Source organism: Glaciibacter superstes DSM 21135 (assembly GCF_000421145.1).
In the GTDB taxonomy this organism is placed as follows: domain Bacteria; phylum Actinomycetota; class Actinomycetes; order Actinomycetales; family Microbacteriaceae; genus Cryobacterium; species Cryobacterium superstes.
On sequence record NZ_ATWH01000010.1, the window covers coordinates 115109 to 172336 of the forward strand.

Sequence of the window (57228 nt, forward strand, 5' to 3'; positions counted from 1 at the left end):
TCTCCCGGCGCATTGCGTCCAGTACCCATGTCGACATCTATGGCGTCGGCGGGAGCGCCGTCCTGGCCGGAGAGTTGCAGGCGCGCCTGTATAGGATCGGCATCAATTCCCATTATTGGGCGGAGGTGCACGCGGGCCTGACCAGTGCGGCCATTCAGGATGCCGGCTGCGTGGCCATCGGCATCTCCAACACCGGTCGTACCAAAGAGACCGTGCAGATGTTGAGCCAGGCCCATCGTGCCGGGGCGTTCACCGTTGCCATCAGCAACAATCCGACCTCGGCGCTGGTCGAGGTTGCCGACTGCCAGATCATCACCTCGGTATTCGAGCGTTTTCTCCAGCCAGACGACCTCTCGGCCAAGCATGTGCAGTTGATGGTGTTGGATCTTCTCTACCTGTTGATCGCACAGGAGGACTTCGGGCGGACGACCACCAACCTGGCGGCGTCGGCCATGGCTGTGTCGGATCACCGGCAGCCGGGCCGAACCCGGGACACAGCGCGCGAACGGGCCGGCGCGGTGTCGCCGGCCAGGGAACGAATCTAGGAGATCATGTCGAACATCGCATCCGCGTCTGCCCTTGCAGAGCAGTACACCACCGAGGTCACCGCACGAATTGAGGCGCTGGCCGCCGGTGCGCGCTCTGGGGCATTCGATGCCGCGGTCGACCTGCTGGTCACTGCGATAGAGAACGGCGGCGTGATCCAGGCATTCGGCACCGGCCACTCCGAAGCATTCGCCATGGAGATCGCCGGGCGGGCCGGTGGACTAATCCCGACCAACAAGATCGCCCTGCGTGACGTCGTGCTGCGCGGGAGCCTCGGTGTCGACTCCCTGGGAGGCTCGGAGCTCGAACGGAACGGCGGGGTGGTTGGTGAACTTCTCGACATCTCGCCGATTGGAGCAGAGGACGTCTTCATCATCGCCTCGAATTCCGGCGTCAACGGTTCCGTCGTTGGGCTGGCGCTCCTGGCGCAGGAGCGCGGACACAAGGTGATCGCTGTGACGAGCCTCCAGCACACCAACCAGGTTGAGCCCAAACATCCCAGTGGCAAGCGCCTGAGCGAGGTGGCCGATGTCGTGATCGACAACACGGCCCCGTTCGGCGACGTCACTCTCGAACTTCCGGGCGGCGTCGGCGTCGGCGCGGTGTCATCGATCACCTCTGCGTTCATCGCGCAGCTCCTGACGATGGAAACCGCGCGGCGATTGGCGGAGGCCGGAAGAACACCGCCGCTGTACATCTCAGCCAATATCCCCGGCGGCGATGAACACAACCGCTCACTCGAAGATCTGTACCGCAACAAGATCAGGCGCGATGCCTGATGACAACCAATGACGGAGGTCAGTAAAAATGGAAATTCAGAGCAAGCCGCTGGTGCGGCGAGACTTTCTCCGAGGCGCACTCGTCACAGCGGTGATGATCCCGCTCGGCGCGGCACTCACGTCGTGCGTCGGCGGGGGCGGCGGAGGCGCCACCGGTGGGGCGACGGGCACGGTATCGGCGACGAATCCGTTCGGCATGGTGGACAAGTCAACGGTAGACGCCGTGATCTTCAAGGGTGGCTACGGCATCGACTACGCGACGTTCGCCGGCAAGCAGGTCGAAAAGGCGCAGGCCGGTTCGACCGTCGACGTCACGGCCCAGACGAACATCGCGCAGACCCTGCAGCCTCGTTTCGTTGCCGGAGACCCGCCGGATGTCATCGATAACAGCGGGGCCAACCTCATCGGCATCAACACCATCAGGGATCAGCTGGAAGACCTCACGTCGGTCGTCGAAGCCGAGAACTACGAGGGGAAGGTCATCAAGGACACCCTGTACCCCGGCGTCATCGAGCCAGGCACGTTCGACGGCAAGTTCGTGCAGTTGAACTACGTGCTGACGGTCTACGCGATGTGGTACTCGGCCTCCCTGTTCGAGGCGAACGGATGGACCGTGCCGAAGACCTGGGACGAGATGCTGGATCTCGGCGCAAAGGCACAGGCCGCAGGGAAGTACCTGCTCGGCTGGGGCAAGGAAGCCGCGACCTACTACCAGACCATGACCATCAGCTCTGCAATCAAGGAGGGCGGCGACGAGGTGCGTCTCGCCCTGGGCAACCTCGAACCTGACTGCTGGTCTTCGGCGCCGGTGCAGGGCGCGTTCACCGGACTGAAGAAGATCATCGACGCCGGCTACATGAAGCCTGGAGGAGCCGGAACGCAGTTCACTGCCGCGCAGGCACAGTGGAGCAACACGGAAGAATTCGTCCTGTACCCGTCTGGAGGCTGGATCGAGAACGAGATGAAGAGCCAGACCAAAGAAGGGTTCGAGATGACCGGGGCGCCGGAACCGACGGTGACCAGCGGCTCGAAGCTCCCGTGGGAGGCGCTCCACAGCACGGCCGGTGAGGGATACATCGTGCCATCCAAGGCGAAGAACGCCGCCGGTGGCAAGGAGTTCCTGCGGGCCATGCTCTCCCAGGAGGCGGCGGTCAACTTCGCGAAGTCCACCTTCTCGTCGACCATCGTCAAGGACACGATCCCGGCAGACGGCTTCGGATCGACGGCGCTGGTGTCACAGGTCGCGATGCTCGACGCGGCCGGTTCTGACGTCTTCTCCTGGAACTTCGTCGACCTCTATGGGATGAACACCGACCAGCTGGTGGTGTGGAACACCTTCCTTCAGGGCGGATCCGATGTTGCAACGCTGACCGCTGACCTTCAGGCCATCACCGACAAGGTGGCGGGCGACTCGGCCATCAAGAAGGTCACCGTTAAGTGACAGTTGTCAACGCGCAGGTTGCCCCGGGTGGCGGTCGAACGACCGCCACCCGGCGGTGGACCCGTAAAGACCTGACCTTCGACAAGATCAGCTTCATGGTGGTCTGTCTCGTCGTCCCGCTCGTCGTCTACATCGTCTTCGTCGTCTCGCCCTTCGTGCAGGCGGCTTATTACTCGCTGACGGACTGGTCGGGGTTCACCTCTGGCATGAACTTCATCGGTGTTTCCAACTACGTGAAGCTCTTCCAGGACGCCACCTTCCTCAAATCGGTCGGGAACAGCGTCACGCTTGCGCTCGTTTTGCCAATCGTCACCCTGGGGGTGGCGCTCATATTTGCGACCCTCGTCACGATCGGCGGACCGAGTAGCGGCGCCATCCGAGGCCTCCGCAATGCCAGCTTCTACCGCGTCATCTCGTTCTTCCCCTACGTCATTCCGGCGATTGTGATCGGTTTGATCTGGGCCCAGGTCTACGACCCGAACATCGGAATCCTGAATGGGCTGCTGACCGGTATCGGACTCGACCAGTTCGAGGCGTTCGCCTGGCTCGGCAATGTCGAGACGGCAATGCCGGCGGTCATGTTCGTCATCGTGTGGAGCCTCATCGGCTTTTACATGGTGCTGTTCATCGCCGCCATCAAGGGCATTCCTGCCGAAATCTACGAAGCGGCGAGAATCGATGGCGCCGGCCGGCTGCGCACCGCGCTGACCATCACGATTCCACTCATCAGGGACAACATCCAGACCGCGTACATCTACATGGGTATCCTGGCCCTTGACGCCTTCGTCTACATGGCCGCACTCGAGTCGGGCGGAGGTCCGGCCAACTCCACCCTCGTGATGTCCCAGCAGCTGTTCACCACCGCTTTCACGAAAGGACAGTTCGGTTACGCCTGTGCCATGGGCGTCATCCTCGCACTGGTCACCCTCCTGTTCGCCGGTGTCGTGTTCCTGGTGAGCAGACTCACCGGCGGAAGCAATGAGGTGGCCGAATGACGAACACGACCGTTGACCCAGCCACCAGCGACCGCCGCGACTCGGGCAGGACGAACCCGTCGAACAAGCAGACGTCGACGGCGGGCGACAAAGTCGTCGGCAGTGTTTCGCACACTGTCCTCACGATCTGGTCGATCATTGTCATCCTCCCCATGCTGTGGGTCCTGTTGTCGTCGTTCAAGACCACAACCGAGATCTTCGCGTCGCCATTCGCGCTGCCGGAGGAGTGGAGCTTCAACAACTACGTGAACGCCTGGACGACATCCGGAATCGGGAGCTTCTTCTCCAACACGATCATCGTCGTATTCGGCGCGTTGATCCTCACCATGCTGTTCGGTTCGATGTCGGCTTATGTCCTGGCGCGATTCCAGTTTCCGGGAAGCCGGGCGATCTACTACCTGATGCTCGCCGGCCTGACCTTCCCGATCTTCCTCGCCATCGTTCCGTTGTTCTTCGTGCTCCAGAGCACGGGATTGCTCAATACCCTTCTGGGGATGATCATCACCTATACGGCGTTCGCCTTTCCGTTCACCGTGTTCTTCCTGTTCTCGTTCTTCAAATCCCTGTCGACGTCAATCGCAGAAGCGGCAGCCATCGACGGCGCCGGTGAATGGCGTACGTTCTTCCAGGTGATGTTGCCGATGGCCAGGCCGGGGCTCGCGACGGTGGCGATCCTGAACTTCGTCGGGCTGTGGAACCAGTTCCTGCTGCCCATCGCCCTTAACACGAATCCAGACAACTACGTGCTGACCCAGGGCATGGCGCAGTTCGCGGCGCAGGCGGGATACTCGATCGATGCCGGTGCCCTGTTTGCGGCCGTCATCATCACCGTCATTCCCGTGCTGATCGTCTACCTGATCTTCCAGCGCCAGCTGCAGGGTTCTGTTTCGCAGGGAACCAACAAGTAACTCGAGGACAACGGACGGTTGTGCCACGGTTGTTGCGACACTCGAGAGACGTGCCGTGCGCGTGACGGATGTTGTGAGGCACGCGTCAAGAATCGGGTTTAGACAGGTGGTTACATAACCTGCTATCGTAACTGGAACCGGTTGACCCTGATCGGTAATCCGGCCGATGAAAGGCGTGCGCCCGTGAACACACCGAGCCCAGCAGACATCCGTCACGCCAACGCTCTGACCTGCGTGCACGTGCTGCGAACGTCGCAGGGGACGCTGAGCATCAGTGATGTCGCGCAGCGAACCGGGCTCTCCCGTCCAACAGTCGACGCCGTCATCGCAGGCCTTGAAAGCCACGGGCTCCTCTCCGCCGCACCCGCAGACGCCAGTACGGCCAACGGCGGCAGACCGGCCAGACGGTTCCAGTTCGAGGCCGAGCACGCCATCGTCGCCGGCGTCGATGCTGGGCCACGCAATATCCGGGTTGTGCTCGCCGACCTGCAGGGCAGGGTCGTTGCGCGAGCGCATCGGGAGATCGGCGCCGACAGTAGAAAAGGCACAGGTCAGCACGGCACTGGCGCACCAGGCACCGGTAAACACGACACCGGCGAACTCAGCGCCATGCAACGGGTGGAGGAAGTTATTGCGACCATGCACGATGCGCTGGAGACGGCGGGCATCCCACCGGCCAAACTCCAGGTTGCGTGCGTCGGAGTTTCAGGGATCGTCGGGTTCGACGGCCGGATCTCGCAGAGCTTTGTGGTTCCAGAGTGGAACGGCATCGACATCGCCAAGCGCATCGGTCAGGCATTCGACTGCCACGTCTTCCTCGAGAACGACATCAAGCTCGCCGCCTTTGCTGAACACCACCTCGGTGCCGCCCAGCTCGTCTCCAACACTCTGTACTTTCAGATCGGCAACCGCATCTCCCTCTCCCTCACCCTGGACGGCAACATCCATCACGGTTTCCACCGCAGCTCTGGTGAGGTCGGCAGTCTGCGCGGGATGCGGTGGACCAGCAGCGCGGTGAACGGCCAGCTGACCTGGCGATCGGCGCCGACCGCCGAACTCGTTTTCGCCAAAGCCCTGGCAGGGGAGCCAGAGGCCGGCGCGGAAATGACTACCTTCGTTTCCGAGATCGCGTCGCACATCGCCTCGGTGAGCTTGGCGCTCGACCCAGACCTGATCATCGTCGGCGGGGGCCTTTCACGCTCCGGCGAACCGTTCGTCGATCTGCTGCGAACCGAAGTGCATCGTTTGATCATGATCGAGGGAAAGCCGAATATGGTCGCATCGACGCTCGGCTCCGACGGAACGCTGCTCGGTGCACTCGCTCTCGCATTCCAGGACTGCTCCACCGAACTCTTCGGCCTCGAAGGAGTACCGGTTCCCGAAATCGTGCACGGCGACGCGAACGGGGAGGCCGAATGAGCGCCGCCGCACTCCGGGTCGGACTGGTTGGTGTCGGATCACGCGCCTACATCGGCAGATTGGTGGGAGACCACAGTGATGCCCGGCTCGTTGTTGCCGCCGATCCGCGGCCGGCCGCCGCCGAACGCGCACGCGAACTCTTCGGAGCCGACATCGCATTCACGACGGACTACCGAACGTTGGCTGACACCGGTCTCGATGCAGCGATCGTCACGGTCCCTGACGACGCGCACGCGGATGTCGCGGAGTTTCTGTTGCGCAGTGGCATCGCGGTCTACCTCGAGAAGCCGCTGGCGACGACGATGGCCGCCGCCGACCGCATCCTCACCGCCGCGTTCGAATCCGGCAGCAAACTCTATGTCGGCCACAACATGCGGCACATGAGCGTTGTGCGGATGCTGCGTGACATCATCGGTCGCGGGGAAATTGGTGAGGTCAAGGCGATCTGGTGCCGGCACTTCGTGGGCAACGGCGGCGACTACTACTTCAAGGACTGGCACGCTGAGCGGTCACGGGTGAACAGCCTGCTGCTGCAGAAGGGTGCTCATGACATCGACGTCATCCACTGGTTGGCCGGCGCGTACACGACAGAGGTCACGGCCATGGGCGACCTCATGGTCTACGGCGACGTCGACTCGCGACGCGACAACTCCGATCGGCTGCTGGACGACTGGTTCAGTCACGACAATTGGCCGCCACAGGCGCAGACCGATCTGAACCCCGTGATCGACGTCGAAGACATCTCACTGGTGCACATGCGCCTGGCCAACGGCGTGCTCGCCTCGTATGAACAGTGCCACTTCACGCCGGACTATTGGCGCAACTACACCGTCATCGGAACCCGGGGGAGAGCCGAGAACTTCGGTGACTCGGCCGGCGGCGTCATTCGGGTCTGGAACCGACGCCACGAATACCAACTCGAAGGAGACATCGAGTACACCATCGACGGCGACGTGGAGGGTCACGGCGGGGCCGACGAACTCACCATGGGCGAGTTCATTCGCTTCGTTCGCTCGGGAGGAGCGACTGACACTTCGCCGGTCGCAGCGCGGCAGGCCGTTGCCACCGGAATCATGGCTGCCGAGTCGTTGCGCGACGGGTCGACACCTCGCGTGATCCCGCCTGTTCCAGACGAGGTGCTCCGGTACTTCGATGACCACCAGACACCACAATCAGCGCCTCGTTGAGGCGTGTCAACACCCGTCCTGCGCCACTCCCGGTCATCGCAGGCATCCGCATTTCCCATCAATGAAGAAGGAGTTTCCCATGCGTTTTCCTCACGCGATCATCGGCGCCGCAGCCGTGGCGCTGCTCTTGTCTGGTTGTACATCCGGCTCGAGCGGCGACGCCACGGGACCAATCAACCTCCCCGAAGACCCTGCCTCCGTGACAGGTGACATCTCGTACGCCATCTGGGATGTGAACCAGCAGCCGGCGATGGAGAAACTGATCGCTGACTTCAACACGACCTATCCGAACGTCGACGTTTCAGTCGAATTGACGGCGTTCCCGCAGTACTTCACCAAGCTGCAGACCCAGGGCTCATCCGGAACGCTGCCTGATGTCTTCTGGATGAACGGGCCGAACCTGCAGCTCTTCGCATCCAACGACATGCTCGCGCCGCTCGAACCGTTTGAGGATGCCGACCTGTTCGACCCGTCGAACTACCCATCGGCGATGAACGACATCTACACATACGACGGGACTCAGTATGGGGTGCCGAAGGACTTCGACACGATCGCCCTCTTCTACAACAAGGCGATTCTCGCCAGAGCCGGGGTCGAAGCGCCGACCGCCGACTGGACCTGGGATGACTACCACGCTGCCGCGAAGAAGATCTCGGACACCCTGGGCGGTGAGGGCATCATCGGCTCAGGCGACAGTACGCGCAATCAGGAGAACGTCTACCCGGCCGTGCTCAGCAACGGCGGCACCATCATCGACGGCGACAAGTCCGGCTACGACAGCCCTGAGGCCGTCGAGGCGCTGCAGTTCTGGGCGGATATGGTGGCAGACGGTTCTAGCCTCACGCCGGCCGCCAACGCCGACACTGAGGGCTTCGACCGGTTCCTGAATGGCCAGGTCGGCCTGGTCTGGGGTGGCAACTGGAGGGTCTCCGGCGTCCTCGAATCGGCCGTCGCTGCTGACGTGTCCGTGGCGGAACTGCCACTGGCGCCGACGGGGGAACGAAAGACCGTCATCCACGGGGTTGCAAACGCCATGAGCGCCCACTCTGACAATCCGGAGGCAGCGCAGGCGTTCCTCAGCTACCTCGGTTCGGAGGAGGCCGCGTTGATCCAGGCAGAGGCAGGCGCAGCGAACCCTGCCTTCAACGGCACCCAGCAGGACTTCGTCGATTCGGCGCCGGGGATGAACCTCCAGGTGTTCGAGGATGCAGCCACCGACTACGCGGAGGCGTACCCCGTATCGAAGAACACCGGCGCCTGGAACAAGGTCGAACTCGACCTCCTTCCGCAGGCGTTCTCCGGCGAGCGGCCTGTCGCCGACGTCGCGAAAGACCTTGCAGACCAGATGAACGAAGCCCTGGCCAAGGAAAAGTAGCCCGATGTCGGAAACGATCGAACGGGCGGGGTCGGGGATGCAGGCGGCCCAGGCTCCCGCCCCTGGCGGGGGAGGTGCGACGCGCCTCGCGCGAAAGCGACACTCGCCAGACGGCTGGTGGCCGGCGCTCTTCATACTGCCGCTTGCTGCCGGTATCGGGCTCTTCTACCTGTGGCCGCTGCTGCAGTCGGTGTACTACAGCTTCACCGAATGGGGAGTATTTGGCGGCTCGACCTGGACCGGGGTCGAGAATTACGTGCGGCTCATGCAGGACCCAGACGTTCTTCGGGCCATCGTCAACACGCTCGTGTACACCGGCATCCTGCTGGTCGGGATTCCGATCGCCGTTGTGTTCGCTGCGCTGTTGAACCGGCCGGGTCTGCGGTTCGCCATGATCTACCGCACCTGCTTCTTCCTGCCGTACATTGCAATGCCGACGGCCATCTCGATGGTGTGGCGGATCATCTACAACAACGACTACGGGGTGATCAACTCCACACTGCGAGTGGTCGGCATTGAAGGCCCGGCATGGATCTCCACCGAGTGGTTCTCTCTGGTGGCGGTGGCCATCGTGGGGCTCTGGATGTCGATCGGTTTCAACATGATCATCCTCTCCGCCGGACTCAAGGGAATACCGCCTGAGCTCTACGAGGCGAGTGCGATCGACGGTGCGGGAAAGGGGCGCCAGTTTCGCTCCATCACCGTTCCCCTTCTCACGCCTTCCATCTTCTTCCTATCGGTGATGACGTTCATCGCCGGATTCCAGCTGTTCGACATGCTCTACGCGCTGCTCGGCCCGACCAACCCGGTCATGCCAAAGACCCAGTCACTGGTCTTCCTCTTTTACGACGCAGCGTTCGGAGCGAACGAGAAGGGTTATGCGTCGGCCATCGGTGTGCTGATCCTGCTGATCATCGGGCTGTTCACCCTGGTCCAATTCCGGCTCCAGCGCAGATGGGTGCACTATGCCGATTAACAACATGCAGACGAGAAATGCACGGGGCGGCTCGATCGCCGGTCACAACCGGGGGGCGCACGTCGTCCTCATCATCGGCTCGCTGCTGATGATCTTCCCGTTCCTGTGGCAGGTGAAGATGTCGATATCGACGGAGGCCGACATCATGTCGATCCCGCCGACACTCTGGCCCTCCAGCTTCGAGTGGAACAACTTCGCGGAAGTCTTCACGCGCGTGCCGTTCCTCAGCCAGTTCTGGGTGTCGCTCGCGGTCACCGTGCTCCGCACCCTCGCGCAGCTCATCCTGTGTTCCATGGCCGGTTACGCATTCGCGAGGATGCACTTCCGGTTCAAGGGGATCCTGCTCGCTGTCCTCCTGTCGATCCTGATGGTGCCGACCCAGGTCTACCTCATCCCGCAGTACCAGATCGTCCAGAGCGTGGGGCTGCTCGACACGATCGCCGGCATAGCGGCGCCCGGCCTCTTCAGCGCCTTCGGTACGTTCCTGATGATGCAGTTCTTCAAGGCGATGCCGGCGGAGCTCGAGCAGGCTGCTCGCCTCGATGGGTGCAACAGCTGGCAGATCTTCACCCGCGTCATGATGCCACTGGCCAAACCGGGGCTCATCTCGCTCGCCATCATCACCGTGCTGGCATCGTGGAACGACCTGCTCTGGCCGCTTGTTGTGGCCAGCAGCCCGGACAACATGCCGTTGTCGGTTGGACTGGCGACCCTGCAGGGATATCAGGGGAGCGTTGACACCGGCGTACTGATGGCCGCATCGCTCATGGCCATGGCGCCGATCCTGATCGTATTCGTCGCCCTTCAGCGCCGTGTCGTTGAAGGCATTGCCTTCGCAGGCCTGAAATGAGAGAAAACACCATGTACGCAGCCGCTGGAACAGCGAACGACCCATTCCCTGTCGTCGGTTTGATCGGGGCCGGGGCCATCTCCCGGGTGCACGCACCGGCCTGGAAGGCACTCGGTGCCCGGGTGCTGGTCTATTCGGAACGAGGGGCTGCGGAGCTCGCCGCTCGATATGACCTGGAGGTGGTGACGACCCTTGACGCGCTCCTTCGTGAAGTGGACTTCGTGGACATCGTCACGCCGACGACAACACATCGGGACTTCGCCCTCGCCGCGATCACGGCGCGCAAGCACGTGGTCTGCGAAAAGCCGCTCGCGATGACTCCGGCCGATTCCGGCGAGATCGCGGCGGCGGCGGCGAAGGCCGGTGTGCAGGTGTACCCGGCCCACGTCGTGCGCTTCACGGCACCGTATGCAACGGCACATCAGGCGGTCGCTGACGGCCGCATCGGGGAGGTCGCTGTTGCACGGTTCCACCGCGGGGGCTCCAGCCCGGCCATCGGCACCTGGTTTCAGGACGATGCGGCCTCAGGGGGAATCATCATGGACCTGATGATCCACGACCTTGACCAGGCACGATGGATCTGCGGCGACGTCGAAACCGTGTACGCGGTGCAGAACCCGCCGACGGTGGACAACGTGGTTCCTTCATTCGTCTCGGCCCACGTCACGCTCACGCATGCAGGCGGAGCGATCTCACACGTGCGGGCCACCTGGGGAGCGGTGGGCACACCCTTCACCACCGGTTTCTCGATCGCGGGGAGCGTCGGCGTCCTGAACTACTCCTCAAGCGCCAACTCCGGCCTCACCCTCGACCTGCAGCAGGTGTCACCCGATCTCGTCATCCCGGCCTCTCCGCTGCGGGAGAGTCCGTACCTCACAGAGATCCGTGAGTTCGCTGCGGCGTTCGCAGGCGGTGCGGAGCCCAGGGTCAGCGCCGCAGACGGTGTCACCGCCGTCGAACTGGCGCAGGCCGCTCGGATGTCGTTGGCCACCGCATCCGTCATCGTCATGTCCGAGTTCGCCGCGAGTACGGAGGCTGCAGCATGAACACCACGTCAACAGTGAAGGTCGCAATCGTCTCCTTCGCCCATAGTCACGCCCTGTCGTACGCGTACACACTCGCGGCCATGCCGGGGGTCGAGGTACTCGCTGCCGACCCCGACGGCGCATCGGCTCCTGATCTCTCGCCCCGTGGCGCCGAACTGGCCGCGCGAATCGGGATCGACTATGTCGACGACTATGACGCGCTCTTTGCCTGGCAGCCAGACGCCGTCATTGTTGCCAGCGAGAACTCGCGCCATCGCGAACTGGTGGAGCGTGCTGCCACCGCTGGGGTGCACGTGCTGTGCGAGAAGCCGCTTGCGACGACGGTGGCAGACGGTAGGGCGATGGTCGACGCCTGTGCACGGGCCGGTGTGATCCTCATGCTCGCTTACCCTGTGCGATTCTCACCGAGCTTCCGCGCACTACAGGGACTGGTTGCTGACGATCGTCTCGGCGACCTGTTCGCGATCAACGGCACGAACAACGGCAAGCTCCCCATCGATTCACGCCGGTGGTTCGCCGACGCCGAGCTGGCCGGGGGAGGCGCGATCGTCGATCATGTCGTCCACTGTGCCGACCTCATTGACGCAATCACCGGCGGCTCCCGCGCCGACAGCGTGTACGCAGTGTCAAACCGCATCCTGCACGCCGACAAGGACATCGACGTGGAGACCGGAGGCCTCGTCACCGTCACCTATCCGGGAGGTCTCATCGCAACCATCGACTGCTCATGGAGCCAGCCGGATGCCGCGGCGACCTGGGGCGGGCTGAGCCTGCAGGTGACCGGCACAGGCGGTTCCGCACTGATCGAGCCCTTCGCGGAGCACGTCGCAGGAACCGGATCGGATGGTCCGATCCACCTCGGGTACGGCACCAACCTCGACGAGTTGCTCCTGACCGAATTCATCGCTGCCGTACGGCAGTCTGGCTCGCCGCGGCCGGGGTCCAGCCCACGCGTGGTTCCGCAACCAGACGGCTCTGTCGGGCTGCGAACTCTCGAGATCATGGATGCAGCCAGGCGCTCCGCAGCGGAAGGTCGGCCGGTCACCATCGCGGCAGGCTAGACGAGCGATACCTTCGACGCGCTTACAGGTCGCGGACCAACCAGACCAGCTCGCCCCGGTCATCCGTCACCGTTCGATCGCGCCGGAAGCCGATTTTCTCGAGCACACGGAACGACGGAGTGTTCCAGGAGCGGACCGTCGACCAGAGCCTGGTGCGCCCGGTGGCCTTTGCGGCATCCAGGATCGCCCTGGCAGCCTCGGTCGCATAACCGTGCCCGTGTGCGCGGGGCAGGAGCTCATAGGCGATCTCCGGCTCCTCGATTGTTGAACGACCGACGACCAGCCCGCAATATCCGATGAACTCGCCGCCGTCACGGGGGCGGATGGCCAGTGTGGCGATTCCGCGCGCAGGGGTGTTGGCCCTGGCATCCGTTATCTCTTTTGTCGCCTCGCCGAGCGTTGGCAGGGGGTCGCCGCGCTCTCCGACGAGTTCCCGGTATCCGGCGGCATCTGGTTCGTCCCAGAGGCGCAGCGCCAGTCGTTCGGTCTCGAGCTCGAGGGCCATCGGTCGGTACGGCGCGCTCATGCCACCAGCCTATGCGCGGCATGGCGACGGCCGCGCCAGCGGGAGGCCGCGCGTGGGTCAGAGCGCGGCCGACTTCGCGAGCAGCACCGATCGTTCGCGCTCGTTGCCGGTGAGCCTGGCGGCCCTCTCGAACTCCCGGCGCGCCTCTTTTTTGCGTCCGAGGCGGGCGAGCAGTTCGCCTCGCACGCTCGGCAGCAGGTGGTATCCGGCAAGATCCCCTGCGTCGACCAGCTGGTCGACGATCCGCAGAGCGGATGCCGGGCCGACGGCCATCGAGACGGCAACGGCTCGGTTCAACTCAACAACGGGTGATGGGGCGAGCCGGCCGAGCGCCTCGTAGAGCAGCACGATCCGGCCCCAATCGGTGTCACCGGCGGTGGGCGCGGTGGCGTGACACTCGGCGATGGCCGCCTGGAGCCCATACGAGCCGCGGCCCCGGCCGGTGGCATCCGCTCTCACCAGGGCTTTCTGCCCTCTCACGATCTGAGCGCGATCCCATTTCGCCCGATTCTGATCGAGCAGCAGGATCGGCTCTCCAGTGCGAGTGGTGCGGGCCCCGAACCGCGAGGCCTGGAGTTCCATCAGCGCAACGAGTGCGTGCGCCTCCGGCTCGCGGGGCACCAGCTCGGCGACCTGGCGGGCGAGACGGAGCGCCTCGTGGCAGAGCTCTGGGCGCATCCAGTCGTCGCCGGCGGTTGCCGCGTAGCCCTCGTTGAAGATCAGGTAGAGCACGCCGAAGACCGAGCTGAGACGCTCGGGATATTCGCTGCGGTCCGGTACTTCGAATGGAACCTTCGCCGCGCTCAGGGTCTTCTTGGCCCGCACGATCCGCTGCTGCACGGTAGCGGTCGGCACCAGGAACGCCCTGGCGACTTCCTCACTCGTCAGACCGCCGACGACCCGGAGGGTCAGGGCGACCTGCGCCTCCCGGCTGAGCACCGGGTGGCACGAGATGAAAACCAGCCGCAGCAGGTCGTCGTCGATCTGATTCGGGTCCCACGGCGGTGCATCCGGGTCGACTCGGCTGGCCAGGTCATGGCCCATCGCGGCATAACGCTGGCCCCGGCGTTCGGCGCGGCGCCAGCCGTCGATCGCCTTGCGTTTGGCGACCGCCGTCAGCCAGGCGCCCGCATTCCGCGGGACGCCAGACTTCGGCCACTGAGCGAGCGCGTCGACCAGTGCCTCCTGGGCGAGGTCTTCCGCGAGGCCGAGATCCCCGACTATGCGGGTCAGGGTGGCGACGATCCTGGCCGACTCGATGCGCCACACGGCTTCGACGGCGCGCCTGGAACGGCCGGCGTTCTCGGCCGCTCCTGAGCCCGTTTCTGCGGTCATGGCGTGTGTGCTCGTGATTCGTCGTCTTCGAGGTCGCGGCTCAGCCCGCGACCACACCCTGCTCGTTCTCGGCGCGCCAGGCCACTTCGCGCTTGATGTGCTCGTTGTCCTGGTCGAACTCTGACGCCTCAATGATGCGGCGAACCTCCAGAGTGGAACCGGGGCCGAGCGGGCATCGTCTGGCCCATTCGGCGGCCTCTTCCTTCGTGGACGTCTCGAGGATCCAGAAGCCGGAGAACAGCTCCTTCGCTTCCGCGTATGGCCCATCGGTCACGACCGGTGGTGTCGACGCGAAGTCGACGACGAGGCCCTCCTTCGCGTCGGTGAGCCCCTCGCCCCCGAGCAGCACACCAGCCTTGATGAGTGACTCGTTGTATTCGCCCATCGCGTTGATGATGTCGTCGAACGGGATGTCCTTCGCTGCAGTCTGGGCCTCGGACGTAGAACGCATGATCAGCATGTACCTCATGGGAGTGTCTCCTTCTGTTCGGGGCCACCGGATTCGGCCGCCTCTGCACTGACGTCGAATGACACTCTCGCAGATCGACATTTCCTACGGAATATTCTGAGAGATTCTTCTTCTGCCCTCTATCCCTGTCCCCCGATTCGGTTAATCTGTGCGATCTGGGTGAGGCGGCCCCGGAACAGTGCAGCGCCCGGCCATGCGGCCAGCGGTTAACCGAATCCGGGCACGGAAACGGATGCAGGGGTGTCGCAGGGACTACGGCCGGCTGACGCGTTGTCCCAGGCCGGTCCTCACCGGTGAGGCCGCCCGGTAGAATAAGGGCGACACTCTGACTGCTGACAGCCGGGAGGCCGCATGGCGATTATCCTCCTCGCGTTCCTGGTCCTCTCGGTCCTCACCCCGTTGCTCACCCGTCTCCTGTCGACCCGTGTCTTCTATCTGATCGCGCTGCTTCCAGCGGCAGCATTCGGCTACACCCTCACCCAGACGCCGACCATCGCAGCCGGTGACGCTGTCACCGAACGCATCGAATGGATGCCGCAGCTGGGAATCGCGCTCGCATTCCGGGTCGATGCACTGGCCTGGCTGCTGGCTCTCGTCGTCACCGGAGTCGGGGCGCTGGTGCTGGTCTACTGCGCCAGGTACTTCTCTGCAGACGAGCCGGGGCTCGGCCGCTTTGCCGCGTTCCTCCTTGCATTCGCCGGCACGATGTACGGGCTCGTGACCGCAGACGACATCTTCGTGATGTTCATGTTCTGGGAGATCACCAGCGTTCTGTCGTACCTGCTGATCGGTCACTACACGAGCAAGCGGGAGAGTCGCGGTGCCGCACTGCAGGCGTTCCTGGTCACCACGTTCGGCGGTCTGGTGATGCTGATCGGCGTCGTGATGATCTCGGTCGAAGCGGGCACGACGTCGCTCGCGCTGATCGTCGCCGAACCGGTGACCGGCCCGGTGGCCACGTGGGCGGTGTTGCTCATCCTGGTCGGCGCGCTGTCGAAATCTGCGCTCATCCCCTTCCACTTCTGGCTGCCGGCGGCGATGGCCGCCCCCACACCTGTCAGTGCCTACCTGCACGCAGCGGCCATGGTGAAGGCCGGCATCTACCTGGTCGCCCGGCTCGCCCCCGGGTATGCGGACTCAACGGGCTGGATGCCGGTCATCGTCACCCTCGGCATCTGGACAATGCTGGTCGGTGCCTGGCGAGCCATGCGTCAATACGACCTCAAATTGGTGCTCGCCTACGGCACCGTCAGCCAGCTCGGTTTCCTCATGATTGTCGTGGGGTTCGGAACCCGGGATGCCGCGCTCGCGGGTCTCGCGCTCCTGCTCGCCCACGCGCTCTACAAAGCGGCTCTCTTCCTTATCGTCGGAATCATCGATCATCGGGCCGGCACCAGGGACTGGCGCCAGCTCTCCGGTATCGGTCGCCGCCGGCCCGTCCTTGCGGCACTCGCGCTCGTCTCGGTCGCCTCGATGGCCGGCATCCCTCCGCTGTTCGGATTTGTGGCCAAGGAAGCGGTGTTCACGTCGTTCATCGACGCCGGCGCGACGGGAAACGGTTGGGGCTGGATCGCCCTCGCCGGAACCGCGATCGGCTCCGTGCTCACCGTCGCCTACAGCGCTCGCTTCTTCTGGGGAGCATTCGCCACCAGGCCGGAGGTCCCGTCCACACCGCTCGCATCCGACCGCTGGGGCATTCTGGTCGCCCCAGGAATCCTCGCCGTCTTCACCGTCGCGCTCGGCCCGCTCGCGTTTCTCCTTGACCCGTTCCTGGCCGTCTCCGCAGATGCCATCGATGATGGCGGGCACGCACACCTCGCACTGTGGCACGGTGTCGAACCGGCTCTCGCCCTCTCAGCGGTGGTGCTCGCGGCCGGGTTCGTCCTGTTCTGGCGACGCAAATCCATTGCGCGCTGGCAGGAGGGCGTTCCCTCGTGGATCGACGCCGGCCTCGGCTACGGCTCCACCGTGCGCTTTGTCGACCGCATCGCCGCACAGATCACCCACTTCGTGCAGCGGGGCGGCCTTCCGCAGTACCTGGCGACCATCCTGGTGGTTTTTGTCTTGGCCCTTGGTTTCGCCGCGGCGGTGAACCGCACCTGGCCAGACGCCGTCGTGCTCTGGGACTACCCCGGTCAGGTCATCATCGCGCTGGTGATGGGGGTCGCTGCCGTCATGGCCGCGCGCGTCGGGCAACGGATGACTGCGGTCCTGCTGGCCGGCGTCACCGGTTACGGCCTCGTGGCGTTGTTCGCGTTCCACGGCGCGCCAGACCTCGCACTCACGCAGGCACTCGTCGAGACCATGACGCTGGTGGTGTTCGTGCTGGTGCTCCGCCGCCTCCCGCCGAAGATCGCCCAGCATAATCGCCCTGTACGCCGCAAGCGCCGCGCGCTCATCGGCATCCTGGTCGGTGCGGTCATGGGCACGATCGGGGTGATCGCTCTCGGTGCCAGGCAGGCGGAGTCCATCGCGGCCGACCTGCCGCGCCTCGCGGTCGAAGAAGGCCACGGCAACAACATCGTCAACGTGATGCTCGTCGATATCAGGGCGTGGGACACGATGGGGGAGATCTCCGTGCTGATCGTCGTGGCCACCGGGGTCGCCAGCCTGCTGTTCGTCTCAGGACGCAACCCCGAGATTCTCCGCGTCGGCGCCTCGAAGAAGCGCCGATCACGCCAGCAGCGCCGCCGGGTTCTCGACGACCCGCATGTGTCGAACGAGGGGTCGGCAGTGACCCGTCAGTCGTGGCTGCTGTCCGCCAGCACCATCGCGGCGAAGAACCGGTCCATCCTGATCGAGGTACTCGTTCGGCTGCTCTTCCACCCCGCGATCATTGTGTCGATCTACCTGCTCTTCGCCGGGCACAACGCTCCCGGCGGCGGTTTCGCGGGCGGGCTGCTCGCCGGTCTTGCGCTCGTCGCACGCTACCTGGCCGGCGGACGTTACGAACTCGGGGAAGCGGCGCCGATCGATCCGGGAAAGATCCTCGGACTCGGCATCATCCTCGCCGTCGGAACGGCCGTTGCCTCGCTCTTCTTCGGCGGTCTTCCGCTGGAGTCTGCGTACTTCACCGCTGACATTCCGGTGCTCGGCCACCTCTCCTTCGGCACCTCGACGATCTTTGACATCGGCGTGTACCTGGTTGTCATGGGCCTGGCCCTCGACATCCTGCGGAGCCTGGGCAGTGAGATCGACATCCAGCGCGAGAGCGGCGAGGGCGACGGGGACGGCGACGGAGTGCCTGATGGGCCGGGTTCGGAGCCTGAGCCGGCGGCGCAGGCCAGCTCAACGGAGGTGTCCGGGTGAGCGCCTCCCTCGTTCTTGTCGTCGTGATGGCCGTGATGTACGCGGCCGGTGTCTATGTGATGCTCGAGCGCAGCCTCACCCGGGTGCTCATCGGGTTTCTGCTCGTGGGCAATGCCACGAACCTGCTGATCTTCATCATGAGCGGCAGGCCGGGCAGCGCCCCCATCGTCACCGGCACCGCATCAGACGAAGCCATGGCAGACCCGGTGCCTCAGGTGCTCATGCTCACCGCGATCGTGATCAACTTCGGGATCACGGCGCTGCTTCTTGCCCTCATCTACCGCTCCTGGTGGCTGGCGCAGCTCGGCGACGAGGGCGATATTGTCACCGACGAGCACGCGGAGGAGACCACAGAACTCACCGAAGAGACCTTCCGCTCCTCCACCGAAGACGAAGAGGCCATTCAGGCGGCTCTTGACGCGAGCGAGCATGAAGACGAAGCAGAGGGGGCACAGGCACCATGAACGCCCTGATCCCGCTCGTTGTCGCCATTCCGTTGCTCGGTGCGGCCATCACCCTTGCTCTCGGCCGACGACGCCGCCAGCAGATCGTGGTGAGCGTGCTCTCGCTGACCTCGGTCGCCGTGATCAGCTCGGTGCTGCTGTTCCTGGTCGACAGGGATGGTCCCGGAGTTGTGCACGTCGGTGGCTGGGATGCCCCGTGGGGCATCGTGTTGGTCGTCGACCGGCTCTCAGCGATCATGCTCCTGGTGTCGGCGTTGATGCTCCTCGGCGTTCTCATCTTCGCCGTCGGCCAGGGCATCGCCGACGGCGACAGTGACACCCCCGTTTCGATCTTCCATCCCACCTATCTCGTGCTGGCTGCCGGGCTCTTCGACGCCTTCGTTGCCGGCGACCTGTTCAACATGTACGTCGGGTTCGAGATGCTCCTGTCTGCGAGCTACGTGCTGCTGACGCTCGGAGGTACCGGCGCGCGCATCCGTGCCGGCATCACCTACATCGTCGTGAGTCTGATGTCGTCGCTGCTGTTCCTCAGCGCGATCGCACTGCTCTATGGGGCCACCGGCACGGTGACGATGGCGCTGCTGGCCGAGCGGATTCCCGACCTCCCGTCTGATGTGCAGTTGATCCTCGGGCTGTTGCTCCTGCTTGCCTTCTGCGTCAAGGCGGCGGTGTTCCCACTGTCGTTCTGGCTGCCGGACTCCTACCCGACGGCGCCGGCGCCGGTCACGGCGGTGTTCGCCGGTTTGCTCACCAAGGTGGGCATTTACGCCATCATCCGCACCCAGACGCTGCTTTTCCCCGACAACCAGTTGACCGCTCCGCTCATGATCGCGGCGCTGCTGACCCTGGTGATCGGCATCCTGGGCGCCCTCGCGCAAGCGGACATCAAACGGCTGCTGTCGTTCACCCTGGTCAGCCACATCGGTTACATGGTGTTCGGCATCGCGATGGGCACTCAGCTCGGCATCTCTGCGACGATCTTCTACGTTGTGCACCACATCACGATCCAGACGACACTGTTCCTCTGCGCCGGCCTGATCGAGCGCGTCGGCGGCACGACATCTCTGTCGCGGCTCGGCGGTCTGCTGAAGGCCGCCCCCTTCGTTGCGGTCCTGTACTTCATCGGAGCCATGAACCTCGGCGGAATCCCACCCTTCTCCGGGTTCCTCGGCAAGGTTGCGCTCTTCCAGGCCGGAGTCGAGCTGGGGGATCCATTGAGCTACGTGCTGATAGCGGCCGGGGCCGCTACCTCGTTGCTTACCCTCTATGCGCTCGCCAGGGCGTGGAACATGGCGTTCTGGCGCACGAAGGCCCAGGCGGAAGAGCTCGAATCGCTCGACTCGATGATGGAGGCTCCGCAGGACGAAGGAACGGTGAAGACCAAGACGATCTCGCCGATGATGACGGGTGCGACGACCGCGATGCTGGTGCTGACGGTGGCCCTGACCGTCTTCGCCGGCCCGATTTTCGACCTCACCGCGCGCGCGGCCGCCAACATCGAAAACCCCTCGACCTACATCGACGCCGTGTTTCCGGACGGTGCACCATGACCTCCCGCCGTGCGAGGCTCGCGAGCCTCATCAACCAACTTCCACTCTTCCTCGGCCTGGCGCTGCTCTGGATGCTGCTGTGGGGCAACTTCTCGTGGCTCAACCTCGTCACGGGCGCGGTGTTCGCGGCCGTGGTATCCGTTGTCTTCTACCTGCCGGCTGTGCAGCTCAGCGGACGCGTGAACCCGGTGCGGCTGGTTCTCTACCTGTCGTGGCTGCTGTTCGACATCATCCGTGCGTCGATCCAGGTCGCCTTCCTCGCCCTGGCGCCGCACTACCGGGCCAGCAACGCCGTTCTCGCGATCCACATGCGCACCCGCAGCGACCTGGTGCTTACCTGGACGGCCGTGTCGACCTCCATCGTCCCTGGGTCGATCGTCATCGATACCGACCGTGAGAATTCGACGCTGTACCTGCACGTTCTGAATATGAAAGACCGTGAGGCGACGGAGCGATTCAGGCAGTCGGTGCTCGCAACGGAGCGGCGGATCGTGCTCGCCCTTGGATCGCGGGAAGACGTGAAGGCGCTCGCAGGCGCGCGACGCGAATCCAAACGACAGGCAGGAGAGAACGGATGACCATCGTCGCCATTGTCGCCGGCATCATGCTCGGCATCGGCGCGCTCTGCGCTGTGTATCGCATCGTCCGCGGGCCGAGTGTGCTCGACCGGGTGATCGCATCCGACGTGCTGGTGGCGACGATCATGTGCGCCCTCGGGGCCGAGATGGCTTTCAACCGCCACACAGACAATCTGCCGGTGTTGCTGGTTCTCGCCCTGTTCGGGGTTCTCGGCTCACTCTCCGTCGCCCGCTTCCTGCCGAAGCAGGACCGCGCATGAGCGGCCTCGCCGGCGACATCGTCACGGCCGTGCTGGTCCTGGCCGGTTCCCTGATGTGCCTCGCCGCCGGTGTCGGCCTGCTGCGGTTTCCCGACGTGCTCTCACGGTTGCACGCCGCAACCAAGCCGCAGATCTTCGGGCTGATGGCGATTACGGCCGACGTCGCCGTCAACAACTTCACCTTGGGCACCCTCACCCTGGTCGTTGCCATCGTTGTCTTCCAGGCGCTGACGGCACCGATGGCCGCGCACCTGGTTGCCCGGTCGGCCTACGACACGCAGCACCTGAGAGCGGATCTGCTGGTCACCGACGAGCTCGCCCCTTTCAGGCGACAGAACCGGGTATAAGTCGCCCGGCATCGCCCGGGCGGCTGGTAAGCTAGCCGCGTCGCAACTGGCGTAGCACGAAGATGGGTCACCATCGGGGAGCGACCGACACGGTTCGTGGCCGCGCGCCTGGGCCACGACATCACTGAAATGTCTAAGGAGACGACCGTGTCCACTGCTGTTCCGACCAATACCGCGCCATCCGCTGCCGCGACATCCACCGCCGCGCCATCCACATTCAACGAGCCGCTCGAGGTCGTCGATCCCGAGATCGCCGCTGTTCTCGAGCAGGAGCTCGGCCGCCAGCGTGACTATCTCGAAATGATCGCGAGCGAGAACTTCGTTCCGCGTGCCGTGCTGCAGTCGCAGGGCTCCGTGCTGACCAACAAGTACGCAGAGGGCTACCCTGGCCGCCGCTACTACGGCGGCTGCGAGTACGTCGACATCGCAGAGCAACTCGCCATCGATCGCGCCAAGGCGCTGTTCGGCGCCGAATACGCCAATGTGCAGCCCCACTCCGGAGCGACCGCGAACGCTGCGGTGCTGTCCGCCATCGCGACGCCGGGTGACACCATCCTCGGCCTGGAGCTCTCACACGGCGGCCACCTCACGCACGGCATGAAGCTGAACTTCTCCGGCAAGCTGTACAACCCGGTCGCCTACGGTGTCGATCCGGAGACGTTCCGGGTCGACATGGACGTCGTGCGTGACAAAGCCCTTGAGCACAAGCCGAAGGTGATCATCGCCGGATGGTCTGCCTACCCGCGTCACCTCGATTTCGCCGCGTTCCGTGCCATCGCAGACGAGGTCGGCGCCAAGCTCTGGGTCGACATGGCCCACTTCGCCGGGCTCGTCGCGGCCGGCCTGCACCCGTCGCCGGTGCCATACGCCGACGTCGTGTCGAGCACGGTGCACAAGACCCTCGCCGGCCCGCGCTCTGGGTTCATCGTCTCGCGTGACACCGAGTTGGCCAAGAAGCTCAACTCCAACGTCTTCCCCGGCCAGCAGGGCGGACCGCTCATGCACGTGATCGCGGCGAAGGCCACGGCGTTCAAGCTGGCGGCAGAGCCGGAATTCAAGGACCGCCAGGAGCGCACCGTGCGCGGTGCGAGGATCCTGGCCGACCGGCTGATCGCAGACGACTCGAAGGCCGCCGGAGTCGACGTGCTCACCGGTGGCACTGACGTGCACCTGGTGCTCGCCGACCTGCGCAACTCGCCGATCAACGGCCAGCAGGCTGAAGACGCCCTGCACGAGGTCGGCATCACGGTCAACCGCAACGCCGTTCCGTTCGACCCGCGGCCGCCGATGGTGACCAGCGGCCTCCGAATCGGTACTCCGGCGCTCGCAACGCGCGGGTTCGGCGATGCAGAGTTCACCGAGGTCGCCGATGTCATCGCTGAGGCGCTGAAGCCCGGTGCCGAGATCGCTGCACTGCGCACGCGCGTCAAGGCGCTGACGGATGCCTTCCCGCTCTACCCGGGGCTCGCCCAGTAACCACTCCCCGAGATTCGAACCCGGTACCGTTCGACGGAGATTGTGGCTCAAACTGGCCGTAGGCATCCGTTTTCGGTGATTTCGGACAAAATCTCCGTCGAATGGTTGGAACAAACGGATGCTCCGCGGAGTCGGAGTCGGAGTCGGCGACGCACGTCCCACAGATTGGAAGAGACATGACGGCAATCACTCTCGACGGTGTCGCGACGGCGTCGGCGATCAAGTCCGAGCTGGCGGAGCGCATTTCGGCACTGCGGTCGCACGGCGTGGTGCCAGGACTCGGCACGCTTTTGGTCGGCGACGACCCAGGGTCACGCTCGTACGTCGCCGGCAAACACCGGGACTGCGCAGAAGTCGGGATCGAGTCGATCCGCATCGACCTGCCGGCGTCGGCCACGACGTCTGACGTGCGCGCAGCCATCGCCGATCTGAACTCGAGCCGTGAGGTGACCGGCTACATCATCCAGCTGCCGCTTCCGGTCGGGCACAACGAGAATGCGATGCTCGAGCTCATCGACCCGGCGAAAGACGCCGACGGCCTGCACCCGACCAATCTGGGTCGGCTGGTGCTCGGTATCGAGGGTGAGCTGCGTTCGCCGCTGCCGTGCACCCCGGCCGGCATCGTCGAGTTGTTGCAGCGCTTTGGCGTTCCCATCGTTGGGCAGAATGTGGTGGTGGTGGGTCGCGGCCTTACCGTCGGGCGACCGCTCGGACTCCTGTTCACCCGGAAGGGGCTGGACGCGACCGTCACCCTCACCCACTCCCGCACGGTTGACCTTCCGGCGGAGGTGCGCCGCGCCGATATCGTCGTGGCCGCGGTTGGAGTGCCGCACCTGGTCCGGCCCGACTGGGTGAAGCCGGGCGCGGCGGTACTCGACGTCGGCATCACCAGGGTCGAAGACGCGGTCACGGGAAAAGGCAAGTTGACCGGCGATGTGCACCCTGACGTCGCATCCGTCGCCGGTTATCTCTCTCCGAACCCGCGTGGAGTCGGCCCGATGACGCGGGCCATGCTGCTCGGCAACGTGGTGAAGGCCGCGGAGTACGCACTCGGATAGGAACGCGCCGACGTGTTTCATTGATCGGAGGCGCCTGGTTCGCCACCTGGGTTCGCCACCTGCTTCGCCAGCTGGTTCGCCGTCGGCACGCGTCTGATTGCGACGCGCGAAGCGACGCCGCTGGCTGGCGTGAGCGCCCTGCAGCAGCGCGACAACGGATGCCCTCGTTCTCCCGCCGAGCCTCACGCAACTAGGCGATAGCCCTGCGGTGCAGGGCGGAGTGCTGCAGGTAGTGGGCGGCATTCTGACGGATGCCGGCGACCTCGTCATCGGTCAGCTCCCTGCGCACTTTCGCAGGGACTCCTGCCACCAGCGACCCGGGAGGAACCACCGTGCCCTCGAGCACCACGGCACCCGCGGCGACAAGGGATCCGGCGCCGATGACGGCGCCGTTCATGACGGTAGCGGACATACCGACGAGCACGCCGTCTTCAATCGTGCAGCCGTGCAGCACGGCACCGTGCCCGGCGGACACGCCGGCGCCCACCGTGAGGGGGTAACCGGCGTCGACGTGGCACGAGACGTTGTCCTGCAGGTTCGAGCCCTCGCCGATCGAGATCGGCTCCTGCTCTGCCCTGAGCACTGCGTTGTACCAGACGCTGGCCTGTTCGCCGAGGGTGACCCGCCCCACGATGACGGCCCCGGCTGCGACGAACGCGGACTCCGGCACCACCGGCGACGCCAGGTCTGGGAGGGTGATGATGCGGGCGGAAGGATCGGCAGCCATGCCGCCAGCCTAGCCGCGCGCGATCTGCCCTCGCTTACCCGCCTGCCCAGCTGCCCGCCCGCCTGCGCGCCTGCCCGTCTGCCCGTCGTGCTGTGCCCCGATTCGGTTAATCCGCCTGATTCTTGCCCCGGTGCCCGGAAACACGCGGCCGGCACGGCGAGGATGTTCGATTAACCGAATCGAGGGACGTAGGGCTGGGCTGGTGGGGCTGGGACGGGGCTGGAGACTGGGACTGGGGGACCGGGTGCCGGGTGCCGCCGAGTGTCGCCGATTGCGCCGAGTGTCGTCGTTGCAGCGGGGATTGTGGGCGCGAATGGCGATTCTCGGCGAGCTGCACTCGAGCGACGAACCTGGGCGACGAACCGCCACGAACCTGCGCGACGAACCGCCACGAACCTGCGCCACGAACCGCCACGAACCTGGGCGACGAACCTGGGCGCGGCGGATCACTAGGCTGGTGCGCATGGTGAATACCGCCCATCCTTCCGTCGATCGTGTGCGTCGGGCCCTGGCCGAGCAGGGGCTGACGCCCGAGATCCGCTGGTTCGACGACGCGGCGACCACCGCGCAGGCCGCGGCCGCAGCGCTCGGCATCGAGGTCGGCGCGATCGCGAACTCCCTGGTATTCACCCTGGACGGTGAGCCCCTGCTCGTTCTGACCTCCGGTGCCCATCGAGTCGACACTGACTGGCTCGGGGAGCAGCTCGGCGGCACCATTGCACGCGCTGCCAAAGACCAGGTGAAGGATGCGACGGGCCAGGTGATCGGCGGTGTCGCGCCGCTCGGGCATCCGTCTCCGATCCGCACTGTCGTTGATGTCGACCTTGCCGGATTTCCCGAGGTCTGGGCAGCTGCCGGTCACGCGCACACCGTCTTCCCGATCGGTTACGACGACCTCGTGCGGGTCACCGGCGGGGAACCCGTTCGGGTGACACCGTAGGCTGGGGCTCACCAGGCCTCGCTCCGGGCTTGGCACTACCTCACAAGCAAGCACGACCCGCTTGGTCTTGATCTCCATAGTGTCTACGAACGGATGCTCCTAGGCTCGAGGGCATTCGGCCCCGTTCACGCACTTCAATGACGAACCAGTGACTGCTGGAGCACTTGAAGTCCGACTGAAGAACAACTGAAGAAGGATGATCCATGCGCGCACGATATGCACTCCCGGCCCTCGCAGCGGCGGCCGCGCTCTTGCTCAGCGGCTGCGTCGACAACTCGACGGGCGACACCGGGGCATCCACCGATTCCGCCGGGGCATCCGATGTGAAGGTCGACGAGGCGGCGGTGGCGCTGCTCCCGGAAAAGGTCGCGGAGTCGGGCAAGCTCATCATCGGAACCAGCCCGAACTACGCCCCGAACGAGTACAAGGACGACGCAGGTGAGCCGGTCGGCTGGGCCATCGAGCTCGGCGACGCTATCGGCGCGAAGCTGGGCCTTGACGTCGAATACAAGGTGGCACGTTTCGAGACCATCATCCCCGGCATCGTCGGCGGCACCATCGATATCGGCGAGTCCTCGTTCACCGACAACGTCGAGCGCGAGAAGCAGGTCGACTTCGTCAACTACTACGTCGCCGGCATCCAGTGGGCGTCGACCGCGGGTACAGAGGTCGATCCGGAGGACGCCTGCGGGCTGAAGGTTGCCGTGCAGGCCACCACCTACCAGGACACTGTCGAGATCCCGGCCAAGAGCGACGCGTGCGTGGCAGCAGGCAAGGATCCCATCGAGAAGATGCCCTTCGACACGCAGGATGCCGCGGCGAACGCCGTCGCGCTCGGCCAGGCCGTCGCGTTCAGCGCCGATTCCCCGGTCACCCTGTATGGCATCGCACAGCTGAAGGACAAGCTGCAGATGGCGGGGGAGACCTTCGAAGCAGCTCCATACGGACTCGCGGTGGCCAAGGATTCCGGCATGGCAGAGGCCGTGCAGGCGGCACTGCAGTCGCTGGTCGACGACGGCACGTATGGGGCGATCCTCGACGAGTGGGGTGTCGCTGACGGCGGCATCGACGAGATCACGATCAACGCCGGCGGCAAGGGCTAGATCGGCCGCCACAACCTCGCCGAACCGTGAGAAAAGCACCTTCCCAGCGCTGGGAAGGTGCTTTTCTCACGGCTCGGTGACTTCGGCTCGGTGACGTCGGTTGGGCGACATTGGCAGGGTGATGTTCGCAGGGCTGCGTCTGCCGTGGGCGAAAACGGATGCTCCGGTGGCGGCCGTACGACAGGCTGGGTCGCATGAGACTCCTGGTACTTGGTGGAACGGAATTCGTCGGACGAGCCTTTGTCGAGCAGGCGCTGGCGGAGGACTGGTCGGTGACGATGCTCAATCGGGGTAGTCATGAAGTGCCTGCCGGTGTGACGGCGTTGCGTGGCGATCGATCTCGCCCAGACGGTCTCCTGGCACTGGACGGTGGAACCGAGGCAGGAGACGAATGGGACGTCGTCGTCGACACCTGGTCGTGGGAGCCCAAGGCCGTGCGCGACGTGGCATCCGTTCTCGCTGATCGGGCCGGAAGCTACCTGTACGTCTCGAGCCGTTCCGTCTACCAGTACCCGGCAGCGGCGGGGGCGACGGAAGACGCACCCGTCGTCGACGGCTCACCCGACGACGACTATGCCACGGCGAAGGCCGGCGGCGAACTCGCCGTGCTTGCTTCATTCGGTGACCGGGCGATCCTCGCCCGTGCGGGGCTGATCCTCGGGCCGTACGAGAACATCGGGCGTCTGCCGTGGTGGCTGAACCGCATCGCCGCCGGCGGTGACGTGCTCGCGCCTGGACCGCCGGATGCCAGCATCCAGTACATCGACGCGCGCGACCTGGCAGCCTGGGGCCTGTCAGCCGCCGTCCGCGGCCTCCACGGTGCGTACAACGTCGTCAGCCCACCCGGTCACGCCACCATGGGCAGTCTGCTCGAGAGCGCCGTCGATGCGGTGGCTTCCGGAACGCCAGGATCCGAGGCGCGCCTGTGCTGGAGCGATCCAGACAAGATCCTCGCCGCCGGTGTCGCACCGTGGACGGGCCTGCCGATCTGGCTGCCGGCGGGAGAGGACTACGACTTCATGCACGGGGGAAACGTGCAGAAGGCGGTCGCTGCCGGCCTCGTGTGCCGGCCGGTCGAACAGACCGTCAGCGATACCTGGGCCTGGTTGCAGTCGATCGGCGGCGTAGCGCCGCACCGCCCCGACCGTCCGCCGGTCGGGCTCGACCCAGCCGTGGAGGCGCAGCTGCTTGCCGGCTGATCCGTGTCGTGAACGTAGGAGAAGTCACGAGTGAGAGCGTGATCCGTCCTCGTTTGGCGCACGAAGGCGCTTTCTTTCCTACTTTGGCGGGCGGAACGCGGGAACGCGGAACGCGGGAGCGATGCTGTTACTGCTCGCGGCCAGCGCCGTCCGCGGCGTGCACGACAAAAATGTCGGGCGTCGCGAAGCCGCGAGCGTCGAACGCGGCCATCACGGCCGCCGTCACCGCCGGCACCAGCGCGTGCGGGGTCAGGGCAATGGCGGCGCCGCCAAACCCGCCCCCGGTCATCCTGGCGCCGATCGCGCCGGCCAGCCGGGCCGTCTCCACGGCGAGATCGAGCTCGGGCACCGAGATCTCGAAGTCATCGCGCATCGACGTGTGTGACGCGTCAAGCAACGCGCCGATCGCCGTCGGGCCCTGTTCGCGAAGCGTGCGCACCGTATCGAGTACCCGACGATTCTCGGTGACCACGTGGCGAACGCGCCGGAAGGTCTCGTCGCCCAGCACCTCGGCCGCGCGAGGAAGATCGTCGATGTCAAGGTCGCGCAGTGAGTCGACGCCGAGCGCACCGGCGCCGGCCTCGCAGGATGCCCGCCGTGCCGCGTACCCGCCCGTCGCGTGTGAATGGCTCACCTTTGTATCGATGATCAGCAGTTCAAGGCCGGCGGCATCGAACCCGAGCGGGATCACCTCTGACTCGAGGCTGCGGCAGTCGAGGAACACCCCGGCGTCCGCTCGGCCGAGCAGGGATGCCGACTGGTCCATGATGCCGGTCGGTGCGCCGACGGCACGGTTCTCGGCGAGCTGCCCGACCCTGGCCAGGGTGCGGTGGTCGAGGTTCAGTCGCCAGACGTCGTTCAACGCGACGGCGACGGCACTCTCGATCGCGGCAGACGACGACAACCCAGCGCCGATCGGCACTTCGGAGTCGATGAAGACCTCGAACCCCTTCAGCTCGCCGAGGTTCGCGCCGAACTGGCCGAGCGCCCAGGCAACCCCGAGCGGATAGGCGGACCAGCCGCTCAGGTTCTCGGGGAACAGCTCCTCCAAGCAGAGTTCGATGGCCTCTTCGGCGAAGGAGCTCGCCACCCTGATCAGTCGGTCGTCGCGGAGCCCGAGCGCGATCACGGTGCGCCGGTCGATCGCGAACGGAAAGACGAAACCCTCGTTGTAATCGGTGTGCTCGCCGATCAGATTGACCCGGCCCGGTGCAGACCACAGCCCGGCGGGCCGGCGATTGAACCGACTCTCGAACCCGGTGAGAACATCGCGCTGCAGGTCGGTCATTGTGCGGTCCTATCCGTCAAGGTGTCGGTAGCAGGCGAAACGGATGCCGATGCCGGCTCCGCATCGTCAGCGGCGGCGCGCGCCACGGCATCCAGAATCGCCGCTGCGGCCTGCTCCGGTGCGACGTCTCCGATCCAGGCGCCCATGGCGGCCTCTGAACCGGCGAGGTACTTGAGTTTGTCTGCCGCCCGCCGTGGACTGGTCACCTGCAGCATCAGCCGGATGTCGCCCTGGTGCACATTCACCGGCGCCTGGTGCCAGGCCGCGATGTAGGGCGTTGGGGTCTCGTACATGGCGTCGATTCCGCGCAGGAGACGCCGGTAGAGCACGGCGAGTTCGTCGCGCTCGGCGAGGGTGGTGGCCGCGAAGTCGGGAAGGTGCCGATGCGGGAGCATGTGCACCTCGATCGGCCAGCGCGCTGCGAACGGCACGAACGCGCTCCAGTGTTCACCACGCAGGATGAGGCGGTCGCCCGCCTGCTCGCTGGCGAGGATGTCGGCGAAGAGGTCGCCGTCGTAGCGCTCGATCGAGCGGATGAGCTGCTGCGTGCGCGGCGTGACGTATGGGTAGGAGTAGATCTGCCCGTGCGGGTGGTGCAGGGTCACCCCGATCGCTTCGCCGCGGTTCTCGAACGGGAAAACCTGCTCGACACCAGGCAGTGCCGACAGCGCGTCGGTGCGCTCGGCCCAGGCCTCGATCACGGTGCGCGCGCGCGTCGTCGACAGGGTGGCGAACGAACCTTCGTGCTCTGGAGAGAAGCACACCACCTCGCACCGGCCCACCGACGTGCGGGTGCGACCAAGGCCGATCTGGGACAGGTCGTCCAGTCCATTAGGCGCACCGGCATCCGTCAGCAGCGGTCCGAACGAGGGCGACTTGTTCTCGAACACGGCCACGTCGTAGTTGCTCGGGATCTCTGAGGGGTTCTCCGGCGTCGACGGCGCCAGCGGGTCGAGATGCGCAGGCGGCAGGAACACACGGTTCTGGCGGGCGGCGGCGATGGAGACCCACTCGCCGGTCAGGGCATCCTGGCGCATGGTGGCGTTCGCGGGGCGCGGGGCGAGATCACGGGTGTCTGCCGCGCGTTCGGGCGGCAACGTCGTGTCAGGGTCGTCGAAGTAGATGAGTTCGCGGCCGTCGGCGAGAGTGTGCTGCTGCCGGGCGATTCTGGTGTCGGCGACGAAGCCGGTGGTGGGTGCGCTGTTCATGACAGCACCACGATATCTGATCTTCGGATGAGAAACCAAATGTTTCATATTGAAAACTAAAGCAAAGTGAGTGAAGATAGGGGCATGACCACCTCTACCCCAGGCGACGAGCACGGCACGCTGCCGGCTCCGCTTCGACGGGAGCGGATCCTGCGGCTGCTCGACGAGCGTGGATTCGTGCGGGTGAGCGAGTTGCGGGGCGCCTTCGGGGTCTCGAGCGTCACCGCGCGAGCGGATCTCGATGCGCTGGTGGCCTCTGGAGATGCCCAGCGTGTGCACGGAGGTGCGGTCCCGTCGCAACCCCAGGTAGACGGGCCTGTACACCGGGAGTCGTCGTTCGAAGAGGCACTGGCATCCTCGGTGATTCCGAAGCAGCAGATCGGAGCCCTGGCCGCTTCGCTGGTGGCGAGCGGCCAGAGTGTGATCCTCGACGTCGGCACCACAACTCTCGCCGTGGCCAGGGCGCTCCGGGCCCGCACCGATCTCACCGACGTCGTGGTCATCACCAACGGGCTCAGCATCGCTCTCGAACTGGAACCGGCGATCCCGCGCTTCACGGTGATCGTGACGGGCGGGTCGCTGCGCCCCCTGCAGCACTCCCTGGTCGAGCCGATGGCAACAACCGTGCTCAGCCAGATGCACGCCGACCTTGCCTTTATCGGCTGCAGCGGCGTCGACGCCGTGCACGGCGTCACCAACGTGAACCTCCCGGAGGCCGGCCTCAAGACGGTCATGCTGCGCGCCGCCGCACGCTGCATCGTCGTCGCAGACGGCTCGAAACTCGGCCGTGCGCACCTGGGTCTCGTCGGCGCGTTGGGCGCGTTCGAGACGCTGGTGACGGATGCCGCAGCGCCGGCCGGCGAGATCGCCGCACTTCGCGACGCAGGGCTCACGGTGCTCCTGCCGGAATAGGGAGCCGGCGAAACAGCTGCAGGTGCATAAGCTGAAGTCATGCGCGCAGCAACGGGAACCCAGTTCGAACTCGCGGCAGACACTCCGAGTGGCCCGGCGACGGCGGTGATCACAGAGGTGGCTGCCGGCATCCGTTCATATGCCGTCAGCGGCATAGATCTCGTTGAGACCTTTGCGGAGCAGGCGCCGCCACCGATGGGTGCCGGTATCGTGCTGGTCCCCTGGCCGAATCGCATCCGTGATGGCCGCTGGAACCGGGACGGCAGCGCTCGCCAGCTCGCCATCACCGAGCCGGCCAGGCACAACGCCATCCACGGTCTTCTGCGCTATTCGCCGTACCGGGAGACCTTACGCACACAAAGCATGGTCACACTTGCAGCGACGGTGTTTCCGCAGGCTGGATATCCGTTCCAGCTCGACACCGAGGTGTCATATGCGCTTGTCGCCGACGGGCTCGACGTGACGCACGTCATCCGCAACGTCGGGGAGGGCGATGCGCCAGTCGCCATCGGCGCCCACCCCTACCTGCGCATCGGCGACGTGCCGAGCAGCGAATTACTGCTTCGGGTGGCAGCTGAGACGCACATCGACGTCGACGAGCGGATGCTCCCCGTCGGCACGTCGTCGGTGACGCGAACGAAGTATGACCTGCGCACCGATCGCGCGGTGCACGAACTCGATCTCGACGACGGCTTCACCGGAGTGAGCATGGGGCACGGGCCCTCAGGGCACACACACAGTGAGCATTCCCGCAGTGAACACACGCTCACCGCGCCGGACGGTCGAACGGTCAGCCTCTGGGGCGATGAGAATATCCGCTACCTGCAGGTGTTCACGCCGAGCACATTCCCGGTGCGGACGAAGACAGGCACGGTCACCAGGCAAGCGGTCGCGATCGAGCCGATGACGGCACCGGCCGACGCCTTCAACTCTGGTGATGGCCTTCGCTGGCTGACGCCGGGTGAGGAGTGGACGGTGCGCTGGGGCATCCGTCACACCGGAATCGTTGGCTGAAACGGATGTCAGGCACTCGACCGTGACGCAGAACCAGACGCAGACGCCCATCGCACTCGGCGCCCAGGATGCCGAACGACTGATCGCCCTGGTGCGCATGAAGCGCCTCGCGACCTCGCTGCTCGTGCTGATGGCCGTCGTCTTCGCGGTGGCCTTCGCCCTGCAGGAGCGCTACCCGTGGCTCGAGTACGTGCGCGCCGCGGCGGAGGGCGGCATGGTCGGTGCGATCGCGGACTGGTTCGCGGTGACGGCGCTGTTCCGGTACCCGCTCGGGCTTCGGATTCCGCACACCAACATCATCGCGAATCGCAAGGACGAGATCGGGGCGAGCCTCGGCGAGTTCGTGGAGTCGAACTTCCTTTCAGAGGTCGTGGTGCGCGGCAAGCTGGAATCGGTCGGAATCTCCGCACGCCTCGGCGGCTGGCTGGCGCGCGAGGAGAATGCCGGCCGGGTCAGCGATGAGCTCGCGGTTGCCGCTCGCAGCGTGCTCGAGCTGCTCGACGACGACAGCATCCGCGAGCTGATCGAAGCGGTGGCCCGCGAGCACCTGCTCGAGCCGGAGTGGGGCCCCGGCCTCGGTCGCGTCGGGCAGCGACTGGTCGAATCCGGCCAGCAGCACGCGGCCGTCGACCTGGTGCTCGACAAGGCGGAGGCCTGGCTGGCCGCGCATCCTGAGGCGTTCGGCCGTGCTGTGTCAGACCGGCTGCCCGGCTGGCTGCCCGGCTTCGTCGACCGAATCGTGGATGACAGGGCGTTCCGCGAGGTGCTGGGATTCATCGGCGCGGTGCGTGGAGACCCGGCGCATCCGATGCGCACTGCGCTCGACACCTGGCTGGCTGACGTGATGAACGACCTGCAGCACGACCCGGCGATGATCGGTCGCGCAGAGGCGCTGAAGCTCGAACTTCTTGACAGCCCGCGCTTGCGAGAATTCGCCGGAGAGACGTGGGACGCGGTGAAGGAGTCACTGCTGGACGGACTGGATGACTCGTCGAGCGCGCTGCGCCGCGGCATCCGTTCAACGCTGACGGATGTCGGTGCTCGCCTGGCCGGCGACTCCGCGCTCGGCAGGCGGGTCGACACGTGGGTCGCAGACACCGCGAGCACCGTGATCTCGAGCTACCGGCACGAGATCGCCGCGGTCATCACCGAGACCGTCGAGCGGTGGGATGCGACGGAGACCACGCAGAAGATCGAGCTGCAGGTGGGCAAGGACCTGCAGTTCATTCGCATCAACGGCACGGTCGTCGGGGCGCTCGCCGGGCTGGCGATCTTCGTGGTCGCGAACGCTCTGGCGGCGCTGGCCTGACGTGTGCGGTGTCGCGGATGCAGCAGAATGAGCGGGAAGCCGTGCGATTGTTGAGCCGAGGCGGCCCGTCTAATGCTGCCGGGCCCAGAGCTGCAGCCAGAGCAGCAGGCGAGTCTCCGGATCGTCGAGCCGGAGTCCGAACAGCGGCTCGACGCGCGACAGCCGGTAGCGCACCGTGTTCGGGTGCAACCGGAGCCGAGTCGCCGTCTCGATCGCATTCGCGCTGGCGTCGAGGTAGGTGCGGATCGTCTCCTCGAATGATGTCTTTCGCCGCACGTCGTGCTCGGCGATCCTGGTGGCGTAGTCGCCGGGGAGCTGACCCGCCTGACGGAGTTCTGTGACGATTCGACCCAACTGGAGCCTCGGCCCCATCGAGTCCTGGTCTGCGACCGCGGCGTCTGCGTCGCTATCGGGATGCAGCAGCCCCTCCTCTGCATCCCGGAGGAGCACGGCCAAAACGACCTCGGCATCCGCGCGCGACTTGCCTGCATCGCCGACGGGCACGGCAAGGCCGAAGCCGGCCAGGACCGGTCGGGACAGCAGACGGCGCGTGTGTTGCACGATGCGGCGCATCGCGTTGAACTGGAAAGCGGCGGTTGAATTCGATGACTGCGGCAACACGACGTAGACGATGTTGTCCGCGAGCCCGCACGCCGCCGTCGGAAGCCAGACGGCACAGGCCGTGCGCACCGAGTCGAAAAGGCGCAGCCCGGCCTGCAGGATGTCTGGCGCGGAGCCGTGCTGGCCGGCCGCGGCGACGGCGACGACCCGCACAGGATCGGTCGGCAGACCGAGCTGTACGGCAGCGAGTTCCGCCCGCCCTGCCTCGAAGAGAAGTGGCCTCACGAGGTCGATCTGGCGCGAGCGGCCTGAGTCGTGATTAGTGCGGCGGTGCAGGAGGTGCAGCGCGGCGACATTCGCGGCCTCCCGCAGAATTCGGTCGGTGTCTGCGGTGTCGGCGCTGCTCGAACCGGTGCTGCCCGAATCAGCGCTGCCCGAACCCGCACCGCTCGCGTCGATCAGCCAGAGCGACCCGAGAACGACGCTCCCCGCCCTGATCGCCATGGCCGATCTGGTCAGCGAGTACTCGCCCGGTGCGACGCTGACAACGTCACGTGAGGCGTGTACCCGCCGGTAGTCCCGGTCGTTCTGGTCGGTGTGCGGAACCTGGAGATGCAGGATCGAGGTGCGCCTGGTCTCGTCGATGGGGTGTTCGGGGAGGGTGGAATAGGCCAGCACGGTCTGGTCGGGATCCGCGATGGCCACGGCGCCTCCGGCCAGGGAGGCGACGGCGTTGGCCAGCTCGAACAGATCACCGGGGCGGATGTCGACCAGTGCTCTCCGAGACGCGTCCTGTGGGGCGATGGCGGCTCTGAACAATTCGGCGAGCTGGTCCCACGGCACAGAGTCCCTGGCACGGAAGAGCGCAATTCCGCTCGCCTCTGCAGCACGATGCAGCGTGGTCTCCTGCGCACCGTGTGCTTTGTAGACGAGCGCAAGGAATCCGGCTGTGTGGAGTTCCTGGAAACGTTCTGCGATGTGGTCGTCAGCGATGGGAAGCCCGACCGCCAGCGCCAGGGCACCGGGGAATCTGGGTGGCGAACCAGATTCCGACCGACCCGCCGCGTCGTAGAGTACGGAACCGGTAATGGTGGCACCGGTGTCGGCTGAGGAGAGAACGAGACTGGCGATCTCGTCGCCGACGGCCCGACCGAGTTCCGCGACGGTGGGCATCCGTTGCCCATCGTGTGAATCAACACCCGAATCAACACCTGAATCGACACTCGCATCGACACCGGACTCCCGTTGGTAACTCGCCACAGCGCGCACCCTCTCTCTTCGTACCGATGTCCATAGAGTATGACCGCCTCAGATTCTAGGCTGACCGGCAGCGCAGCCGATATTCGCGCCCGGAACCAGTGAGGCGAAACGTGAAACTCAGCGATGTCAGGCAGCTCGTGCAGGTCAAGACGCCCGTGCTTTCGCGGAAGCGCCGCACGCTGGCCACGGCCTGGAATGTCGCCGAATACCGAGCCGCAGCCCGCCGCGTGCTGCCCGCCGGCATCTTCGACTACCTCGACGGTGGCGCCGAAGACGAGGCGACCCTGGTGCGCAACCGTTCGGTGTTCGACCGGTGGGGTCTCATGCCCGCGTGGGGATCACTGACCGTTCCCACCACGACCACCACGCTGCTCGGGCGCGACATCGCACTGCCCCTGACGCTCACCCCGACGGGGGCGACGCGATTGTTCCACCCGGAGGGTGAGCTCGCGGTCGGCCGGGCCGCTGCAGCCGCCGGTCTCCCCTACGTCCTGGCCGGACTCAGCACCGTCGCTATGGAGGATCTCGCGGCGACCTCGCCCGACCTCGATCGCTGGTTCAACATCGGCCTCTCACCCGACAAGGGATACCTGGCCTCGAAGCTCGAACGGTGTGAGGCCGCCGGCTTCCACACGCTGGTGGTGGGAGTCGATACCCGCGCCCTCGGGTCGCGGGAGCGCGATCGGCGCAACGGGTTCACGGCCCCTCCGGCGCTGACGCTCGCCTCGCTGATCGACATTGCCACCCGGCCAGGCTGGTGGGTCAATTTCCTGCGCGCAGACGGCATCCGTTTTCCCAATCTCGAACCTGCCGCCGCAGGGGGGTCGATGGTCACGCCGTCGATGTGGGAGCAGATTCTCGGGCATTCGGAGTCTGGTCAGGGGTGGGACGACCTGGAAGAGCTACGGATGATGTGGCCGGGAAAGATCGTGCTGAAGGGCACCGTGAACCCCGGCGACGTCGCGCGGGCGGCCAGCCTCGGCGTTGACGCGGTGCAGCTGAGCAACCACGGCGGGCGGCAGCTCGACCACATGCTGAACCCGATGGATGTCATCCAGGAGTCACGTCAGCGCGTCGGCGACAACATCGAACTGATTGTGGACTCCGGCATTCGACGGGGGAGTGACATCGTCAAGGCGCTCGCTCTCGGCGCCGACGCGTGCTCGATCGGGCGGCCATACCTCTACGGCCTGGTGGCCGGCGGATCGGCGGGTGTCGGCCGGGTGATCGACATCCTGGCCGATGAGCTCGTGCGCACTATGACGCTCGTCGGGGTGTCGTCGGTGGCCGAGCTGAAGGCCAATGGGGCAACGATCGTGCGCGAGGTGACGGCAGCGGTACGCGACGACGTGATGCCCGGCTAGAGTCGGAAGAACGGCCCGGATCGGGTACGGCGGGATACTCAGACAGGATCTGCCATCAAGCGGCCAGGCGACACGCAACGGCTCGCGCGCGACGTGGTCGTGCTCGGCATCATCGCGTTCTTCGTGATGCTCGGGTTCGGTGTTGTCGTGCCGGTGCTGCCGGTGTATGTGCGCAGCTTCGACGTGGGTTACCTCGAGGTCGGGGCTGTCGTCTCGGCGTTTGCGCTGATGCGTTTCGTGGCCAGTCCGTTCTGCGGGCGGCTGATCGATTGGGCAGGCGAACGCACGATCCTGGCCATCGGGATCGGAATCGTCGCGGTCTCCAGCGCCCTCGTCGGCGTGGCGGGCAGCTACGCAGAGCTGCTGCTCTGGCGCGGGGCCGGGGGAATCGGTTCCGCGATGTTCTCGGTCTCAGCAATGACCCTGCTGCTCGGCTCGACTCCGCCGTCGCGTCGCGGGCGTGCGGTCGGCTTCTACCAGGGCGGATTCCTGATTGGTGGAATGGCCGGGCCGGCACTGGGCGGGCTCCTGGCGACGATCTCCCTGACCGCGCCGTTCTTCTTCTACGCCGGCACGCTGGCCGTCGCAGGGCTGATCGGTCTGGTCCTGCTGCAGCCGAAGACGCAGGTGGTCGCCTCTGATGGGGCGACGGATGCCCCGGTGCCGTTTCGCACGGTCATCCGCGATCCGCGATTCAGGGCCGCGTGCCTGGCGAACCTTGCCCAGGGGTGGGCGTCGTTCGGGGTGCGCAGCGCGCTGATCCCGGTGCTGGTCGTCGAGGTGCTGCGCGAGCCGACGGCATCCACCGGCCTGGCCTTTGCGGCTGCTGCCGTGGTGCAGACGATTGCGCTGGCCCCGGCGGGGCGCTTCGTAGACACGGTGGGGCGACGGCCGGCAATCATCGGCGCGTACGCGGTCGGGGCGGTGTGCATGCTGGCGATTCCGTTCGCACCGTCGATCTGGGTGTTGACGGCGTTGCTGTGCCTCTATGGGGTGGCTGCGGCGTTCATGGGGACTGCGCCGGCGGCATCCGTTGGCGACGCGGCCGGCCCCGGCAGTGGCAGACCGGTGGCGGTGTTCTCGATGTTCTCTGACTTCGGCGCGATCGTCGGCCCGCTGGTTGCCGGCGCGCTGGTGGATTCGGTGTCGTTCCCGGTCGCGTTCGCGAGTGGTGTTGTGTTCCTTGCCGCAGCGTCGTTGTATGCGCTGCGGATGCCGCGGCTCCAGCAGAAAATTTCCTGATCAGATAGGAAATGCTTTCGGTGGGGTAATGGGCTATGGTCGTACGTTCATGCCCATCTGGATGACGGAAGCGAGGTGACCATGGCTGGCAAGAGCCCCAGCGGCCCCAACGTTAAGAAGCAGGCGAAACTCTCCCTGAAGGAGAAGCGCGCTGCGAAGCGAGACAAGTCGGAAGACTCCTTCATCAAACCCCGTAAGGGACGCTGACGCGTTCGCCTTCGGAGCAGTAGCACCTTTGCTCACGTGCAGGCCGGCCGCCCCGTGCGGTCGGCCTGCCCTCTCGCTTGTGAGACTCCTTCTGGGAGATTCCCGATCGCGGGCACGAGGCGATGATCTCGCCTGACGCAGGAGCAACGCCCGACGCCTACCGGCCGGCCGGAGGCCGAGTCGGACGTTACCAACGCACTTCAAAGTGCCTTTTGTAGGTCCTCTCCTACCCACTCATGATGGTGTTACGCACTACTAGTGAGGTGGGAAAGATGGTTCAGCAGGTAACGCGATCTGAGGGGTCGCAGGTCATCATCGAGGTGTGGGCTGACCTGGGCTGCCCGTGGTGCTACGTCGGAAAGCACAGGCTTCAGGCCGCGATCGCACAGCGTCCGGACGCGGATCGGTTCCAGATCGTGATGCGATCCTTCGAGCTGGACCCGGAGGCGCCGCACGAGCCGGAGAAGAATGAGGAGAGTTTCATCCGTGCCCACGGCGGCACTGCTGCCCACGTCCTCCAGGCCGAGCGCCAGATGCAGGCCATGGCTCGCAAGGAGGGACTCGAGTACTCGCTGGACCGCCTGAACGCCAACACGTTCGACCTGCACCGCGTGGTGCAGTACGCAGGCGACCAGGGCCGCGGGTTCGAGTTCTTCTCCCACGTCCAGGACGGCTTCTTCACCGGCGCCCTCAAGCCCTACGCCCCGGACACTCTCCCACGCGTCGCGGAGTCAGTCGGCCTGGACGGGCAGCGAGTCCGCGAGATCCTCGCGAGCAACGAGTACGCCGACCGCGTGCGCGCCGACCGCCGTGAGGCCCTGGAGCTGGGCGCGACCGGCGTTCCGTTCGTCGTCTTCGACCGCCGGGTGGCCGCCCCGGGTGCCCGGAAGGCCGCTGACTACGGCCAGCTGCTGGATCAGGCGGCCGGTCCCGTGCCAAGCGAGCGTGAGTCATGAACGAGGCGAGGAGCGGGCTTGCGGATCGTGGCGGCCCTGCCAGCGGGCGATGCGCCCGATGCTACGCAGCGGTGAGCGCCACGGACGAGTCAGTCTGCCGTCGCGCTGATCGCGGCCTTGCCTCGGCCGACTCCGGTCAGTTCGCTGGCGGCCCGGTTGTTGGCGATCTCGGTGTGGTGGGCGGCGGCCCAGCCAGCCATCGCCGTCACCGCATCGATCAGGGATCGGCCCAGATCCGTCAGCTCGTACTCCACGCGCGGCGGGACCTCGGCGTAAGCGGTCCGGGTGATCAGTCCATCGCGCTCGAGGTGCTTCAGCGTCTGGGTCAGCATCCGCTGGGAAATTCCCGGGATGCTCGCCTGTACGTCGGAGTAGCGCAACGAGCCGGCGCTCAGGGTGCTGATGATCAACACCGTCCACTTTTCGCCGATCCGGTCGAGCACCTCGCGGATATAGGCGCTGTCCTTCGGCCATGCCTGGCACGGACCGCTGATCTTCCTCGGTGTCGCCATCTCGTCCGCCTCCCGTTCGCATCCACCAGCCTACATACTTCTCAGTCCGTTACCGCACAATCAGTAAGTATCAGTCCCATTGAACTCGCGGGGCCGACCTCGCCGCGCGAAGAACCGAAAGGAACTCACCATGCCCACCATCGCCATCGTCGGAGCCGGATCCGGCCTCGGCCTGTCCATCGCCAAGGCCTTCGGGGACAACGGATTCTCCGTCGCGCTCGTCTCCCGCACCCAGGAGAAGCTCGACGCCTTCGCCGCAGAGTTGAACGAAGCCGGGATCGAGGCCGCCGGCTTCGCCGCCGACGTCATGGACCCGGCCTCGGTCGCCTCCGCCTTCGACCGGATCAAGGCCCGCTTCGGAGCCGTGGACGTCCTGGAGTACTCGCCCGCCCCGCACACCCCCGTCCCCGGACTGAGCAACCCGGGCCCGCTGGAGGCGAACAGGGCCACCATCCAGCCGCAGATCGACTACTACCTCTACGGCGGGATCGCGGCCACCGAGCAGGTGCTGCCCGCCATGATCGAGCGCGGCAGCGGCACCATCCTCTACACCACCGGCGGCACTTCCAAAGACCCGCTCGCCGGTCCCGTCGAGTTCACCACGACCACCATCGGCAGCGGCGCGCTGCGCAGCTACGCACTGAAGCTGCACCAGGCGACCGAGTCCACCGGCGTGTACGTCGCGCACGTCCCGATCTTCGCCTGGATCGGCAGCGGCGGACCCGAGACCCAGCCCGACACCATCGCTCAGCACTACTGGACCGCCCACACCACGCGCGACGGAGCCGAGCAGCCCTACGTCGCCCTGTGACAGGGTGCAGATGTCAAACCCGCTGACGTCGCGGGTTTGAACATCCAACATTCGGTGGGCCCCGCCGGGCTCGAACCGGCGACCCGCGGATTAAAAGTCCGATGCTCTACCAACTGAGCTAGAGGCCCTCGGTTAATAATCTACCGTGGAATGGGCAGAGGTTTTTGTCGGTAGCGTTGAGCCAGTACTCCAGCCGCTGAACCGCAGGGAGGTAACGATGGCTGACGAATTCCACAAGCCGACGAAGTTCTCCGGCGGCAAGTTCGAGTCGTTCCAGGGCGGAGAAGACCCCGCGCAGATCAGTCGCGTCGCGCACGAGACGGCACATGCGCTGCTCGCCAGGGTGCGCAACGATCCTGACCCCGACGTCGTAGAACGCCTCGTGGCATACACCGACGAGAACGGGATCGACGCGGTCGCCGAACTCTGGTCTCGTGCCACCCCGCGGAGCTTGCCCGGCGCACTCTGGCGCATCTACCTGGTGCGCCTGCTGATCCGTCAAGACCCACAGGGGATCTCCTACCTTTACCAGCGCGGCACCGAGGTGTCGACCACCATCGACCCTGTTGTGGCCGGGGCATCCGTGCCCACAGGACCAGAAGAGATCATCGTGCTCGCTGACGAGATCCTCCGCGGACTGTTCACGGGTGACTTCGCGGTCGCCCTCGACCGTGCTGCCGCCTTCTGCCGGGTCACCGCCACCGGCTGCACCTCCGTCGCAGACGACCTGGATGCCACGGAACCGGCTCGCTCGAGCGAACTCACGACACGGGCACTGCGCTTCTCGACGACCGCGCAGGAGTTCGTCTCCTGCGCCAGGCTCTGGCGACACGACTCGCTCGACTGACTGCGGCATCCGCCTGCGCTGTCACAACCTGCACTGTCGCAGTCTGCACCGTCGCAGGCAACGCGCGCGGGATGCATGGCTCAGCCAGGGGCGAACAGGCTGGCGTTCCGGCCGAGTCCGTTTAGACTGGTTCGTGGCCGGGCCGCAGTAACCCCGGGCTCCAATATTCGCCGCTCCGAGCGGCCTCGCGCCGAGAGGCGTTCTGCGGCCTGGCCATTACCCTGCCTGGTGAATCCCGCAGCGGCCGGCGTTGGCTTTAGGCTCAATGCATGCCACTGCCTTTCACCCTATTGATCGACCCGGTTCCTGCTGAATCCGCGCAGATCGATTTCGCCGACACGTTCCACGAGATCGAATCGGCTGCCCCTGCGCTCCGTGTCGCAGAGCTCAGCACCCAGCGCGGTGACGGGATCTTCGAGACACTCGCCGTCGTGGGAGGGCACCCACAGGAGCTGGAGCCGCACATCAGCAGGCTCGCCAACTCGGCCGAGATCTGCGAACTGCCGGTGCCGAACGCTGCCCAGTGGCGCGCAGCGATCGCCTACGCGGTGGCACGCGTCCCTCACGACGGCGAACTCGCCCTCAAGATCGTGCTGAGCAGGGGGGTCGAGCACGGCCCGGCACCCACCGCGTGGCTCCACGCCACCCGCGCACCAGACCATAAGGCGGTGCGCCAGAACGGCGTGCGTGTTGTGACCCTCGACCGCGGTTATCCGCGCGGTGTCGCCGAACGCGCTCCCTGGCTCCTGATGGGCGCGAAGACCCTCAGCTATGCAGTCAACATGGCGGCGCTGCGAGAGGCCAGGCGACGGGGCGCGGACGACACGATCTTTCTCACCACAGACGGCTTCGTGATGGAGGGGCCGACGTCCAGCGTCATCATCCGTGCCGGCGGAGTGTTCATCACCCCGGCGCCGAGCGGCGCCATCCTGCATGGCACCACCCAGCAGAGCGTCTTCGAGTTCCTGGAAGCCGAGGGAGAGCGCACCGAGTACCGTGATGTGACGGTGGACGAGCTGCGGCGAGCGGATGCCGCGTGGCTGGTCTCCAGCGTGCGGCTCGCAGTGTCGGTGACCGAACTCGACGGGCAGCCGTTCCCCACCGATCAACCTCTCACGAGGGCGCTGAACGCCCACCTGCTCGGCCGCGCCGCCTGACAAGCACGACGCGCTTCCTTGGCCGAAAGGAGAAGGCAGCGATTAGCCGAAGCGGCCGGAGACGTAGTCTTCCGTGGCCTGCACACTCGGGTTCGAGAACATGGTGGTGGTGTCGTCGTACTCGATGAGCTTGCCCGGCTTGCCGGTGCCCGCGATGTTGAAGAACGCGGTGCGATCGGAGACGCGCGAAGCCTGCTGCATGTTGTGCGTCACGATGACGATCGTGTAGTCCTTCTTCATCTCCTCGATGAGGTCTTCGATCGCCAGCGTCGAGATCGGGTCGAGGGCTGAGCACGGCTCGTCCATCAGAATGATGTCCGGCTGCACGGCGATCGCCCTGGCGATGCAGAGACGCTGCTGCTGGCCTCCTGAGAGGCCGGAACCCGGCCGGTCGAGGCGGTCGCGCACCTCGTTCCAGAGGTTCGCGCCCTTCAGCGACCCCTCCACGAGATCGTCTGCGTCGGAGCGCGAGATGCGCCGGTTGTTCAGCTTGACACCGGCGAGTACGTTCTCTCTGATCGACATCGTCGGGAACGGGTTCGGCCGCTGGAAGACCATTCCGATCTGCCGGCGCACGAGCACCGGGTCCACGCCTGGGGCGTAGAGGTTGTCGCCATCGATGAGCACTTCGCCATCGACATGCGCGCCAGGAATAACCTCGTGCATGCGGTTGAGGGTCCTGATGAATGTCGACTTGCCGCAGCCGGATGGGCCGATGAAGGCCGTGACGCTCCGCGGTTCGATGCTGAGGGTGACGCCCTCGACGGCCTTGAACTTGCCGTAGTAGACGTCAAGGTCGTTGACTTCGATTCGTTTAGACACGGGTTTCCTTATTTCTCAGCGATTCTCAGCACGTGTTTTGGGCGTCGTTTCTCGGCGCTCATGCTCATCGGCCCGCCTTGGGGGCGAAGATCCTGGCGACGACTCTGGCGAGCAGGTTGAGCAGCATCACGATCAGGATGAGGGTCAGCGCACCGGCCCACGCTCGGTCGAGGTAGGCCTGGGCATCTGTGCCCTGGCTGATATACGAGTTGTAGACGAAGACCGGGAGGCTCTGCATCCGCCCCTCGAACAGGTTGTAGTTGAGGTTGTTGGTGAAGCCCGCGGCGACCAGCAGCGGGGCCGTCTCACCGATCACTCGAGCGATGGCCAGCATGACACCGGTCGTGATACCGGCGATCGACGTCGGCAGCACCACCTTCAGGATGGTCAGCCACTTCGGCACGCCGAGGGCGAATGCCGCCTCACGCAACTCGTTCGGCACGAGCTTCAGCATGTCTTCAGACGAGCGGACGACCACGGGGATCATCAGCACCGCCAGCGAGATCGCGCCGGCGATGCCGAGACGAACGCCTGGCCCGAAGATCAGGGCGAAGACCGCGTAGGCGAACAGACCGGCGACGATCGAGGGGATGCCGGTCATCACGTCGACGAAGAAGGTGATGGCCCTCGACAGCGGGCCGCGACCGTATTCGACGAGGTAGATCGAGGTGAGCAACCCGATCGGCACAGAGATCACCGCAGCGGTCAGCGTCATCAGAACGGTGCCGATGATGGCATGGATGCCTCCACCGCCCTCGCCGACGATGTTGCGCATCGAGAACGTGAAGAACTCAAGGTCGAACCGGCCGGTGCCGTTGGTGACAACCGTGAACAACAACGAGATCAGCGGAAGGAGGGCAAGGGCGAATGCCGCACTCACCAGAGCGGTCACCAGGCGGTCCTTGGCCCGCCGGCCGCCCTCGACCAGCAGGGAGATCACATAGATGGCCACACCGTAGATGATCATGCCGACCAAAATGGTGCCGACGATGTTGAAGTCCTTGGCGCCGTCGCTGGCCTGCAGCAGCCCGAAGACGACGGCGGCGAGCACGAGGGACGCGGCGAGGACGATCCACGGCACCGGTCGACCGAGGCGCCCCGACGAATAGGCGTTGGCGACGGGGGCCGCCGTGAGGGTCTGACTCATCAGTTCGCTCCCGAGAATTCTTTACGACGGGCGATGATCCAACGCGCGATCGAGTTCACGACGAGGGTGATCGCGAAGAGCAGCAGCCCGGTGGCGATGAGGACGTTGACGTTCGTGCCGAACGCCTCAGGGAAGCTCAATGCGATGTTTGCAGCGATGGTGCCGGGGTTCGACGAGGTGAGGAGGGCAAAATTGATGCCCCCGGATGCCGAGAGCACCATGGCGACAGCCATGGTCTCCCCGAGGGCGCGGCCGAGTCCGAGCATCGAAGCCGAGACGATACCCGGGCGGCCGAACGGGAGTACCGCGGTGCGGATCATCTCCCACTTGGTTGCACCGAGTGCGAGCGCTGCCTCTTCATGAAGCACCGGTGTCTGCAGGAAGACCTCGCGGCTGAGGGCGGTGATGATCGGCAGCACCATGACGGCGAGAACGATCGAGGCGGTGAGGATCGTGCGGCCCGTTCCGGATGCCGGCGGTGCGAACAACGGGAACCAGCCCATCGTTTCGGTAAGCCAGGAGTAGAACGGCTGCACCGCTGGTGCGAGCACGTTTGCGCCCCAGAGCCCGAAGACCACGGACGGGACGGCAGCGAGCAGGTCGATGACGTAACCGAGACCCTGCGCGAGGCGCCTCGGTGCGTAGTGCGAGATGAAGAGGGCGATGCCGATCGAGACCGGGATGGCCATCAGGAGGGCGAGTGCGGCAGACCAGAGGGTGCCGAAGACCAGTGGCGCAACGTACGACCAGAACGTCTCGCCGGCGAGGATGGGGATCTCGCCCGGATCGGTGGTCACGGCTGGGATGCTCTGGATGACCAGGAACGCGGCGACCGCCGCGAGCATCGCGAGGATCAGGGTGCCGGCGGTGAGGGTGCTTCCGGCGAAGATTCGGTCGCCTGGCCGCTGCTTCGCTTTTACGCGGGGCTCCCGAACGGATGAGGCCGTTGATGGTGTCATCTGGCTGGTGTCCCCTGAACGGTTGGGTGTCGGGTTGGGATGCGGTGCGGGGCCGGAATGAGGGTCACGACCCCAGTTTGCCCGGTGCCGCACACCCGCACAATGTGCGGGGCGGCGCCGGGCAAATGGGTTGGTGCTACTTGATCGACTCGACGGCCGCCGATGCCTTGTCGAACAGGTCGGAGGAAATCGGCGCGGTGCCGGCTGCCTCGGCGGAGATGGCCTGGCCGTCTTCGCTGATGATCGAGCTGAAGTAAGCCTTGACCAGCGCGCCGGCCTCGGTGTCCTGGTACTCGCTGCAACCGATCAGGTAGCTGACCAGGACGATCGGGTAGACGCCGGCTTCGCTCGAGGTGCGGTCGAGCTCGATGGCCAGGTCACCGTCTGTACGGCCTTCGGCGAACGGCGAGGCGTCGACGATGGCTGCTGCGGCTTCTGCCGAGTACTCGACGTACTCGTCGCCGACCTTGATCGACACAGTGCCGAGGTCGCCGGCGCGGGATGCGTCTGCGTAACCGATGGTGCCGGTTCCGCCGGTCACGGTGTCGACAACACCGGAGGTGCCCTGTGCGGCTTCTCCGCCTTCGAGCGGCCAGACGCCGTCTGCCTCGTCGACCCAAGCCTCAGGAGCGGCTGCGTGCAGGTAGTCGGTGAAGTTCTCCGTGGTGCCGGAGTCGTCAGCGCGGTGCACCGGGGTGATCGGCGTGGCCGGCAGTGTGGCATCCGGGTTCGCCGACGCGATCGCCGGGTCGTTCCAGGTGGTGATCTTTCCGCTGAAGATGCCGGCGACGGTGGCCGCGTCGAGGTTCAGGGAATCGACGCCCTCAAGGTTGAAGATGATCGCGATCGGGGAGATGTACGCCGGGATCTCGATGATTCCGGTGTCGGCGACGCAGGAAGCGAAGTCGCCGGCGATCTCCTCATCCTTGAAGGCACGGTCGGAACCGGCGAAGTTGCTGCCGCCGGCAATGAATGTGTCGCGGCCCGCGCCGGAACCGGCGGGGTCGTACTCGATGGTCACATCGGGGTTCGCGGTCTGGAAGCTGGCGACCCAGGCCTCCTGTGCCGCCTGCTGCGACGATGCGCCGCCGCCGACCAGAGTGCCGGACAGGCCGGTAGCGGCCTCGTCTGTTGCACCGCCGCCGGCTTCGTTTGCTGCACAGCCGGTCAGGGCGAGCGCTGCCGCGGCCACAAGGGCGACGGGAGCGCCAAAACGCTTGAAGTTCACAAGAATCCCTTCGAGGGGTTGATGACAGGACAAAGGTCGGCCACGTGGTTTGCCTCGGTGCCCGACCTGCGTGCGACGCTACGCCGGGCGGTTAACGACATTCCCCCAGTTCGGTGAACGGGAGGTGAACGGCTCTCGACAAAGTCGCGACCCCGGCAATCCGAGCGTCAGACGCGTGGGGTGTGGGTCTCGATGGCGATGATGCCGGAGCTCGGGTTGGTGGCAGAGAGATGCACGACGGAGAACCCGCCGGTCTCGAGGTCTGCGGCGTGGGAAACATAGGAGCCGAGGGTGGTCCCTGTGGCCAGTGCGATCTCCCGGAGGATCACGGGAAGCACAGGTCCGTGACTGCAGAGCACGGCAGTCTTCCTGGCTTTCACTCGCTTGCCCACAATGGCACGCACATCCGCGGTGTCGCTCTCGTAGGCGTCCTGGCTGATGGCGTCTGTGCGCTTGACCTCGACGCCGGTGATGGCGGCCAACGGTGCGACGGTCGTGACGCAGCGGGTGGCCGTGCTGGTGACGATGCGCCGCGGATGCCACGCCGCGATCGTGTCTGCGGAGCTCGCGGCCTGCTTGACGCCGCGTTCGGTGAGCGGACGGGTGTGGTCCGGTCCGTCCCAGCTGCTCGGAGGCTTCGCCTTGCCGTGGCGGAATGCGATGAGGGCGAACGTGCTGGTCACTCCGTTGTCAACCAGCCCAGAGAACGCGTCGATGATCTCGACATCCGCCGGGTAACTGAGATAGCTGCGCGCCCTCTTGATGGTGACCCATTCGAGTGCGGCGACCTCCCTGTTGGGGAGAAACGTCGAGCGCTGTATGGCCTCAGGCGAGATCTCGGCAGCCCAGTAGTGCACGATTTTGTTCCTGCCGTTCGTCAGCGGGTACTTCGAAACCCCGAGTGGAACGCCCAGCGCAACGGCCAGCCCGGTCTCTTCCCGGATCTCGCGCACGGCGGTACGGGGGAGGGTTTCTCCCGGGTCCACCTTGCCTTTGGGGATGGTGACGTCACCGTGCACGGTGCGGTGGATGACCAGCACGTGCATCTTGCCCTCGATGAGGCGCCAGCACACGGCGCCGGCCGCGTAGACCGCCGTGTCTGTCATCGGCGGCTCGCCGTACGCTTGCGGGTTCCGATCTGTTGCATGAGCCTATTCTGCAGGTCATCGAGCAGTTGGCCAGAATCATTCTGCGAGTGGCGGGTCCAGGTTCCGTCTCCGTCGAGCCACCATGACGAGGTGCGCTCGTCCATTGCGCGGTCGAAGAGGGTGTCGATCTCGACCAGGTGTTCCGGCGCGACCAGTCTCACCAGCGCTTCCACGCGGCGATCGAGGTTGCGGTGCATCATGTCTGCGCTGCCGATGAACACCTGCTGGTCTCCGTCGTTCGCGAACGAGAAGATGCGGGAGTGTTCGAGGTAACGACCGAGAATCGACCGCACCCTGATGTTCTCGCTGAGACCAGGCACCCCTGGCCGCAGGCTGCAGATGCCGCGCACCCAGATGTCGATGGGAACACCGGCCTGGCTGGCGCGATAGAGCGCGTCGATGATGGTCTCGTCGACCATCGAGTTGACCTTGATCCGGATGCCGGCCGGTTTGCCGGCCAGGGCGTTGACCGCTTCATCGGAGATGCGCTTGAGCAGACCCTTGCGCAGGTGCAGGGGAGCCACCAGCAGTCGCTTGAACTTCTTCTCGATGGCATAGCCGGAGAGTTCGTTGAACAGGCGGGTGAGGTCTTTGCCGACCTGGTCATCCGCTGTCAACAGGCCGAGGTCTTCGTAGATGCGGCTGGTCTTGGGGTTGTAGTTGCCCGTGCCGATGTGGCTGTAGTGGCGCAGCACGCCCTTCTCGTTACGCACGACGAGGGCGAGCTTGCAATGGGTCTTCAGTCCGACCAGTCCGTAGACGACGTGCACGCCGGCTTTCTCCAGCTTTCGCGCCCAGGAGATGTTGGCCTGCTCGTCGAAGCGCGCCTTGATCTCGACCAGGGCAAGCACCTGCTTGCCCGATTCGGCGGCGTCGATGAGCGCCTCGACGATCGGGCTGTCACCCGAGGTTCGGTACAGCGTCTGCTTGATGGCGAGCACGTGCGGGTCGGCAGCCGCCTGCTCGAGGAACGCCTGCACGCTGGTGGTGAACGACTCATACGGATGGTGCAGCAGGATGTCTGTACGCGAGATGGCCTTGAAGATGTCAGGCGTGGAGTTCGGCTCCGGCGGCAGTAGCTGCACCGCCGTGGTCGGAACGTGCTTCGGGTAGTGCAGGTCTGGCCGGTCGATGCGGGAGATGTCGAACAGCCCGCCGAGGTCGAGGGGGCTGGGCAGGCGGTACACCTCCTGCTCGGTGACGTCGAGTTCGCGCACCAGCAGGTCGAGAGTGACGTCGTCCATGTCCTCGGTGATCTCGAGGCGGATGGGAGGGCCGAATCGGCGGCGGAGCAGCTCTTTCTCGAGAGCCTTGATCAGGTTCTCTGTCTCGTCTTCCTCGATCTCGACGTCTTCGTTGCGCGTGACCCGAAACACGTGATGTTCGAGGATCTCCATGCCGGGAAAAAGATCACCGAGGTGGTTGGCGATCAGGTCTTCGAGAGTGATGAAGCGGATGCTCTCGACACTCTCGCTGCGATCGACGGGAACAACCCGCGGCAGCATCTGCGGAACCTTCAGGCGAGCGAACTCCTGCTTGCCGGTCTTCGAGTTGCGAACGCGCACTGCCAGGTTCAGCGACAGTCCCGAGATGTAGGGGAACGGATGTGCCGGGTCGACAGCGAGGGGCATCAACACCGGGAAGATCTGCTTGGCGAAGTAGTCGCGAAGGGACTCACGTTCTTCGGCGTTCAGGGTGTCCCAGTCGACGATGTCGATACCGGCGTCGGCGAGGGCTGGCCGTACCAGATCCTGGAATGCCCGCGCGTGGCGTTCCTGCAGCACGTGGGCGGCCTGCGAGATGTCGGAAAGCACCTCGGCAGGGGCGCGACCGACATTGGTCGGTACGGCCAGGCCGGTGAGGATGCGTCGCTTCAGCCCGGCGACCCTCACCATGAAGAATTCGTCGAGGTTGCTCGCGAAGATGGCGAGGAAGTTGGCCCGCTCGAGCACCGGCACCGCCGGGTCTTCCGCGAGTTCGAGTACACGCTGGTTGAACGCCAGCCAGCTCAGTTCGCGGTCGAGGTAGCGCTCGCCGGGGAGCGCGGGGTCGTCAACACCGAACAGTGGGTCGAAGTCGTCATCGAAGTCGCTGCCGAGTTCTATGCCTGCCTGGAGTGTTTCGCCGTCCATCCGACCATCTTGACACCTGTGTCGCCGCCGTGCGCCGGTTCTGGGTTAACGGCGGGTTAATGCGGCGGCCGGCGGTACTGCACATCAACGGTGTGGTCGGTGAAGCCCAGCGAGCGGTACAGGTGCACGGCCGAGGCATTGTCGGCTTCGACATAGAGCGTCGCGGTGGTGACGCCACGGTCACGCAGGCGGGCAAGGCCGGCGTTCATCAGCACGCGACCAAGGCCGCGCCCTGCGGCATCCGGGTGGATGCCGATCACGTAGATCTCGCCCGCGATTGTGGCGTCCGGGATGCCTGGCGCGCCCGGCTCGATCTTCAGCCAGTTGTAACCGACCAGACGACCGGATGCATCGCGCGCGAGCAGAAAATCGCCGGCGTCGAACCACGGCTCGGCCTGCCGGTCGCCCAGGTCGCCTGCGGTGATCGACCCCTGTTCAGGGTGGTGGGCGAAGACGAGCGCGTTCAGTGCCACCCATTCGGCGTCGTCCGCGCCCGGGCGGAAGGTGCTGATGCTGAAGGAGTCGGCACCTGCCCCTGGCCGCGCGGCGATATCGCCGACGGGCGGTATCGGGCCGAGGCGCAGCTGCAGGAGGGTGCGCACCGCCTCGAAGCCGAACCGGCTGGCAAGGGCGCGGGCTCCTGGGTGGTCGCCGTGCGACCAGGCGGTGAGCTCGGAGTGTCCGGTGTGCTCGGCCGCGAGCAGCCCGACCAGGGCCTCGCCGGCATAACCCTGCCTCCGAGAGCGGGGCTCGATCACCAGGTCGAGTTCGCCGCCCCCCAGGATCGCTGCGCCGACAACCCCGCCGTCCACCTCGATCAGCACGGCGCTTCGGCGGCCGGCATTCAGGTCGAGTATCGCCTGTTCGTTGAAGGGCTGGTAACCGTCGTGAGCATGTGACGTGCCGCGAACGACCTGGAACCTGGTCGCCGCGCCGGCATCCGTTCGGTCAGCTTTCGAGAGGGTGAGCGACACGTTCGCCATCCTCCTCGAACATATTGAACCGGTAGCCCACGTTGCGCACCGTGCCGATGAGTGACTCCTGGTCGCCAAGCTTTGCCCTCAGGCGTCGCACGTGAACGTCGACGGTGCGGGTGCCTCCGAAGTAGTCGTAGCCCCAGACCTCGCTGAGCAGCTGTTCGCGGGTGAAGACGCGCGACGGGTGTGCAGCGAGGAAGCGGAGGAGTTCGAACTCCTTGTAGGTCAGGTCGAGCGGTGTGCCGTGCACCTTCGCCGAATAGTTGCCCTCGTCGATGACGACGCCCGCCGCGCGAATCGTCGGTGACGGTTCATCGCGCGGCAGCCGGCCGACGGCGAGACGGATGCGTGCGTCGACTTCGGCCGGGCCCGCGGTCTCGAGGATGACGTCGTCGACACCCCAGTCCGCACTGACCGCGGCGAGCCCGCCCTCGGTGATCACTAGGAGCAGTGGAACCGAGATGCCGGTGGTGCGCAGAATTTGGCAGAGGGATCTGGACGCCGCGAGGTTGGCGCGCGCGTCGACCAGGATCAGGTCGGAGTCGGGCGCTGCGATGAGCTGCTCCGGTTGGGCGGGAATGAACCGCGCGCTGTGCGAAAGCAGCGTCAGGGCGGGGAGAACGTCATTGTCGACTGCCGAGGTAAGGATCAACAACTGCGCCACGCGCATCCTCCAAATATCGTGCCGCTTATCTTAGCCTGAGCCGTGAATGCCATTGTCAGGGCACAATGGGGGAGTGACCTGGGAGTGGAGAAGCATCGCCGTCGTGTGGGTGCTCGCCGTCGCCTGCGCCGTGATCATCGGATTGCTCTCCGCTCGCGGCCAGGAGATCGCCTGGATCGGGCTCACCCTCGCGGCCTGCACCATCGCAACCCTCGGCATCCAGATCGGCACCGGCCGCAAAGAAGGCTATGTGAGCCGGATGACCACCAGCATCGTCGGGACCGTCATTGTGCTGGCGATCGCCACCGGGGTCTTCGCCCTGATCGGGCTGATGTGAGCTGGCCGATGTGATCTGGCCAATGTGATCTGGCCGACCTCTGCAGACGTGCCCGCGTGGGCGAACTGCCGCGACCTGCCCCGACGGCTCGGGCGATAGAATGGTAGCCATGTCGCCGCTTGCTCTCGAACTCTTCTTTCTCGGTCTGCTCGCCCTGGCGAGCCTGTCGATCGCGTGGGTGTCTGTTGTGGTCCTGTACAAGCTGTTCAGGGGGCAGCGGTAGTCACCCATGATCGACCTGCCGGTTGGCCTCCCGTCTGAACTCGTTCCACTCTCCTGGTTGATCGGGGTTTGGGAAGGCACCGGCGTGCTCGACTACACCGTCGGCGATGAATCGGTCTCCCGCCAATTCGGGCAGCGGCTGAGCTTCAGCCACGACGGGCTCCCGCACCTGGCCTACAGTGCGTACACCTGGCTGGAACCGGCAGCCGCGAGCGCCACAGATGCAGACACAGCAGGCGAACGGATGCCGCTGGTCACCGAAACCGGCTACTGGCGGCTCAGTCGCAAGCAGGGCGACGGCGACCCTGGCCCCGGCATGCTGCCTGGCATCGGAGATCATCCGTTCACCAGTGCAGAAGCCGTGGAGACCTTGCGCAACGGTGACGGTGGTTTCGACATCGAGGTGTCGCTGGTGCATCCGAGTGGAGTGGCCGAGCTGTATCTCGGGCAGGTGAAGGGTCCGCGCATCGACCTGGCAACGGATGCCGTCATGCGCACCGAGGGCGCGAAGCCGTATACGGCGGCCACCAGGCTCTACGGACTCGTCGACAACCATCTGCTGTGGGCGTGGGACATCGCCGCCCTCGGCCAGGACCTGCGCACCCATGCGTCGGGCCGACTCGCGAAAGTTGAATAGGAATATGACTGACGAAGCAACGCCTGGCACGCCAACGACTGGCACTGGCGCTCCAGGAGAGGCGGTCTTCTTCGAGCGTTCACCGCTGCTCGGCGTCGATCAGGCGGTCGAGGCGGAAGGAGCTGACGCCGGCGTGGCTGCTCATTACGGCAATCCCATGATGGAGCAGCGACGATTGCTGGCAGGCGTTGCCATCGTCGACCTCTCTCACCACGGTGTGCTCGGTGTTTCAGGACCAGACAGGCTCAGCTGGCTGAACTCGCTCGCCAGCCAGGCGCTCCTGGGCCTGGAGCCGGGTGAGTCGACCGAGATGCTGTTGCTCGACCAGGCGGGGCACCTCGAATACGCCATGCGCGTGATCGACGACGGCACAGAGACGTGGCTGCTCGTGGAGTCCGCGGAACTGCCCGGCCTGCACGCGTGGCTCGACAAGATGCGCTTCATGCTGCGGGTGCAGGTCGTTGACCACACCGCGAGTTATGCGACCGTCGGCTCGTTCGTTCCCGAGACGCCGGCCGGGCACGAGACGCAGTCGGTGCCTGGCCTGGAGCCCGCCGCGCCGAATGGTGTGCCGCTGGTCTGGCGTGACCCGTGGTCGGGCGTCACCCGCGGCGGGTTCCAGTATGCGGAGACCACTGAACACCCAGGCGCGTCGTGGAACTGGAGCGAGACGCTCGTGGCCCGTTCCGCTCTTGAGTCGCTCGGGGCATCCGTTGTCGCCGGAACGGTCGGCGCAGCCGGTCTGCTCGCCTACGAAGCCCTCCGCATCGCCGCCTGGCGACCACGGGCAGCGGCCGAGGTCGATGCGAAGAGCATTCCACACGAGCTCGACTGGTTGCGCACGGCCGTGCATCTCGACAAGGGCTGCTACCGCGGGCAGGAGACAGTGGCGAAGGTGCACAACCTCGGGCACCCACCGCGCCGGCTGGTGCTCCTGCATCTCGACGGCTCCGAATCGGTGTTGCCGGTGCACGGCGACGAGGTGCAGGGCGACCGCGTGCTGCCGGGCGCGGAGCCGGAGCGCCGCACCGTCGGCACCATCACCTCGAGCGGCATCCACCACGAGCTCGGGCCGATCGCGCTCGCCGTGATCAAACGCACGATACCGGCCGACGTCACGCTGCACGTGCGGTCACAGGGGATCGACATCCCGGCGAGCCAGGAAGTGATCGTTCCGCAGTCCGCTGGAGCGGTCGCCGACATCCCCCGCCTGCCCCGCCTCGGCGTGCGCATTCCGCGCGGCTGACGCCAGGCGCCAGGCTACGCGAAACCCGAATCGCAGGGTCGGATTCGCTAGAGTGGGAGCCATGCCTGCGCCATACACACTGATACTTCTCCGCCACGGAAACAGCCTCTGGAACCAGCAGAACCTCTTCACCGGATGGGTGGATGTGCGACTGAGCGATCAGGGCGTCACCGAGGCAAAGCGGGCGGGAGATCTTCTTCTCGAAGCGAACCTGCTGCCGGACATCGTGCACACGTCGGTGCTGACCCGCGCCATCCAGACGGCGGACCTCGCCCTCGAGCAGGCCGACCGCCTGTGGATCGACGTGAAGCGCTCCTGGCGCCTCAACGAACGCCACTACGGTGCGCTGCAGGGGCTCGACAAGGCGGAGACGCTCGAGAAGTACGGCCCTGAGCAGTTCCGGTTGTGGCGACGTTCATTCGACGTGCCGCCTCCCGTACTCGACGCCGACGCCAAGTGGTCACAGGTCGGTGATCCGCGCTACGCCGACCTGGGCGATGCGGTTCCGCGCACCGAGTGCCTGAAAGACGTGATCGAACGGATGCTGCCCTACTGGGAGACCGATATCACCGACGACCTGAAGGCGGGCAAGACCGTGCTCGTCACCGCCCACGGCAACTCGCTGCGGGCGCTGGTCAAGCACCTCGACGGCATCTCGGACGACGCCATCGCCGAGCTCAACATTCCGACCGGTATTCCGCTCGTCTACACGCTGGGCGATGATTTCATGCCGCTGGAGCCAGGCAAGTACCTCGACCCTGAGGCCGCGGCCGCCGGTGCTGCCGCCGTCGCGGCCCAGGGCGCCAAGAAGTAGCCGGCCAGTCGGTCGCTCGCTTCGGCGCCGCTCGCTTCGACGCCGCACGCGTCAGCACCGCCCGCTTCAGCACCGCGCGCGTCGAGAATCACCGTTTGCGCCGAGAATCGCCGGTGCATCGGCGATTCTCGGCGTCACGGGCGATTCTCGGCGCGATGCGGCTAAGAAGCCATGCGGCCGAGAAGTGATGCGGCCAAGAAGCCATGCGGCCGAGAAGTGATGCGGCTTACGAACTGAGGCCGGGGTGCCAGTCGCCGGTGCCGAGGTACTGCACCTTCTTGGCGATCGACACCGCGTGGTCGGCAAAGCGCTCGTGGTAGCGGCTGGCCAGGGTGGCGTCGACGGTATCTGACGCCTGTCCCTTCCACGTCTCACCGAGAACAGCGTCGAAGACGCTGAGGTGCAGCGCGTCGATCTTGTCATCTTCGTTGCGGATGGTGTCGGCAAGCTTCATGTCTTCCGACGTCAGCAGCTCCGTCAGCATCTTGGCGATCTCGACGTCGAGCCGGCCCATCTCCCGGAAGGTCGGGCGCAGGCTCTTCGGGATCACCTTGTCGGGGAACCGGTACCTGGCCAACTGTGCGATGTGGGTCGACATGTCGCCCATCCGCTCCAGGGAGGCGCTGATGCGCAGTGCGCTGACCACGATGCGCAGGTCGCGCGCCACCGGCTGCTGACGAGCGAGGATGGTGATGGCCAATTCGTCGAGTTCGACAGTGAGCGCGTCGATTTTCGGGTCATCCGCGATGACTTCCTCGGCGAGACTCACGTCGGACTCATTGAATGCGCTGGTCGCCTTCTCGATCGATACGGCAACCATGCCGGCGATCTCGACGAGGCGCTCCTGCACCTCGGCGAGTTCTTGTTGAAATACTTCACGCATGTCGGTCCTTCCTGTCCGCTGGCGATCGCGGGCACGCGAGACCCTCCTGGCCCCCGATCATCATGGTCAGGGAAGGTTAACGGCAGGTGCCGCGGTCTTGAACACTAACTGAAGTCGACGGCCTGGGGGTAGTCCGGGGCGGTGGCCGCGTGCAAGAGTCAGTAATCTGGGTGAATGGAGTCAACCTGGCTGGTGTTGGTCTCACTGGCCCTCGGGCTGGGAGTCGGCGCGGGCTTCGTGACCCTTCTCTATGTTGCCGCCCGACACGGCCAGCATGCCAGGGATGTTGTCAATCCGGCGGTCCCAGACGGGATTGACCAGGTTCTTGATGCGCTGGAATCGGCGGGCATCGTCATCGACCCCTCGAACAATGTCATCAAGGCATCGCCGGGCGCGTTGTCGATGGGGCTGGTCTGGAACCAGCAGATCGTGCACGAGGAACTGCTGGAGCTGGCCGGACGCGTGCGCCGAACAGGCGACACCATCACCGAGGAGTTGGTCCTCGCCCGCGGTCCGTTCGGTGACGCCTCCCTGCACCTCAGCCTGCGCCTGGCGCGTCTCGGAACCCGGTATGTGCTGCTGCTCGCCGAGGATCGCACAGAGGCCTTCCGGCTGGAGGAAGTGCGGCGCGACTTCGTTGCCAACATCAGCCACGAACTCAAGACCCCGATCGCGTCGATCAGCCTGCTGGCTGAAGCGCTCGAGACGGCAGCGGATGAACCGGTACAGGTGCGCCGGTTCGCCAACCGGCTCACGACCGAGTCCGAACGGCTGGCCAGGCTGACCCAGGAGATCATCGAGCTCTCCCGCCTGCAGGCGCAGGACGCACTCGACAAGCCAGAACGCATCGACATCGATACGGTGGTGCGGCAGGCAGCCGACGCGAGCAGGGTTGTCGCAGACGCCGACGGCATCACCATCGTGCAGGGCAAGAAGTCCGGTGCCGAGGTGTTTGGCGACGAACGGATGCTGGTGATGGCCGTGCACAACCTCGTTGCCAACGCTGTCGCGTACTCCGAGAACGGCACCAGGGTCGGCATCGGGGTGCGACGCCAGGACGGAACGGTGGAGATCGCCGTCACCGACCAGGGCGTCGGCATTCCAGAGGGCGATCTCGAGCGCGTCTTCGAGCGATTCTTCCGCGTCGACCAGGCCAGGGCACGCAACACGGGTGGCACTGGCCTCGGTCTCTCGATCGTCAAGCACGTGGTGCAAAACCACGGAGGCGACATCCGTGCCTGGTCGCAGCCCGGTCGCGGTTCCACTTTCACCATCCGCCTTCCCGAAGCCAGCAGCGCCGTGATCGACTCGACCACGGCGCCCGACACCAGCATCAACACCGACACCGACGCCTCATCGGCATCGGCGACAGGAGTAGCCCCGTGACCCACATCCTTCTGGTTGAAGACGAGAGCGCACTGAGCGAGCCGCTCAGCTACC

55 protein-coding genes, 1 tRNA gene and 1 riboswitch (2 of these 57 only partly in view) are annotated in these 57228 nt (G+C 65.6%); of the genes, 38 read left to right on the top strand and 18 right to left on the bottom strand.

Annotation, left to right across the window (positions count from 1 at the left end; genetic code table 11):
• The 12 genes from K323_RS26335 to K323_RS0114690 all read left to right on the top strand — a co-directional run.
• Positions 1-545: the 3' portion of a MurR/RpiR family transcriptional regulator gene (locus tag K323_RS26335; protein ID WP_022886027.1), read on the top strand. It extends 442 nt beyond the left edge of the window; the window shows 545 of its 987 coding nt (coding positions 443-987); its start codon lies off the left edge, out of view; its stop codon occupies positions 543-545.
• 6 nt (positions 546-551) lie between these two features.
• The gene (locus K323_RS0114640; protein WP_022886028.1) at positions 552-1325 is read left to right on the top strand and encodes a sugar isomerase domain-containing protein; all 774 of its coding nucleotides are present in this window, start codon (positions 552-554) and stop codon (positions 1323-1325) included.
• A gap of 28 nt (positions 1326-1353) precedes the next feature.
• On the top strand, positions 1354-2766 hold the full coding sequence (gene ngcE / locus K323_RS0114645; RefSeq protein ID WP_022886029.1) for an N-acetylglucosamine/diacetylchitobiose ABC transporter substrate-binding protein: 1413 nt from the start codon (positions 1354-1356) through the stop codon (positions 2764-2766).
• On the top strand, positions 2763-3761 hold the full coding sequence (locus K323_RS0114650; protein ID WP_022886030.1) for a carbohydrate ABC transporter permease: 999 nt from the start codon (positions 2763-2765) through the stop codon (positions 3759-3761). Before ngcE ends, K323_RS0114650 begins: the two co-directional genes overlap by 4 nt.
• Entirely contained in the window at positions 3758-4669 is a 912-nt protein-coding gene (locus K323_RS0114655) for a carbohydrate ABC transporter permease (protein WP_022886031.1), read from the top strand. Before K323_RS0114650 ends, K323_RS0114655 begins: the two co-directional genes overlap by 4 nt.
• Positions 4670-4852: 183 nt before the next feature.
• Positions 4853-6088 carry an ROK family transcriptional regulator gene (locus K323_RS26340; RefSeq protein ID WP_051147376.1) on the top strand — a complete coding sequence of 412 codons (1236 nt, stop codon included), beginning with the start codon at positions 4853-4855 and terminating at the stop codon, positions 6086-6088.
• On the top strand, positions 6085-7275 hold the full coding sequence (locus K323_RS0114665; protein ID WP_026851683.1) for a Gfo/Idh/MocA family protein: 1191 nt from the start codon (positions 6085-6087) through the stop codon (positions 7273-7275). Before K323_RS26340 ends, K323_RS0114665 begins: the two co-directional genes overlap by 4 nt.
• 79 nt (positions 7276-7354) lie before the next feature.
• Positions 7355-8650 carry an ABC transporter substrate-binding protein gene (locus tag K323_RS0114670; RefSeq protein WP_022886032.1) on the top strand — a complete coding sequence of 432 codons (1296 nt, stop codon included), beginning with the start codon at positions 7355-7357 and terminating at the stop codon, positions 8648-8650.
• Between the two features lie 4 nt (positions 8651-8654).
• Positions 8655-9626 carry a carbohydrate ABC transporter permease gene (locus K323_RS0114675; RefSeq protein ID WP_022886033.1) on the top strand — a complete coding sequence of 324 codons (972 nt, stop codon included), beginning with the start codon at positions 8655-8657 and terminating at the stop codon, positions 9624-9626.
• Positions 9616-10476 carry a carbohydrate ABC transporter permease gene (locus K323_RS0114680; protein ID WP_022886034.1) on the top strand — a complete coding sequence of 287 codons (861 nt, stop codon included), beginning with the start codon at positions 9616-9618 and terminating at the stop codon, positions 10474-10476. The genes K323_RS0114675 and K323_RS0114680 overlap by 11 nt, the downstream gene beginning before the upstream one ends.
• A complete protein-coding gene (locus tag K323_RS0114685) occupies positions 10473-11522 on the top strand; it encodes a Gfo/Idh/MocA family protein (RefSeq protein ID WP_245570994.1) in 1050 nt (349 codons plus the stop codon). Before K323_RS0114680 ends, K323_RS0114685 begins: the two co-directional genes overlap by 4 nt.
• A complete protein-coding gene (locus K323_RS0114690) occupies positions 11519-12583 on the top strand; it encodes a Gfo/Idh/MocA family protein (RefSeq protein WP_022886036.1) in 1065 nt (354 codons plus the stop codon). Before K323_RS0114685 ends, K323_RS0114690 begins: the two co-directional genes overlap by 4 nt.
• Before the next feature lie 22 nt (positions 12584-12605).
• Here the strand turns inward: K323_RS0114690 and K323_RS0114695 are convergent, their stop codons facing one another.
• The 3 genes from K323_RS0114695 to K323_RS0114705 are packed head-to-tail and all read right to left on the bottom strand — an operon-like array spanning position 12606 to position 14913.
• Entirely contained in the window at positions 12606-13109 is a 504-nt protein-coding gene (locus K323_RS0114695) for a GNAT family N-acetyltransferase (protein ID WP_022886037.1), read from the bottom strand.
• A gap of 57 nt (positions 13110-13166) precedes the next feature.
• A complete protein-coding gene (locus K323_RS0114700; protein ID WP_022886038.1) occupies positions 13167-14444 on the bottom strand; it encodes an RNA polymerase sigma factor in 1278 nt (425 codons plus the stop codon).
• A gap of 40 nt (positions 14445-14484) precedes the next feature.
• The gene (locus K323_RS0114705; protein WP_022886039.1) at positions 14485-14913 is read right to left on the bottom strand and encodes a YciI family protein; all 429 of its coding nucleotides are present in this window, start codon (positions 14911-14913) and stop codon (positions 14485-14487) included.
• A gap of 351 nt (positions 14914-15264) precedes the next feature.
• Between K323_RS0114705 and K323_RS26345 the strand changes: the two genes are divergently transcribed.
• From K323_RS26345 to K323_RS0114745, 8 genes are all read left to right on the top strand, one after another.
• A complete protein-coding gene (locus tag K323_RS26345; protein WP_022886040.1) occupies positions 15265-18222 on the top strand; it encodes a Na+/H+ antiporter subunit A in 2958 nt (985 codons plus the stop codon).
• Entirely contained in the window at positions 18219-18686 is a 468-nt protein-coding gene (locus K323_RS26350; RefSeq protein WP_022886041.1) for a sodium:proton antiporter, read from the top strand. The genes K323_RS26345 and K323_RS26350 overlap by 4 nt, the downstream gene beginning before the upstream one ends.
• On the top strand, positions 18683-20236 hold the full coding sequence (locus K323_RS0114720) for a Na+/H+ antiporter subunit D (RefSeq protein ID WP_022886042.1): 1554 nt from the start codon (positions 18683-18685) through the stop codon (positions 20234-20236). Before K323_RS26350 ends, K323_RS0114720 begins: the two co-directional genes overlap by 4 nt.
• Positions 20233-20814: a Na+/H+ antiporter subunit E gene (locus K323_RS0114725; protein WP_022886043.1), complete on the top strand. Its 582-nt coding sequence runs from the start codon at positions 20233-20235 to the stop codon at positions 20812-20814. Before K323_RS0114720 ends, K323_RS0114725 begins: the two co-directional genes overlap by 4 nt.
• Positions 20811-21074, top strand: coding sequence for a monovalent cation/H+ antiporter complex subunit F (locus K323_RS0114730; RefSeq protein WP_022886044.1), 264 nt, complete (start codon positions 20811-20813; stop codon positions 21072-21074). Before K323_RS0114725 ends, K323_RS0114730 begins: the two co-directional genes overlap by 4 nt.
• Positions 21071-21421 (top strand): monovalent cation/H(+) antiporter subunit G, encoded by a 351-nt coding sequence (gene mnhG / locus K323_RS0114735; RefSeq protein WP_026851687.1) that lies wholly within the window; start codon positions 21071-21073, stop codon positions 21419-21421. The genes K323_RS0114730 and mnhG overlap by 4 nt, the downstream gene beginning before the upstream one ends.
• 32 nt (positions 21422-21453) lie before the next feature.
• Positions 21454-21542, top strand: a riboswitch (ZMP/ZTP riboswitch).
• Positions 21543-21568: 26 nt separating this feature from the next.
• Complete coding sequence (glyA, locus tag K323_RS26355; RefSeq protein ID WP_281170166.1) at positions 21569-22897, top strand: serine hydroxymethyltransferase; 1329 nt, start codon at positions 21569-21571, stop codon at positions 22895-22897.
• A gap of 176 nt (positions 22898-23073) precedes the next feature.
• Entirely contained in the window at positions 23074-23955 is an 882-nt protein-coding gene (locus tag K323_RS0114745; RefSeq protein ID WP_022886047.1) for a bifunctional methylenetetrahydrofolate dehydrogenase/methenyltetrahydrofolate cyclohydrolase, read from the top strand.
• Positions 23956-24145: 190 nt separating this feature from the next.
• On the opposite strand, the gene K323_RS0114750 is transcribed toward K323_RS0114745, so the two are convergent.
• The gene (locus K323_RS0114750) at positions 24146-24682 is read right to left on the bottom strand and encodes a gamma carbonic anhydrase family protein (protein ID WP_022886048.1); all 537 of its coding nucleotides are present in this window, start codon (positions 24680-24682) and stop codon (positions 24146-24148) included.
• 463 nt (positions 24683-25145) lie between these two features.
• On the opposite strand from K323_RS0114750, the gene K323_RS0114755 reads away from it, so the two are divergent.
• From K323_RS0114755 to K323_RS0114765, 3 genes are all read left to right on the top strand, one after another.
• Positions 25146-25622 carry a YbaK/EbsC family protein gene (locus K323_RS0114755; protein WP_026851688.1) on the top strand — a complete coding sequence of 159 codons (477 nt, stop codon included), beginning with the start codon at positions 25146-25148 and terminating at the stop codon, positions 25620-25622.
• 203 nt (positions 25623-25825) lie between these two features.
• The gene (locus K323_RS0114760) at positions 25826-26725 is read left to right on the top strand and encodes an ABC transporter substrate-binding protein (RefSeq protein WP_022886050.1); all 900 of its coding nucleotides are present in this window, start codon (positions 25826-25828) and stop codon (positions 26723-26725) included.
• 194 nt (positions 26726-26919) lie between these two features.
• Positions 26920-27924, top strand: coding sequence for an NAD-dependent epimerase/dehydratase family protein (locus tag K323_RS0114765; RefSeq protein WP_026851689.1), 1005 nt, complete (start codon positions 26920-26922; stop codon positions 27922-27924).
• A 127-nt stretch (positions 27925-28051) separates the two neighbouring features.
• Here K323_RS0114765 and galK read toward each other — a convergent pair whose 3' ends face one another.
• On the bottom strand, positions 28052-29212 hold the full coding sequence (galK, locus tag K323_RS0114770; RefSeq protein WP_022886052.1) for a galactokinase: 1161 nt from the start codon (positions 29210-29212) through the stop codon (positions 28052-28054).
• Positions 29209-30420: a galactose-1-phosphate uridylyltransferase gene (galT, locus tag K323_RS26360; protein WP_022886053.1), complete on the bottom strand. Its 1212-nt coding sequence runs from the start codon at positions 30418-30420 to the stop codon at positions 29209-29211. The genes galK and galT overlap by 4 nt, the downstream gene beginning before the upstream one ends.
• 84 nt (positions 30421-30504) lie before the next feature.
• Here galT and K323_RS0114780 point away from each other — a divergent pair, with 84 nt between their 5' ends.
• Genes K323_RS0114780 through K323_RS26365 form a run of 3 tightly spaced genes read left to right on the top strand, consistent with a single transcriptional unit; the run spans position 30505 to position 33655 of the window.
• Positions 30505-31332: a DeoR/GlpR family DNA-binding transcription regulator gene (locus K323_RS0114780; RefSeq protein WP_022886054.1), complete on the top strand. Its 828-nt coding sequence runs from the start codon at positions 30505-30507 to the stop codon at positions 31330-31332.
• Between the two features lie 39 nt (positions 31333-31371).
• The gene (locus K323_RS0114785; RefSeq protein ID WP_022886055.1) at positions 31372-32346 is read left to right on the top strand and encodes an aldose 1-epimerase family protein; all 975 of its coding nucleotides are present in this window, start codon (positions 31372-31374) and stop codon (positions 32344-32346) included.
• A 22-nt stretch (positions 32347-32368) separates the two neighbouring features.
• Positions 32369-33655 (top strand): DUF445 domain-containing protein, encoded by a 1287-nt coding sequence (locus K323_RS26365; RefSeq protein WP_245570995.1) that lies wholly within the window; start codon positions 32369-32371, stop codon positions 33653-33655.
• Positions 33656-33724: 69 nt separating this feature from the next.
• On the opposite strand, the gene K323_RS0114795 is transcribed toward K323_RS26365, so the two are convergent.
• The gene (locus K323_RS0114795) at positions 33725-35389 is read right to left on the bottom strand and encodes a PucR family transcriptional regulator (protein ID WP_157509452.1); all 1665 of its coding nucleotides are present in this window, start codon (positions 35387-35389) and stop codon (positions 33725-33727) included.
• Positions 35390-35586: 197 nt separating this feature from the next.
• Here K323_RS0114795 and K323_RS26370 point away from each other — a divergent pair, with 197 nt between their 5' ends.
• From K323_RS26370 to K323_RS0114815, 3 genes are all read left to right on the top strand, one after another.
• Complete coding sequence (locus K323_RS26370; RefSeq protein ID WP_022886058.1) at positions 35587-36840, top strand: alpha-hydroxy acid oxidase; 1254 nt, start codon at positions 35587-35589, stop codon at positions 36838-36840.
• Between the two features lie 99 nt (positions 36841-36939).
• A complete protein-coding gene (locus K323_RS0114805; RefSeq protein ID WP_245570996.1) occupies positions 36940-38082 on the top strand; it encodes an MFS transporter in 1143 nt (380 codons plus the stop codon).
• Between the two features lie 479 nt (positions 38083-38561).
• Positions 38562-39245, top strand: coding sequence for a DsbA family oxidoreductase (locus K323_RS0114815; RefSeq protein WP_022886059.1), 684 nt, complete (start codon positions 38562-38564; stop codon positions 39243-39245).
• 89 nt (positions 39246-39334) lie between these two features.
• On the opposite strand, the gene K323_RS0114820 is transcribed toward K323_RS0114815, so the two are convergent.
• A complete protein-coding gene (locus tag K323_RS0114820; protein ID WP_022886060.1) occupies positions 39335-39757 on the bottom strand; it encodes a winged helix-turn-helix transcriptional regulator in 423 nt (140 codons plus the stop codon).
• A 130-nt stretch (positions 39758-39887) separates the two neighbouring features.
• On the opposite strand from K323_RS0114820, the gene K323_RS0114825 reads away from it, so the two are divergent.
• Entirely contained in the window at positions 39888-40568 is a 681-nt protein-coding gene (locus K323_RS0114825) for an SDR family NAD(P)-dependent oxidoreductase (protein ID WP_022886061.1), read from the top strand.
• Positions 40569-40623: 55 nt separating this feature from the next.
• Here K323_RS0114825 and K323_RS0114830 read toward each other — a convergent pair.
• A tRNA-Lys gene (locus K323_RS0114830) sits at positions 40624-40696 on the bottom strand.
• Positions 40697-40785: 89 nt separating this feature from the next.
• Between K323_RS0114830 and K323_RS0114835 the strand changes: the two genes are divergently transcribed.
• Positions 40786-41415, top strand: coding sequence for a hypothetical protein (locus K323_RS0114835; protein ID WP_022886062.1), 630 nt, complete (start codon positions 40786-40788; stop codon positions 41413-41415).
• A gap of 269 nt (positions 41416-41684) precedes the next feature.
• Entirely contained in the window at positions 41685-42572 is an 888-nt protein-coding gene (locus K323_RS0114840) for an aminodeoxychorismate lyase (protein ID WP_022886063.1), read from the top strand.
• Positions 42573-42614: 42 nt separating this feature from the next.
• Here K323_RS0114840 and pstB read toward each other — a convergent pair whose 3' ends face one another.
• From pstB to K323_RS0114880, 8 genes are all read right to left on the bottom strand, one after another.
• Entirely contained in the window at positions 42615-43394 is a 780-nt protein-coding gene (pstB, locus tag K323_RS0114845; RefSeq protein ID WP_022886064.1) for a phosphate ABC transporter ATP-binding protein PstB, read from the bottom strand.
• Between the two features lie 64 nt (positions 43395-43458).
• Positions 43459-44541: a phosphate ABC transporter permease PstA gene (gene pstA, locus K323_RS0114850; protein ID WP_022886065.1), complete on the bottom strand. Its 1083-nt coding sequence runs from the start codon at positions 44539-44541 to the stop codon at positions 43459-43461.
• Complete coding sequence (pstC, locus tag K323_RS0114855; RefSeq protein ID WP_022886066.1) at positions 44541-45500, bottom strand: phosphate ABC transporter permease subunit PstC; 960 nt, start codon at positions 45498-45500, stop codon at positions 44541-44543. Before pstC ends, pstA begins: the two co-directional genes overlap by 1 nt.
• A 136-nt stretch (positions 45501-45636) precedes the next feature.
• Positions 45637-46728, bottom strand: coding sequence for a phosphate ABC transporter substrate-binding protein PstS (locus K323_RS0114860; RefSeq protein ID WP_022886067.1), 1092 nt, complete (start codon positions 46726-46728; stop codon positions 45637-45639).
• A 167-nt stretch (positions 46729-46895) separates the two neighbouring features.
• Positions 46896-47834, bottom strand: coding sequence for an NUDIX hydrolase (locus K323_RS0114865; RefSeq protein WP_022886068.1), 939 nt, complete (start codon positions 47832-47834; stop codon positions 46896-46898).
• Positions 47831-50008 carry an RNA degradosome polyphosphate kinase gene (locus K323_RS0114870; RefSeq protein ID WP_022886069.1) on the bottom strand — a complete coding sequence of 726 codons (2178 nt, stop codon included), beginning with the start codon at positions 50006-50008 and terminating at the stop codon, positions 47831-47833. The genes K323_RS0114865 and K323_RS0114870 overlap by 4 nt, the downstream gene beginning before the upstream one ends.
• A gap of 56 nt (positions 50009-50064) precedes the next feature.
• Positions 50065-50982: a mycothiol synthase gene (mshD, locus tag K323_RS26375; protein ID WP_245570997.1), complete on the bottom strand. Its 918-nt coding sequence runs from the start codon at positions 50980-50982 to the stop codon at positions 50065-50067.
• Positions 50957-51649 (bottom strand): winged helix-turn-helix transcriptional regulator, encoded by a 693-nt coding sequence (locus K323_RS0114880; protein WP_026851693.1) that lies wholly within the window; start codon positions 51647-51649, stop codon positions 50957-50959. The genes mshD and K323_RS0114880 overlap by 26 nt, the downstream gene beginning before the upstream one ends.
• 73 nt (positions 51650-51722) lie before the next feature.
• Between K323_RS0114880 and K323_RS0114885 the strand changes: the two genes are divergently transcribed.
• The 4 genes from K323_RS0114885 to K323_RS0114905 all read left to right on the top strand — a co-directional run bounded on the left by K323_RS0114885 (position 51723) and on the right by K323_RS0114905 (position 54905).
• A complete protein-coding gene (locus tag K323_RS0114885; protein ID WP_022886072.1) occupies positions 51723-51986 on the top strand; it encodes a hypothetical protein in 264 nt (87 codons plus the stop codon).
• Positions 51987-52215: 229 nt separating this feature from the next.
• Complete coding sequence (locus tag K323_RS0114895; RefSeq protein ID WP_022886074.1) at positions 52216-52845, top strand: heme-binding beta-barrel domain-containing protein; 630 nt, start codon at positions 52216-52218, stop codon at positions 52843-52845.
• A 4-nt stretch (positions 52846-52849) separates the two neighbouring features.
• Positions 52850-54091, top strand: a complete 1242-nt coding sequence (gene ygfZ / locus K323_RS26380) for a CAF17-like 4Fe-4S cluster assembly/insertion protein YgfZ (RefSeq protein WP_022886075.1) — start codon at positions 52850-52852, stop codon at positions 54089-54091.
• 61 nt (positions 54092-54152) lie between these two features.
• On the top strand, positions 54153-54905 hold the full coding sequence (locus K323_RS0114905) for a phosphoglyceromutase (protein ID WP_022886076.1): 753 nt from the start codon (positions 54153-54155) through the stop codon (positions 54903-54905).
• Between the two features lie 226 nt (positions 54906-55131).
• Here the strand turns inward: K323_RS0114905 and phoU are convergent, their stop codons facing one another.
• Positions 55132-55788, bottom strand: a complete 657-nt coding sequence (phoU, locus tag K323_RS0114910; protein ID WP_022886077.1) for a phosphate signaling complex protein PhoU — start codon at positions 55786-55788, stop codon at positions 55132-55134.
• A gap of 174 nt (positions 55789-55962) precedes the next feature.
• On the opposite strand from phoU, the gene K323_RS26385 reads away from it, so the two are divergent.
• Entirely contained in the window at positions 55963-57174 is a 1212-nt protein-coding gene (locus tag K323_RS26385; RefSeq protein WP_022886078.1) for a sensor histidine kinase, read from the top strand.
• Positions 57171-57228 carry the beginning of a response regulator transcription factor gene (locus tag K323_RS0114920; protein WP_022886079.1) on the top strand. 623 nt of this gene lie beyond the right edge of the window, so only the first 58 of its 681 coding nucleotides appear in the window; the start codon lies at positions 57171-57173; its stop codon lies beyond the right edge, outside the window. The genes K323_RS26385 and K323_RS0114920 overlap by 4 nt, the downstream gene beginning before the upstream one ends.

Coding starts and splice junctions, on each gene's coding strand:
- K323_RS0114640 (WP_022886028.1), top strand. CDS start 552: ATGTCGAACATCGCATCCGCGTCTGCCCTTGCAGAGCAGTACACCACC.
- ngcE (WP_022886029.1), top strand. CDS start 1,354: ATGGAAATTCAGAGCAAGCCGCTGGTGCGGCGAGACTTTCTCCGAGGC.
- K323_RS0114655 (WP_022886031.1), top strand. CDS start 3,758: ATGACGAACACGACCGTTGACCCAGCCACCAGCGACCGCCGCGACTCG.
- K323_RS0114665 (WP_026851683.1), top strand. CDS start 6,085: ATGAGCGCCGCCGCACTCCGGGTCGGACTGGTTGGTGTCGGATCACGC.
- K323_RS0114670 (WP_022886032.1), top strand. CDS start 7,355: ATGCGTTTTCCTCACGCGATCATCGGCGCCGCAGCCGTGGCGCTGCTC.
- K323_RS0114675 (WP_022886033.1), top strand. CDS start 8,655: ATGTCGGAAACGATCGAACGGGCGGGGTCGGGGATGCAGGCGGCCCAG.
- K323_RS0114680 (WP_022886034.1), top strand. CDS start 9,616: ATGCCGATTAACAACATGCAGACGAGAAATGCACGGGGCGGCTCGATC.
- K323_RS0114685 (WP_245570994.1), top strand. CDS start 10,473: ATGAGAGAAAACACCATGTACGCAGCCGCTGGAACAGCGAACGACCCA.
- K323_RS0114690 (WP_022886036.1), top strand. CDS start 11,519: ATGAACACCACGTCAACAGTGAAGGTCGCAATCGTCTCCTTCGCCCAT.
- K323_RS0114695 (WP_022886037.1), bottom strand. CDS start 13,109: ATGAGCGCGCCGTACCGACCGATGGCCCTCGAGCTCGAGACCGAACGA.
- K323_RS0114700 (WP_022886038.1), bottom strand. CDS start 14,444: ATGACCGCAGAAACGGGCTCAGGAGCGGCCGAGAACGCCGGCCGTTCC.
- K323_RS0114705 (WP_022886039.1), bottom strand. CDS start 14,913: ATGAGGTACATGCTGATCATGCGTTCTACGTCCGAGGCCCAGACTGCA.
- K323_RS26345 (WP_022886040.1), top strand. CDS start 15,265: ATGGCGATTATCCTCCTCGCGTTCCTGGTCCTCTCGGTCCTCACCCCG.
- K323_RS0114720 (WP_022886042.1), top strand. CDS start 18,683: ATGAACGCCCTGATCCCGCTCGTTGTCGCCATTCCGTTGCTCGGTGCG.
- K323_RS0114725 (WP_022886043.1), top strand. CDS start 20,233: ATGACCTCCCGCCGTGCGAGGCTCGCGAGCCTCATCAACCAACTTCCA.
- K323_RS0114730 (WP_022886044.1), top strand. CDS start 20,811: ATGACCATCGTCGCCATTGTCGCCGGCATCATGCTCGGCATCGGCGCG.
- mnhG (WP_026851687.1), top strand. CDS start 21,071: ATGAGCGGCCTCGCCGGCGACATCGTCACGGCCGTGCTGGTCCTGGCC.
- K323_RS0114745 (WP_022886047.1), top strand. CDS start 23,074: ATGACGGCAATCACTCTCGACGGTGTCGCGACGGCGTCGGCGATCAAG.
- K323_RS0114750 (WP_022886048.1), bottom strand. CDS start 24,682: ATGGCTGCCGATCCTTCCGCCCGCATCATCACCCTCCCAGACCTGGCG.
- K323_RS0114755 (WP_026851688.1), top strand. CDS start 25,146: ATGGTGAATACCGCCCATCCTTCCGTCGATCGTGTGCGTCGGGCCCTG.
- K323_RS0114760 (WP_022886050.1), top strand. CDS start 25,826: ATGCGCGCACGATATGCACTCCCGGCCCTCGCAGCGGCGGCCGCGCTC.
- K323_RS0114765 (WP_026851689.1), top strand. CDS start 26,920: ATGAGACTCCTGGTACTTGGTGGAACGGAATTCGTCGGACGAGCCTTT.
- galK (WP_022886052.1), bottom strand. CDS start 29,212: ATGACCGACCTGCAGCGCGATGTTCTCACCGGGTTCGAGAGTCGGTTC.
- galT (WP_022886053.1), bottom strand. CDS start 30,420: ATGAACAGCGCACCCACCACCGGCTTCGTCGCCGACACCAGAATCGCC.
- K323_RS0114780 (WP_022886054.1), top strand. CDS start 30,505: ATGACCACCTCTACCCCAGGCGACGAGCACGGCACGCTGCCGGCTCCG.
- K323_RS0114785 (WP_022886055.1), top strand. CDS start 31,372: ATGCGCGCAGCAACGGGAACCCAGTTCGAACTCGCGGCAGACACTCCG.
- K323_RS0114795 (WP_157509452.1), bottom strand. CDS start 35,389: ATGCCCACCGTCGCGGAACTCGGTCGGGCCGTCGGCGACGAGATCGCC.
- K323_RS0114815 (WP_022886059.1), top strand. CDS start 38,562: ATGGTTCAGCAGGTAACGCGATCTGAGGGGTCGCAGGTCATCATCGAG.
- K323_RS0114820 (WP_022886060.1), bottom strand. CDS start 39,757: ATGGCGACACCGAGGAAGATCAGCGGTCCGTGCCAGGCATGGCCGAAG.
- K323_RS0114825 (WP_022886061.1), top strand. CDS start 39,888: ATGCCCACCATCGCCATCGTCGGAGCCGGATCCGGCCTCGGCCTGTCC.
- K323_RS0114835 (WP_022886062.1), top strand. CDS start 40,786: ATGGCTGACGAATTCCACAAGCCGACGAAGTTCTCCGGCGGCAAGTTC.
- K323_RS0114840 (WP_022886063.1), top strand. CDS start 41,685: ATGCCACTGCCTTTCACCCTATTGATCGACCCGGTTCCTGCTGAATCC.
- pstA (WP_022886065.1), bottom strand. CDS start 44,541: ATGAGTCAGACCCTCACGGCGGCCCCCGTCGCCAACGCCTATTCGTCG.
- pstC (WP_022886066.1), bottom strand. CDS start 45,500: ATGACACCATCAACGGCCTCATCCGTTCGGGAGCCCCGCGTAAAAGCG.
- K323_RS0114865 (WP_022886068.1), bottom strand. CDS start 47,834: ATGACAGACACGGCGGTCTACGCGGCCGGCGCCGTGTGCTGGCGCCTC.
- K323_RS0114870 (WP_022886069.1), bottom strand. CDS start 50,008: ATGGACGGCGAAACACTCCAGGCAGGCATAGAACTCGGCAGCGACTTC.
- K323_RS0114895 (WP_022886074.1), top strand. CDS start 52,216: ATGATCGACCTGCCGGTTGGCCTCCCGTCTGAACTCGTTCCACTCTCC.
- ygfZ (WP_022886075.1), top strand. CDS start 52,850: ATGACTGACGAAGCAACGCCTGGCACGCCAACGACTGGCACTGGCGCT.
- K323_RS0114905 (WP_022886076.1), top strand. CDS start 54,153: ATGCCTGCGCCATACACACTGATACTTCTCCGCCACGGAAACAGCCTC.
- phoU (WP_022886077.1), bottom strand. CDS start 55,788: ATGCGTGAAGTATTTCAACAAGAACTCGCCGAGGTGCAGGAGCGCCTC.
- K323_RS26385 (WP_022886078.1), top strand. CDS start 55,963: ATGGAGTCAACCTGGCTGGTGTTGGTCTCACTGGCCCTCGGGCTGGGA.